This is a genomic window from Achromobacter xylosoxidans, from assembly GCF_002192695.1.
Classification (GTDB): Bacteria; Pseudomonadota; Gammaproteobacteria; order Burkholderiales; family Burkholderiaceae_B; genus Achromobacter; species Achromobacter xylosoxidans_C.
In genome coordinates this window covers 1-54,854 of record NZ_MTLG01000076.1, presented here as the reverse complement: position 1 = coordinate 54,854, position 54,854 = coordinate 1, and the positions used below count along the sequence as shown (strand labels likewise).

The following is a 54,854-nucleotide window of genomic DNA, read 5'->3' as shown; positions in this document are numbered from 1 at the left end:
GTGCAGCCCCTGCTGGACGGCGGCGCGCTGTCAGAGGCCGACGCCTTCGCCGGCCTGCCGCCGGCGCGGCCGCGCACGCCCTGGCGCGTGCTGGCGCGCACCTACCGGCCGGGGCCGACCACGCTGCGCTACCTGGTACGGCTGGGCCTGTGCCTGGTCGCCGCCGAGGCCGTGGCACTGGCGGCTTCGCTGCCGCGTTCCTACTGGGTGCCGCTGATCGTGGTGGTGGTGTTCAAGCCGAACTTCGGCTCGGTGTTCGCGCGGGCGCTGCAAAGCTGCGCGGGCAGCGTGGTGGGCGTGGCGATCAGCGCGACCGTGCTGGCGCTGGACCGCAACGGCATCGTCAGCCTGCTCACGGTGGCGGGGCTGGCGTCCCTGCTGCCCTGGTCGGTGCGGCGCAACTACGGCCTGTTCTCGGCCATCCTGCTGCCCATCCTGATGCTGCTGATCGGCGCGCTGCAACCGGGCAGCTGGCCCATCGCGCTGGCGCGCCTGATCGATGTGGCCGTGGCCGCGGGCATCGTGCTGCTGGTGGGCTACCTGCCGTGGATACGGATAGAGCGCGGCAACCTGGACAACGCGGTCGCCGCCGCCATGGACACGCTGGCCGCCTACCTGAACACGGTGTTCCAGGCCGATCCCACCAGCCGCCACGACCTGCGCGCCCGCGCCTACGCGCGCCTGTCCGACCTGCGCATCGCCTTGCAGCGCGGGCTGTCCGAACCGCGCCTGGTCAGCCGCCGCGCGCTGGCCTGGTGGCCGGTGGAAGTCGCGCTGGAGCGCGTGGCCAACGCCATTTCCGACACGGCCTGGTCGCTGCCCGCGGACCAGGCCGCGCCCAGCGCCGCGGAACTGGCGCAGCTGGCTGCCAGCCTGCACCAGATGAGCGCCGCTGTCGCGCAAGGCGCGGCCATGCCGGCCGCCGCCATCGCCTCGCCCGCCCCAGCGCTGCGCGACGTGGCCGCCCAGATCGAAGCCTTGCGCGCCGCGCTGGCTGGCCCGGATTTCGCGGCCGCGCCAGGCAAAGCCATCCCCGACAAACCCGCCAACCAGGTCTGAACCATGTGTCTTGCCGTACTGGCCCTGCATGCCCTGCCGGGCATCCCCGTCCTGATCGCCGCCAACCGCGACGAATTCCATCAGCGCCCCACCTTGCCCGCCGCGCAATGGCCTGACGCGCCCGAGGTCTACGCCGGCCGCGACGGCCTGGCCGGCGGCAGCTGGATGGGGGCGACGACCGGCGGACGCCATGCGCTGGTCACCAACTTCCGCGAACCAGGCCGGATGATCGAGAACGCGCCTTCGCGCGGCGCGCTGGTCGAAGACTATCTGCGCGGCACGGCATCCCCGGCCGACTACCTGGCGCGGGTGCATGCCGCGGGCCAGGCCTACAACGGCTTCAACCTGATCGCGGGCGATGCGCGCGAAGCCTGGTATCTCAGCAACCGCGACGGCGGCCCGCGGCGCCTGGCTCCAGGCGTCTACGCCCTGTCCAACCATCTGCTGGACACGCCCTGGCCCAAGCTGGCGCGCACCAAGGCGGCTTTCGAAGCCGTGCTGCGCAGCGGGCCGCAGCCGGACCTGCCCGCGTTGATGGCGGCACTGGCCGACCGCCAGCCCGCCGATGACGCCGACCTGCCCGCCACCGGCCTGCCGCTGGATCGCGAAAGGCTATTGAGCAGCCCCTTCATCGTCAGTCCGAACTATGGCACCCGCAGTTCCAGCGTACTGACGCTGCGCGACGATGGCGCCGGACAGCTGGATGAAAGGCGCTTTGCCCCGGACGGCTCGGTCAGCGGCGAAAGCCGGCTGACATTTTCCTGGCGCGCGGCACGCGGTACGCTTAGCTAGGCTGCGGAAACAATCGGTTGATAACGGAGACCCGCGGGCGCGAACTCCGTGCCGACACGCGGGTCGAAATGTTCATGCGCGCACGAAAACGCGCAGATCGTCCTATCCAGGAGAGTCTCATGAACAAGCGTATAGAACGCTGCACCATGGCCGCCGCGATGGCGCTGGGCAGCATGGCCTTTGCCGGCGTCCTGTCCACCGCCCAGGCGGGCATGCCGGCGGTGCAGCAGCAGGGTTCGGTGCAATACGTCAGCGGCGGCATCGGGCTGGACGAATCCGAAGCCATGAAGGCAGCAGCCAAGGACTATCCGCTGGCGCTGACGTTCGCGGCGCAACGCGGCGGCCAGGCGGACTACGTCGCCAATGTCGCCGTCACCATCAGCGATGCGCACGGCAAGTCCGTGCTGCAAACCACCGCCGAAGGCCCGTACATGCTGGTCAAGCTGCCTGCCGGCAACTACAAGATTTCGGCCACCTACAACGGCCAGGCGCAACAGCGCGAGGTCTCGGTGCAGAACTCCGGCACCGCGCGCGCCGTGTTCGAATGGAAGTAGCGGGCCTCAAGGCCCGCGCTTGAACGCGCGCGCCACGGCTTCGATTTCATTGGTCCAGATTCCGCCTGCGTATCCCTGCGGCACGCGGCTCATGTCCTCGGGCGTATCGATGCCCGTGGAGTGCCCATCGCCGTCGTAAGGGCCCAGCAGGAACACGCTGCTGCCCGCCGCCTCCATGCGGTCCAGGAAGCGGCCGGGCCAGCCCCACAGCCAGGGCGCGACGTTCACCGGCACCGTCAGCGCCATGCCGCGGCAGGCCTGCGGCACATGGCCGGTCCAGCCCGCCGCCGCATAGCGCAGCAGGCAGGACTTCAGGTCCGAGCGCGTCAGCGTGCGCACGCCCGGCGCCAACTGGCGCAGCCGGGCTATCGGCTCCTCGCCCCCATACGCCATGAAATCGGCCCGCCTGGCGGGCGGCAGGCCATTGAGCACGGCCGCCAGCGCCGCGCCTTCCTGCGCGTCGCGGCTCTTGACGTTGATGAGAAAGCGCTGGCGCGGAAATGCCTCCAGCACTTCGGACAGCGTGGGCATCAGGCCCACGCCGCGCCCGCGGAACGGAAAGGTCTTGCCGCCGTCGGCGGTATAGCCGTAGCCGATGTCCAGCGCCTTCAGTTCGGCCATCGAGTGTTCGCGCGTCGCGCCGCGGCCCTCGGTGCGGCAATCGACCGTCCAGTCATGGAACACGGCGAACTGGCCGTCGGTGGTGGGATGGACGTCGATCTCGACAATGTCCGCGCCGGCCTCGAAGCTCGCGCGCATGGACGCGATGGTGTTTTCCAGATAGCCGTGGGTGGGTTCGACGATGCGGGTCGCGGTGCAGGTGTCCCGCTCCATGCCCGCCGTGTCGTAGCGTTGCGCGATGCCGCGATGCGCCAGCAGCGTCGCCCGGGCGCCGGGATCGGGCACCGACCGGTCGGTGTTGTTAATGTAGATGTAGCCCAGCAGCGCAATGGCCGCCAGCGCCGCGACACGCCGCTTGCGCATGGCCGTCGCTGCTTAGACGCCCGCGAACAGGATCGCGATGATGAAGCCCACGCTGATCGCCCACACCAGCGAACGCAGCGCGCCCCAGCCCGCCAGGTACATGGCCAGATAGCCCAGCCGCACGCCCAGCCAGCAGGCCATCAGCGTGGCCACGTGCGCGGGCGCCGCCTGGGTATACAGGGCGAACAGCACCGCGGCGAAGAAGAACGGCAGCGATTCAAAGGTATTGGTCTGCGCCGCGTTGGCGCGCGCGCGCCAACCTTCCTGGCGTGCCAGCCAGGCGCGCGGATCGTTGTTGTCGAACTTCTTTCCGCCCGCCTTGGCGACGATCGTCGACACGAAAGGCAGCACCGCCGCCGCCAACATCAACCACGCGATCATTTTCATAGTCTGGCTCCCAGGTATCCGGCAGGCGCCAGGATACCTGGGTTCGCGGCGCGACGTCAGCATGCCGGCCCCGGGGGCCGCCCGCGAGCCGCGCGGCTGACGCCAAGCCGCGCGTTTACACTCAGCGCTTTCGACGCCCATCCTCGCCCGTGCCCCTGCTCAGCCCCTGGTCCGCCTTGTTTCTTGCCGCCGCCATGCTGTGGCCGCCCGCCACGCGCCGCTGGGCGCTGGCGCCGCTGGCCGCCGCCTACGCCTGGGCCTGGACCAATGGCACGATAGACCCCGTGGCGCTGGCCTGGCCGGCGTTGCTGATGCTGGCGGCCGTGCTGGTCCAGCCGGCATCGGGCGCGATGGCGCGCGCCGTCGGCCATGCGCTCTTCATCGCGCTGGCCGCGTTGCTGTTCCTGCACTTGCTGCCGGGCTTTCACAACCCGCAGGTCATCGCGCCCGCGCCGCTGAGTCCGGACGCCGTGCCCTTCGGCATGTACCTGAACCTGGACAAGCCGCTGGTGGCGTTCTGGGTGGTGCTGGCGCTGGCGCCGCCGATGGCGGGGCCGGACCCGCGCGCCACGTTGTCGGCGGCGTTGCTGGCCTGCGCTGGCGCGGTGATGGTGTGCCTGGGCTGCGCGCTGGCGCTGGGCGTGGTCGGCTGGGCGCCCAAGTGGCCGCAATCGGGCTGGATCTGGCTGATCAACAACGCCTTGCTGGTGACCTTGGCCGAGGAAGCGCTGTTCCGCGGCTATCTGCAGCAGCGGCTGACCGACTCATGGCGCGGCCGCGCCTGGGGTTCGTGGGCGGCGTTGGCCATCGCGGCCGTGCTGTTCGGCCTGGCGCATTACGCGGGCGGCTGGCAATGGATGCTGCTGGCCGGCGTGGCGGGCGCGGCCTATGGCCTGGCCTACAAATATGGCGGCCTGGCCGCGGCGGTGCTGGCGCACCTGGGCCTGAACGCGGCGCACTTCGGCTTGTTCACCTATCCGATGCGCGCCGTGTTCTGAATGCCGGACCAGCCGATCAGGCCAGGGCCGGATAGTCGGTGTAGCCGCCCGGACCCGGCGCATAGAACGTGGCCGGGTTGGGCCGGTTCAGCGGCGCCTTGAGTTCGAAGCGGCGCGCCAGGTCCGGATTGGCGATGTACTGCACGCCGAAGGCCACGGCATCGGCCCGGCCCGCGGCAATGGCGGCCTCGGCGGACTCGCGGCCGAACCCCTCATTGGCGATGTACGTGCCGCCGAACTCAGCCTTGAGCATCGGGCCCAGGCTATCGGCGGCTTCGTATTCGCGCACGCACAGGAAGGCGATGCCGCGCTTGCCCAGTTCACGCGCCACATAGCCGAAGGTGGCGGCCGGGTTGGAATCGCCCATGGTGTGGATTTCCCCGCGCGGCGACAGATGCACGCCCACGCGGCCCGCGCCCCACACCGACACACTGGCGTCCACGGCTTCCAGCAGCAACCGCGCGCGGTTCTCCAGCGAGCCGCCATAGGCGTCGTCGCGGTGGTTGGTGCTGTCCTGCAGGAACTGGTCCAGCAGATAGCCATTGGCGGCATGCACTTCCACGCCGTCGAAACCGGCCTCCATGGCCATCTTCGCGCCGTGGCGGTAAGCCTCGATCACGCCCGGAATCTCGGCGGTTTCCAGCGCGCGCGGCGTGACGTAGGCGCGCTGCGGACGCACGTGGCTGACGTGCCCCTTGGCCGCAATGGCGCTGGGCGCCACCGGCAATTCGCCGTCCAGGAACATGGGATCGGAGATCCGGCCCACGTGCCAGAGCTGCGCCACGATCAGGCCGCCGGCCCGGTGCACCGCGGACGTGACCTTGCGCCAGCCCTGGACCTGCTCGGAAGTCCACAGGCCCGGCGTATCGGCATAGCCCACGCCTTGCGGCGTGACTGCAGTGGCTTCGGTCAGGATCATGCCGGCGCCGGCGCGCTGGGTGTAGTACTCGACCATCAGGTCGTTGGGCACCCGGCCCGGGCTGGCGTGCATGCGCGTCAAAGGCGCCATGACGATGCGGTTGCGCAGCGTCAGATCGCCTGCGCGCAGGGGTTCGAAAAGTTGGCTCATGCGTAAATCCTTGGCCCCGGTTCAGGGGCCGCTGGCGGCGTAGCGGGGCTACATATCCTGGTTCAATTGCCGCAGGAACGCGGCAATGGCGGCTTCGTTGCGACGGTAGAAAATCCACTGCCCCACCTTGGTCGCCGAGATCAGGCCCGCGCGCTGCAGAACGGCCAGGTGCGAGGACACGGTGGACTGGGACAGTCCGCAGCGTTCATCGATGTGGCCCGCGCACACGCCATGCTCGAAGGTATGGCCCGGGCGTTCCTCGAAGTACGCGTGCGGCGTCTTCAGCCAGGCAAGGATGTCGCGCCGCACCGGGTTGGCCAGCGCCTTGAGGATGGCGTCGGCGTCAATGGCGGGTAGCGAGGCGGCAGGATCGGGGCTGGAAGTGGAGACCGTCATATTGAAGTATCGCAATTTATCGAATCTTATATCGGAACTATTCGATATATAGTCATGCCCCTGCGGGGGACAGGGCTTTATGGCCGCGGCATCGGCGCGCGGCTATCCGCCTCGGACGCCCCCCATACCCTCCCTTCCCCTTCCTTCCGCGCCGCTCAGGCCGGGAGCCTATCCAGCACCGACCACCCCGCGCGCGCCTCGATGGCCTCGCCCGCGGCCAGGCACAGGTCTTCCCGGAAGCGCCCCGCCACCAGTTGGACGCCCATCGGCACGCCGTCCGCCAGGCCGACAGGAACCGACAGGCCCGGCAAGCCCAGTATCGCGGTCGAGACCAGCGGGCTCTGGGCGCGCAGCATGTCGCCCATGGCCGCGTCGCCTTGCTGATCCTGGTCTGTCAGGAACGGGCGCTCGAACGACACCGGCATGAGCAGGACGGGATAGCGGTCGAAGAAAACGCCCCACTCCCGCAGTATCGTCGTGCGCAGCGCCAGCGCCTGGACGAAACCGTCCTTGTCCAGCGGCGAGGTGTGCGCAAGCATGCTGCGGTAGGCGCGCTGGATCGCCGCATCGCCAGCGCGTTCGATTTCGCGGCCCATGGAGCCGGACGCCTCGTTCATCAGCACGTTGCGCCATAGCTCGGCCGCTTCCTCGAACCTGGGCGGCGCCGCCGTTTCGACGATGTATCCCGCGTCTTCCAGGTACTTTGCGGCGCGCAGCAAGGCGTCCAGCACGGCGGGATCGGGCTTGAAGGCCGAGGTGCCGCAGAACAGCGCCACCCGCCGGCCGTCTTCAGGGCGGCGCAGGTCCAGCGGCGCGGGCACCCACCACGGATCGCGGGAATCGCCCGCCGACATGGCCGCCAGCCCGAGTCTCAGGTCGGCAACGTTCCGCGCCAAGGGGCCCTGGGTCGCGGCCAGTTGGGAAGCCACCGGACGCTCCGATTTCTGGCTGGCGTTGTAGGCCGGCACCCGGCCTTGCGACGGCCGCAGCCCCGCCACGCCGCAGGCATAGGCCGGGTAGCGGATCGATCCGCCCTGGTCGCTGCCGTGCGCCAACGGCCCCATGCCCAAGGCGGCGGCAACGGACGCGCCGCCGCTGGAGCCGCCCGGCGTACGCGCGGCATCGAACGGGTTGACGGTACGGCCATGCAGGTCGTTGTCCGAAAACCAGCGCCAGGAGAATGCCGGAACGTTGCTGCGGCCGATCACGACCGCGCCGGCCTTGAGCCAGTTGTCGACCGCGGGATTGTTCTCGCTCGCGATGAGGTCCCGATACGCGACGACGCCATTGGTCGTGGCCGACCCGGCCAGATCGGCATTGGCCTTGATCGTCACCGGCACGCCGTGCAGGAGGCCCAGCGGCGCGCCGCCGCGCACCGCGGCGTCGGCGGCATCGGCCGCCTTCAGGGCCTGGTCGGCGCGGATCTCGGTAAGCGGGTTGAAGACCGGGTTGAGCTGTTCCGCCCGCTGCAGGCAGCTCTGCACCGCTTCCCGGCTGGAAACTTCCCGCTTGCGGATGGCCTGGGCCAGGTCGACGGCGCTCCAGCGCCAGAGTTCGTTCGTCATGATGGCTCCCTATGGGGTTGAACCCGGGTGTTGAACCCGCTCAGTCGGCCGACGCGCCGGAGCGCTTGACCATTTCGCCCCAGCGCGGGATCTCGCTGGCGATGAGGCTGGCGAACTGCTCGGGCGTGGAAGGCGTGGCATCGACGGACAGGGTTTCGTTCAACTTGAGCACCGCCGGATCCTGCAGCGCCCGGGCGATGGCGCGATTGAGCTTGTCGATGATGGGCTTGGGCGTGCCGGCGGGCGCGACGATGCCGCCCCAGGACACCACCTCGAATCCCTTCAAGCCGGATTCGTCGAGGGTGGGCACGTCCGAGAGGACAGGCACGCGCGCCAGGCTGGTCGCCCCCAGCACCTTGACCTGGCCCGAGCGGATGAAGGGAAGCACGCCCGCGACGTTGTCGATCATCACGTCGAGCTGCCCGCCCACGATGTCGCCCACCGCCTGTTGGCCGCTCTTGTAAGGAACGTGCAGCATGGTCGTGCCCGTCTCGCTCTTGAGCATTTCTCCGGCCAGATGGGCGCTCGATCCCACGCCCAGCGAGCCGACGCTGACCTTGCCCGGATGCTGCCTGGCATAGCTGACCAGGCCCTGCACATTGCTTGCCGGGAAGTCGTTGCGGGCGATCAGCACCAGGGCATTGCTGATGGCCAGGCTGACGGGCGCAAGGCTGCGTTGCGGGTCGTAAGGCAGCTTCGAGTACATGCTTTTGTTGATCGCCAGCGTGACCAGGTTGCCGAAACCGATCGTGTAGCCGTCCGGCGCCGCGGCGGCCAGAGCCTGGGTGCCGACGATGCCGCCCGCCCCTCCCCGGTTGTCGACGATGACCGGCTGGCCGAGCTCGCGCCCCAGGGCGTCCGCGATCGGGCGCAACACCACGTCGGGGCCGGACCCCGCCACATACGGCACGATGAGCTTGACCGGCCGTTCGGGCCAATCCGCCTGCGCCGCGCCGGCGCCTGCCGCTCCCAGCAAGGCAAAACACAATGAAACGGCCTGACCTACACGACGGGGAAAGATCTGCATGGCTTGCTCCTGAAGTACGGGACTGCATGGTCTTGTCGTCGTGAAGCTTAGAGATCGTCCGCGCTGCGCATAAGGCTATTTCTTTGTTAAGGTGACAACTGCCAGTTGTCGCTATCGAAGGGGGCATATGAAGGACCACCATCTCCGGGCCTGGCTGAAGGTCGCCGAGTTGCGCAGCATCCGCGCCGCGGCGCGCAGCCTGCACTTGAGCCAGGCGGCGGTGACCAAGGCCATCAAGGAACTGGAAACGGAGCTTGAAGCGCCGCTGCTCACGCGCAGCCCCCAGGGCATCGCGGTCACCGAATGCGGCGAGCACCTGACGGTGCGGGCGCAGCTTGCGCAAGCCCAACTCTCCCTGGCGCGCCAGGACATCCGCCAACTGCTCAGCGGCGCCCAGGCGCGGGTGGCGGTGGGCGTGACGCCCATGGTGATGCTGAGCGTGCTGCCCGACGTGCTGAACGATTTCAGGCAAAGCATGCCCGCGGCCAAGCTCAAGGTTTCGGAAGGCCTGCTGGCCGCCGTGCTGCCGGCATTGCGCAACGGCTCACTGGATTTCGCCTTGGCGTCCGGCATGGCGGACAACCATGGCGGGCAGGAATTCGATTTCGAGGAACTGCGGCCGCTCGAATTCATGGTCGCCTGCCGCCGCGGTCATCCGCTGGCGGGCGCCACGCGATGGCAAGACATCGCGGGCTGCGAATGGCTGCTCAACACCTCGGGCGGCAGCCACACCGACGCCTTTCTGCAAGCCTTGCGCGCAAGCGGCCTGCAGCCGCCCGAACGCGTCATCGACTGCGATACGTTCGGCGTGATGTGGAACCTGATGGTCCGCAGCGACGCGTTGATCGTCTGCCCGGCGGGCATGCTCGAGATCCCGCCCTACGGCGCTGAAGCCAGCCAAATCCGGACGGAAGCGCCCATGCCGGTTGCCAGCATAGGCATCATGACGCTGCGGGGAACGCCCCTGTCGCTGGCGGCGTCCACCATGGCGGACCTGTTCCGGCGCCGCATCCAGCGACTAGCCCTGGCGGGTGCCGTGGCTACCCGCCAGGCTGGCGGCGCGGCTTGAGGCTGTCGGCCCAGTCGCGCGCCAGGTCGCGGCGTGCGCGCCGGTTGACCAGCGCGGTGATGGCCATGGCGAGGACGGCGCCCCCGGCCGCCAGCGCCATGTCCTTCTGCGCGTCCCAGATATCGCCCTGCGTGCCCAGGTAGGCCGCGCCCAGTTCGCTGCCCACGGTGGCGGCGGCGCCCCATTCCAGCAGTTCGTAGAGCGCCGAGGTCGACAGCGTGACGTCCATGGGCAGGAAGTACGCCCAGAAGCCGCGCACCTCGACCACGCGCAGGAAGATCTCGCGGATGGGATAGGCCAGCAGCAGGCCGTAGGAAAAATGCACCACGCGGTCGAAATTGTTGCGCTCCCAGCCGACCATGCTGTTGAAGCCGTGGCCCGTCAGCGCCCGCCACCAGTCGTCGTAAGGCACCAGCGAATAGGTGTAGTGCGCGCCGACGGCATGCAGGCACAGGTAAAGGAAGATCAGCGTGTACGAGGTGCGCGAGAACACGAACCAGCGCCGCGTGAAGAGCAGCGCCGCGCCGAAGGCCAGCACCAGCGCGTTCTCCAGCGCCCAGTCGGCGCGGTCATGCGGTGAAACGGCCAGCGCCGTCCAGATCACGGCGAACAGCGCGCCCAGCGTGTACAGGTAACGCCGGCGCGAGTCGGCCATGATCAGTCTCCCTGGACCCGGCCGCGCAGGCGCTTGACTTCGCCGTGCAGCACCTTGCGCTGCACGCGCCGGCGCTGCGAGGCGCGGGTGGGCTTGGTCGGGCGGCGCGGCTTGTCGGTGCGCGCCGCCGCGCGCACCATGGAGATCAAACGTTCGACGGCTTCGGCGCGGTTCTTTTCCTGGCTGCGGAACGCCTGCGACTTGATCACGATGACCCCGTCCTTGGAGATGCGGTGGTCGCTCAGCCCGCACAGCGCTTCCTTGATTTCTTCGGGCAGGCTGGAGGCGCGCACGTCGAAACGCAGGTGCACGGCGCTGGACACCTTGTTGACGTTCTGGCCGCCCGCGCCCTGGGCGCGGATCATGGTGAACGCCAGGTCGCGCTCATCCAGGTAGAGGGAATCTTGGACGTGAAACATAGCCCGCAAGTATAGATGCGCCGCGCAAAGTAAAATAATGCGCTTTTGCCTGATTTATCCGGGGTCCGGCCTTATCCGGCCGCCGCCACCACCATGACTTATTCCGCCAAAGAAATCTTCAAGACGCTGCAGGGCGAAGGCGCCCACGCAGGCCGCGCGGCGGTCTTCTGCCGCTTTGCCGGCTGCAACCTCTGGACCGGCCGCGAAAGCGACCGCGCCAGCGCCGCCTGCACCTTCTGCGACACCGACTTCATCGGCACCGACGGCGACGGCGGCGGCAAGTTCGCCACGCCCGAACTGCTGGCCGACGCCATCGCCGCGGCCTGGGGGCCGGGCGCCAATGACCGCTACGTGGTCTTCACCGGCGGCGAACCGCTGCTGCAGCTGGACGCGCCGCTCTTGACCGCGGTGCACGCGCGCGGCTTCACGATCGCCATCGAAACCAACGGCACCATCAAGCCGCCGGCCGGCATCGACTGGATCTGCGTCAGCCCCAAGGGCACGGCGCCGGTGGTCCTGGAGCGCGGCGACGAGCTCAAGCTGGTCTATCCGCAGGCCAACGCGCGGCCCGAAGCCTTCGCGCACCTGGACTTCGACCACTTCTTCCTGCAACCCATGGACGGCCCCGCGCGCGCGGCCAACACCGAACAAGCCGTCCAGTACTGTATGCAGCATCCGCAATGGCGGCTCAGCCTGCAGACCCACAAATACATAGGCATTCCATGATTCACCCTAGCCCCCTGCGGAGCGCGCCATGATTTCCGTGACCCGCAGGCTGGAATTCGACGCCGGCCACCGCATTCCCGACCACCGCAGCCAGTGCCGCAACCTGCACGGCCACCGCTATGTGCTGGAAATCACCCTGACCGGCGACGTGGTCCAGGCGCCCGGCGAGTCCGACAACGGCATGCTGATGGATTTCTCCGAAATCAAGCACATCGCCAAGACCCACATCGTGGACGTCTGGGACCACGCCTTCCTGGTGTATGAAGGCGACGCCGCCGTGCGCGGCTTCCTGGACAGCCTGCCCGGCCACAAGACCGTGGTGCTGGACCGCATCCCCACGGCCGAAAACCTGGCCGCCATCGTCTTCCAGACCCTGGCGCCGCACTATCACGGCCACTATGGCGCCGAACTGCGCCTGACCCGCGTGCGCCTGTACGAAACGCCCAACTGCTGGGCGGACTGCAACGGCTGAACGCCGGGGCGCGGCCGCCGCTGCCGCGCCCGTCCTTCCCGCGACACGGGATCGCTAGCTCCCGGTTTTCCATAGACGGAAAACCCGCCCCCTATTTTCCCGATTGAGAAAATCCATGGAGATAATCGCCATTTTCAATTATTAGTAAGCTAATAGATAGGATACAATCTATTCCATGAACACGCCCACCGACTCCCAGCTCATGGCCACCACCTCCGCCCTGATGGTCCTGTCGCGCGCCTATCGCGGCGCCGCCGACAAGGCCCTGGCCGACTATGGCCTGTCCCAGGCCACCGCCTGGCCCGTGATCCTGGCCGGCCGCCTGGGAGACGGCGTGCGCCAGGGCGCGCTGGCCGAGGCGCTGGGCGTGGAAGGCCCGTCGCTGGTGCGGGTGCTGGACCAACTGGTCGCCGCCGGCCTGATGGAACGCCGCGAAGATCCGCACGACCGCCGCGCCAAGACCCTGCACCTCACCGACGCCGGCCAGGCGCTGCGCGCCAAGGTCGAGGACGTGCTGGTCGACCTGCGCCGCCGCCTGTTCCAGGGCGTAAGCGAAGCGGACCTGCAAGCCTGCCTGCGGGTCTTCGACTGCCTGAAAGTCACCCTGGGCCGCGGCGGCGCCGGCACCCAGCCACAGGACCAACAAGCGTGAAACTCCCCAACGTCCGCGAAACCATCTTCTCGCTCAAGAGCTACCTGAGCGCCATCATGGCGCTCTACCTGGCCTACAGCATGGGATTGCCGCGTCCGTTCTGGGCCATGACCACGGCCTATGTCGTGGCCCAACCCTGGTCGGGCGCGGTGCGCTCCAAGGCGCTGTACCGCCTGGCGGGCACCTTCTTCGGCTCGGCCGCCACCGTCTACCTGGTGCCGCGGCTGTCGAATTCCCCGGTCGTCATGACCGCTGCCATGGTGCTGTGGGTGGGCGCCTGCCTGTACCTGTCGGTGCTGGACCGCACCCCGCGCTCCTACCTCTTCATGCTGGCGGGCTATACCGCCGCCATGATCGGCTTTCCCAGCGTGACCGCCCCTGCCCAGGTGTTCGACACCGCGCTCGCCCGCGTCGAGGAAATCAGCCTGGGCATCGTCTGCGCCACGCTGATCCACAGCATTGTGCTGCCGCGCGGCCTGGCCCCTGCCCTGACCCTGATGCTGGACAAGGCCGTGCGCGACGCCCGCAACTGGATGCACGACACGCTCAGCGGCCAGGCCACCGAACAGAAGGACCGCGACCGCCGCGTGCTGGCCAACGACATCACGCAGCTGCGCCTGATGTCCACCCACGTGCCCTTCGACACCAGCAACCTGCGCTGGACCTCGGGCGCGGTGCGCGCCATGCAGGACCAGATCGCAGCGCTGACGCCCACCGTATCCGCCGTGGAAGACCGCATGCGCGCCCTGCAGGCCGGCGGCCAGCCGCTGCCGCAACCCGTCACGGCCTTGCTCGCCGACATCTCCGAATGGATCAACGCCGGCGCCCAGGCCACCCACGAGACCGCGGTGCAGCTGCGCGCCGCCGCCACCCGCCTCACGCCTGAAATCGACAGCCGCTCCAGCTGGCGCGACGTGCTGCTGGCCAGCCTGATGACGCGCCTGCGCGAACTGGTCGACACCTATGACGAATGCCTGGCGCTACGCCGCGAGATCCGCGCGGGCCTGGCTGGCGCGCCGCTGCGCGCCCCGCGTTCCAAGCCCGCGCCCAACGCCGCGCTGCACCGCGACCGCGGCATGGCGCTGCTGTCGGCCCTGGCCGCCGGCGTGGCCATTTCGGTCTGCTGCGCCTTCTGGATCGGCACGGCCTGGAGCAACGGCGCCACCGCCGCGCTCATGGCCGCCATCTTCAGCTGCTTCTTCGCGTCGCAGGACAATCCGGTTCCCGGCATCATGCAGTTCCTGACCTACACGGTGTATTCGATCCCGCTGTCGGCGCTGTACCTGCTGGGCATCATGCCGGCCCTGCACTCGTTCGAGATGCTGGCCCTGGCCATGCTGCCCACGACCTTCGTGCTGGGCATCTTCATCGCCCGGCCCGCCAGCGCCGGCAAGGCCATGGCGATGCTGTTCGGCTTCCTGGGCACGATGGCGCTGCAGGACACCAATACCGCCGACATCGTGTCCTTCATCGACACGCAGGTCGCGCAATGCATGGGCGTGGCCACCGCGGCCATCATCGCCGCCATCTTCCGCACCGTCAGCGCCGACTGGAGCGCGCGCCGCATCCAGGCCGCCAACTGGAAGGAACTGGAAACCCTGGCAAGCTCGCCGCGCGCCCCATCGCGCCACACCTACGCCGCGCGCATGCTGGACCGCATCGGCCTGTTGCAGCCACGCCTGGCGCTGGCCCAGCGTCCGGACGACCTGGTCGCCGCCGACGCGCTGAAGGATCTGCGCGTGGGCCGCGACATCACCGAACTGCAGCGCGCCCGCCGTCACCTGCCCATGGCCGAACCGGCCATCCAGCCGGTGCTGGACGGGCTGGCGAAATTCTTCCACGCGCGCTCGGCCTGGCAGGTCGGCGAGAAGACGCCCGAGTTCCTGGCCCAGATCGACCGCGCACTGGCCAGCGTGACGGCCACGCCGCCGGGCGCCGCCGCCCGCGACCGCGCCGTGGTCGCGCTGGTGGGCCTGCGCCGCGCCTTCTTCCCCGACGCGCCCGACTACCAACCCGCCCATCCCACCCTGGAGGGCCAAGCATCATGATCGGCGAATTCAATCTTTACGGCGTCTATTTCCCCTGGCTGCTGGTGCTGGGCGTGGTGACCCTGGGCGTGGCCTGGGCGGTGCGCCGCGTGCTGGCCCGCGCCGGGCTGTACCGCCTGGTGTGGCACCCCGCGCTGTTCGACCTGGCGCTGTTCGTGGTGCTGCTGTACGGCGTATCCCTCATTTCCCCCTATTTACTACAGAGATAAGCATGAAACTCCCCAATGCCCTGCGCCCCGCAGCCATCGGCAAGTTCGCGGTGACCGCCGTCGTCGTCGCCGCGGCCGCCTACGCCGGCTGGCAGCTCTGGGTGCACTATGAAGTCGAACCTTGGACCCGCGACGGCCGCGTCAAGGCCTACGTGGTACAGGTCGCGCCGGATGTCTCCGGCCTGGTGACCAGCGTGCCGGTGCACGACAACCAGGACGTGAAGGCCGGCGACGTGCTGTTCGAAATCGACCGCGCGCGCTTCCAGCTGGCCTATGACCAGGCCCAGGCCTCGGTGCGTTCCGCGCAAGTGGCGCGCGACCAGGCCGTGCGCGACGCCAAGCGCAACCGCTCGCTGGGCCAGTTGGTGGCCGCCGAGGCGCTGGAACAAAGCCAGACCAAGCTACAGCAGACCGAAGCCGCGCTGGCCCAGGCCGAAGTGCAGCTCAATACCGCGCGCCTGAACCTGGAACGCAGCCGGGTGCTGGCAGTGAACGACGGCCGCATCACCAACCTGGACCTGCGCGCAGGTTCCTACGCCACCGCTGGCCGCGGCGTGATGGCGCTGGTGGATTCCAGTTCGTTCTACGTCGAAGGTTATTTCGAGGAAACCAAGCTGCCTGGCATCCACGAAGGCGATCCCGTCACCGTGACGCTGATGGGCGACTCGCACCATATCCGCGGCCACGTCGAAAGCATCGCCATGGGCATCGCCGACCGCGACCGCAGCACCGGCGCCAACCTGCTGCCCAACGTCAATCCCACGTTCAACTGGGTCCGCCTGGCGCAGCGCATCCCGGTGCGCGTGAAGATCGACGACGTGCCCGAAGGCGTGCGCCTGGTGGCCGGCCAGACCGCCACCGTGTCGGTGGATTCCGGGCCTGCCCACTCGCAGGCCGAGGCGCACCAACCGTCCTGACCGGCCGTCCTGATCGTTCCTTCCTTCCACCCTTTTTCTCTTATCGACGCACAGCCGTAACCGCCATGAACACCAGATACCTCCTGCCTCTTACGCTGGCCCTTGCGCTGGCCGGATGCGCCGCCGTGGGCCCGGACTACCAGGTGCCCGCCGGATCGGTGGCCGAGCGGCAGAGCGCGCAGGCGCCCTTCACGCAGGCGCGCGAGGCGGCGTTCCGGCAGGATGCGGTGCCTGGCCACTGGTGGCGCCTGTACGACGATCCCGTGCTGGATGGCCTGGTGGAAAAGGCCCTGGCCGCCAACACCGACCTGCGCGTGGCCAGCGCCAACCTGGAGCGGGCCCAAGCCGCCGTGCGCGAAGCGCAGGCGCAGCAGCAGCCGTCCATCGGCGTCAATGCCTCGCCCACTTTCGGCCACGTGTCCGGCTTGCAGGAACTGCAGCCCGGCATCGATCCGCCCAATCGCTGGTCCTATTCCATGGGCGCCAGCGTGGCGTACCAGCTGGACCTGTTCGGCCAGATCCGCCGCGCCGTGGAAGCGGCCAGCGGCGACGAGCAGGCCGCGCAGGCCGCCTACGACGCCACCCGCGTCACCGTGGCCGCCGAGACCGCCCGGGCCTACGCCAATATGTGCGCGGCCGGCATGCAGCTGGCCTCTGCCCAGCATTCGGTGCAGGTGCAGAAGCAATCCCTGGACGCGGTCGACCGGCTGCAACGCGCTGGCCGCGGCACCACGCTGGACGTGACCCGCGCCCGCAGCCAGCTTGAACAACTGCAGGCCAACCTGCCGCCGTTCCAGGCCCAGCAGCGCACCGCGCTGTACCGCCTGGCGGCGCTGACCGGCCAGACGCCGGGCCAGATCCCGCCCGCGCTGCTGCAATGCGCCCAGGCCCCGCGCCTGACCGAGACCATCCCCGTGGGCGATGGCGCCGAACTGCTGCGCCGCCGCCCCGACATCCGCCAGGCCGAGCGCACGCTGGCCGCGGCCACCGCGCGCATCGGCGTGGCCACGGCGGACCTGTATCCGAAGATCTCGCTCGGCCTGTCAGCCGCCTCGGGCGGCCCGGCCGCCATGTTCGGCGACCGCGGCACCTTCAGCTGGAGCGTCGGCCCGCTGATCTCCTGGACCATTCCCAACACCGGCGCCGCGCAGGCCCGCATCGCCGAGGCCCAGGCCAGCACCAAGGCCGCGGCGGCGCGCTTTGACGCCACCGTGCTCAACGCCCTGCGGGAAACAGAAAGCGCGCTGGTGGTCTACGCGCGCCAGCTGGACCGCGACGCCGCCTTGCGCGCCGCGCGCGACCAGAGCGCCGAGGCCGCCTCCCAGGCCAGCCGCCTGTTCCAGTACGGCAAGACCGACTACCTGACCGTGCTGGACGCCGAGCGCACGCTGGCCAGCAATGAAAGCGCGCTGGCGGCTTCGCAGGCCGACCTCAGCAGCGACCAGATCGCGCTGTTCCTGGCGCTGGGCGGCGGCTGGGAAAAATGATCAATGCACCGAGGTGCCGTCCGGCGGCGTCTGGTTCAGGCCCAGCGCCGCTTCCCAGCTGCGCAACGGCACGCAGGTCTTCAAGCGCACGATGGCGCGCTCGATCAGCGCCGGGTGCAGCGCGTGCCCCACATTGCTGGCAATGTCGATGGTCGAATCCCCGTGCAGCTCGCTCAGCCGCGCCTGGGCGGCCTGGATGTTCGCCACGCTCATGATGGGATCGGCCTCGCCATGCAGCAGGTGCAGCGTGGTGTACTGCGGCGCGGTCTTGGGCAACTGCGCATACCGGCCTGAAAACGCGATGACGCGGCCGGCCATGCCGTCGTGCGCCTGCACCAGTTCCAGCGCCATGATGGCGCCCTGCGAAAAGCCCGCCAGGGCCGTGTCCGACTGCAGCAGGCCGAAACGCGCCTGCGCCTCGCGCATATAGGCTTCCAGGGGCGGCAGCGCCCGCGCCACGCGCTCGGGGCGGTTTTCCTCGGTCACGCCGCGCACCGAGAACCATTGCCGGCCCTCGCCGCCGCCGTCAAAGGGCTCGAAGCCCTGGGGCACCAGCACCGCCGCGCTCGGAAATGCCGCGCGCACGGCTTTTGCCAGCGGCTCCATGTCGTCGGGGGTGCCGCCCACGCCGTGCAGCAGGATGAACAGCTGGCGCACGTCGACGCCGGCATCGGGAAGGAATTCGATAGAAGTGGAAGACGCCATGAAACCGCTCCGTGCTGGCTGGGGCCGCCAAACGGCCCCGGAATAGCCGCATTGTAAAATGCGCGCCTTGAAGCAACCTTTGCCGCACCGCCACGGACCGGCTGGCTTGCGCGGCATTGCCTGGCGGGCAGGCCCGCACGCCCGTGCCTGATGGTCCGCCGCCGCGGCAACTTCCTACCCCAGTAATGCAAACTCCGACGACAGAATCCGGCGCCACGCCTGCCGGCCAGAACCAGCTGCATCGCGTGCTCAAGGCGCGCCACCTCACGATGATAGCGTTGGGCGGAGCCATCGGCACCGGCCTGTTCGTGGCCTCCGGCGCCGCCATCGCCCAGGCCGGCCCGGGCGGCGCGCTGCTGGTCTACCTGGCCATCGGCCTGATGGTCTACTTCATCATGACCAGCCTGGGCGAACTGGCGACCTTCATGCCGGTATCGGGTTCCTTCTGCACCTATGCCTCGCGCTACGTGGACGGCGGCTTCGGCTTCGCGCTGGGCTGGAACTTCTGGATCAGTTGGGCCACGGTGGTGGCGGTGGACGTGGTGGCCGCGCAGCTGGTCATGGCCTACTGGTTCCCCGACACGCCGGGCTGGATATGGAGCGTGGCCTTCCTGGCCCTGACCTTCGGCCTGAACGCCTTTTCGGCGCGCAGCTTCGGCGAGGCCGAATACTGGTTCGCCATCATCAAGGTCGTGGCCGTGCTGTGCTTCATCGGCGTCGGACTGGCGATGCTGGTCGGCATCATCCACAGCGGCACGCCCGTGGGACTGGCCAACTGGTCGGTCGGCGACGCGCCCTTCGTGGGCAATGCGGCCACCTGGGTGGGCGTGGCGATGGTGGTGGCCTATTCGTTCCAAGGCACGGAACTGGTGGCCGTGGCCGCCGGCGAATCCGAGAATCCCCGCCGCAACGTGCCGCGCGCGATCAATCATGTTTTCTGGCGCATCCTGCTGTTCTACGTGCTGGCCATCCTGATCATCGGCCTGCTGCTGCCCTATACCGACCCGCAGCTGCTGCGCAACGAAGTGGAGGACATCGCGGTCAGCCCCTTCACGCTGGTGTTCCAGCACGCCGGGCTGCTGTCGGCGGCCACCGTGATGAACGCCGTGATCCTGACCTCGGTGCTGTCGGCCGGCAATTCCGGCATGTACGCGGCGACGCGGATGCTGTTCAACATGGCGGTGGAAGGCCAGGCGCCCGCCCTGTTCCGGCGCGTCACCCGCAGCGGCGTGCCGCTGTACGCGCTGATGGCCACCGCGCTGCTGGCCTGCCTGTGCCTGTTCAGCCTGGTGTACAGCCCCAAGGCCGTCTACATCTGGCTGCTGAACTTCGCCGGCATGACCGAATTCATCGTCTGGCTGAGCATCGCGGTCAGCCATTACCGCTTCCGCCAGGGCTATGTGAAGCACGGCTATGACACCGCCGACCTGCCCTACAAGGCCGGCCTGTTCCCCTTTGGCCCGCTGCTGGCCTTCGTCCTGTGCCTGGTGGTCACGCTGGGCCAGAACTACCAGGCCTTCCTGCAAGACCGCATCGACTGGATCGGCGTGATCTCCACCTACCTGGCGATCCCGCTGTTCCTGGCCTTGTGGATCGGCCACCGGCTGGTGCGCAAGTCGCACTGGATCCGGTATGAAGACATGCGGTTTTATGGGTTGGACCTGGATCGCGCGGCGGGTGTGGCGGCCTCGGCAGCTACTAGTGAGAACGCCCGCGCTTAGTTGCGATCCGCCTGCCTGAAGCAACTAAAATCGTATCCAACACGGCCCACCCCTCTGCATCGAAAGGTGTACGGGTGGGTTTTCTTTTAGTTCGCGGCATGCTCCGCCCCCTTTAAATACTGTACATATATACAGTTATAATGGCTCATCGGCCACTTCCACCGGGTCCCTCCCTCCGGCAACCGATTTGCCATGCAGTCCCCAGAACGTATCCACCCCGCGTTGTGGCGCGCCACCCAGTTGGCTCAAGGCGCCGCCCGCACCCTGCCCACCGGGCATGCCGCGCTTTCGGCCGAGCTGCCGGACGGCGGCTGGCCGTTGGGCTCCCTGAACGAATTGCTGGTGCCGCATCCCGGCATCGGCGAAATCCGCCTGCTGCGTCCGGCGCTGGCCCAACTGGAAACGCGCCGCGCCATCGCGCTGGTGCAGCCGCCGCACGCGCCCCACATCGCCAGCTGGATGAGCTGGCGGCTGGATCCGCGCCAATTGCTCTGGGTGGCACCGGAAAAACCCGTGGACGCGCTCTGGGCCGCCGAACAGATCCTGAAGAACGGCAGCTGTGGCGCCCTGATCTGCTGGCTGCCCCATGTGCGCCCCGAATCCCTGCGCCGCCTGCATCTTGCCGCCCAGGCCAGCGACCTGCTGTTCATCGCCGTGCGCCCCAGCAGCGCGGCGCAGAACGCCACGCCCGCGCCCTTGCGGCTAGCGCTCGCGCCGGCCGCGGGCGGCCTGTCCGTCCACATCCTCAAGCGCCGCGGGCCCGCCTGCGACACGCCGCTGTACGTGGGCCTGGACACCGGCGCCACCACTCCTGTTACTCCCCGCCATGCGCCTCTGGATCGCCGCCTTCCTGCGCTGCCTGCCGCTGGACGCACTGCGCCCGCACTGGCCGCTTGAGGGGCAGGCGTTCGCGGTCCTGGAACAGGAACGCGTCGCCGCCCTGACGCCCGCCGCCCGCCGGGCCGGCGTCAAGCCGGGCATGCGCCGCGCCGGCGCGGCCGCCATCGCCCCCGAGGTCGAGCTGCTGCCTCGCGACGTCCAGGCCGAGTCCGAAGCCTTGCAGGGCGCGGCGCTGGCGCTGCTGCAATACACGCCCGAAATCGCCCTGGCCGACGGCGACACCCTGCTCCTGAACGTGAGCGCCAGCCTGATGCTCTTCCGCGGTCCGAAAGCCCTGCACCGGCGGGTGGCCGCCACGCTGCGCGCGCTGGACCTGCGCGTCTCGCTAGGCATGGCGCCGACCGCCGCCGGCGCCTGGCTGCTGGCGCGCAGCCCCGGCCGGCGCGCGCCCCGCCGCACCCTGACACTGCCCACTCTGACCCGGCGGCTGGACGCCCTGCCCCTGGCCCTGCTGCCGCAGGCGCAGGCCCGCCGCGACTGGCTCGACGACATCGGCTGCCATACCCTGGCGGACCTGCGCGCCCTGCCGCGCGCGGGCCTGCAACGGCGCAGCGCGCCCGAACTGCTGCAGGCCCTGGACACCGCCTACGGCCTGGCGCCCGAACTGCATCGCTGGATCGAGCCGCCGCACCAGTTCTCGCGCCGCATCGAACTCACTGACTACGTCGAGCACACCGACGCGGTGCTGGCGGTGGCGCGCCGCCTGGCCGAACAGCTGGGCGGCTGGCTCAGCGCCCGGCAGTTGGCGGTGCGCCGCGTGGTGCTCAGCATGGAACACGAACGCGGCCGCCACGCCCGGCCGCCCACCGAACTGGAACTGGCCCTGGCCCAGCCGGTCTGGCAGGCCCCGCAGATCCTCCACCTGCTGCGGGAAAAGCTGGCCCGCTTCACGCTGGAAGCGCCCGTGATCGCCGTGATGCTGCTGGCGCCCGACACGGTGGAACAGCCCGCCGCCAGCACCACCCTGTTCCCCGAGCCCGGCGGCACGCCCGCCGACCATGCCCGGCTGCTGGACCTGCTGGTGGCGCGCCTGGGCCGCGACCAGGTGCGCCATGCCCATCCCGTGCCCGACCACCGCCCCGAGGCCGCCAACGCCTGGGGCGACGCGCTGTCGCCGCCTCAACGCCCCGCGCCGCTGCCCGCCCTGCTGGACCGCCCCTTCTGGCTGCTGGACCCGCCGTTAGCCCTGAAGCTGTCCGGCCACCGGCCGCAATACGGCGGCCAGGCGCTGCGCCTGATGCGTGGCCCCGAGCGCATCGAAAGCGGCTGGTGGGACCCGGCCCTGACCGTGCGCGACTACTTCGTCGCCGAGGACGCCGCCGCCGCGCGCTACTGGATCTACCGCGAGCGCGACGACGAGCACGCCCGCTGGTTCCTGCATGGGCTCTACGCCTGAAGCGGTATGCGCATGGACGACGACGACACCCCCGGCATCCTGGCGCAGCTACCCGGCTACGCCGAGCTGCAATGCCAGTCCAATTTCTCTTTCCTGCAGGGCGCTTCGCACCCCGAGGAACTGATCGACCGCGCCGCCGAACTAGGCTACGCCGCCCTCGCCATCACCGACGAATGCTCGCTGGCGGGCGTGGTCCGCGCCCACGTCGAAGCCAAGACCCGCAAGCTGCCGCTCATCATCGGCGCCACCTTCCAGTTGCGCGCCGCGCCCGACGCCGCGCCGCTGGGCCTGACCCTGCTGGCGCAGACGCGCGAAGGCTACGGCAACCTGTCCGAACTGATCACCCTGGCCCGCACCCGCGCGCCCAAGGGCGAATACCAGCTGGCGCCCGAAGACCTTACCCATCCTCCCAGCGGCCACGCCCATCTGCGCCACCTGCCCGAGTGCCTGGCCATCCTGAGCCCCGCCTACGGCACCGACGCCGACCGCATGGCTGAACAGGCGCGCTGGCTCGCGCGTGTCTTCCCCCACCGCGCCTGGGTGGGGCTGACCCTGCTGCATCGCTCGCGCGACGACCTGCACCGCGCCGCGGTCGAACACGCCGCGCAGGCCGCGGACCTGCCCATCGTGGCGCTGGGCCAGGTGCAGATGCACCTGCGTTCGCGCAAGCCGCTGCACGACACGCTGACCGGCATCCGCACCCGCCAGCCGGTGTCGCAATGCGGCTACGAACTGTCCGGCAACGCCGAACAGCACCTGCGCACGCGCATGCGCCTGGCCAATCTGTACCCGCCGCAGACGCTGGCCCAGACGCTGGCCGTGGCCCGCCGCTGCGCCTTTTCATTGGATGAACTGCGCTACGAATACCCGGACGAGATCATTCCGCGCGGCCACACGCCGGCCACCTATCTGCGCCAGGAAACCCTGGCCGGGGCTGCCCGCCGCTTTCCATCCGGCACCCCGGACAGCGTCACCGCGCAGATCGAAAAAGAGTTGGCCCTGATCACCGACCTGCACTACGAAGCCTATTTCCTCACGGTCTACGACATCGTCCAGTACGCTCGCGGCGAGGGCATCCTGTGCCAGGGCCGCGGGTCCGCCGCCAACTCCGCGGTCTGCTACTGCCTGGGCATCACCGAAGTGGATCCGGTGCGCGGCAACAACCTGTTCGAACGCTTCATCAGCAAGGAACGCAACGAGCCGCCCGACATCGACGTGGACTTCGAACACCAGCGCCGGGAAGAAGTCATCCAGTACATCTACCGCAAATACGGCCGCGACCGCGCCGCGCTCACCGCCGTGGTCATCTCCTACCGCCCGCGCAGCGTGCTGCGCGATACCGGCTGCGCGCTGGGCGTGGACGCGGGCGTCATCGACGCCGTGGCGCGCGCCCATCAATGGTGGGACGGCAAAAAGGAAATGCTGCGCACGCTGGGTGCCTGCGGACTGGACCCTGAATCGCAAGTGGCGCGGCAATGGGCGGCGCTGGCGCAGACCCTGATGGGCTTTCCGCGCCACCTATCGCAGCACCCTGGCGGCTTCGTGATTTCACGCGGCAAGCTGTCGCGCCTGGTGCCCATCGAGAACGCCGCCATGGCAGACCGCAGCGTCGTGCAATGGGACAAGGACGACCTGGACGCGCTGGGCCTGCTGAAAGTGGACGTGCTGGCGCTGGGCATGCTGTCGGCGCTGCGCCGCACGTTGGAGCTGGCCGGCCAGCGCCGCGGCCAGCCCTTGCGGCTGCAGGACATCCCCCCCAGCGACACGCCCACCTACGACATGATCTGCGACGCCGACACCATAGGCGTGTTCCAGATCGAATCCCGCGCCCAGATGACCATGCTGCCACGCCTGCGTCCGCGCGAATACTACGACCTGGTGGTGCAGGTCGCCATCGTGCGCCCAGGCCCGATCCAGGGCGGCATGGTCCATCCCTACCTGCGCCGCCGCCAAGGCAAGGAGCCCGAAACCTATCCCAGCGAAAAAGTACGCGGCGTGCTCAGCCGCACCATGGGCGTGCCCATCTTCCAGGAACAGGTCATGCAGATCGCCGTGGTGGCCGCCGGCTTCACGCCCGGCGAATCCGACCAATTGCGCCGCTCCATGGCGGCCTGGAAGCGCAAGGGCGGCGTGGACAAGTACCGAACCAAACTGGTCGGCGGCCTGCTGGCCCATGGCTACAAACTGGATTTCGCCGAGGCCCTGTTCCGCCAGATCGAAGGCTTCGGCGAATATGGCTTCCCCGAAAGCCACGCCGCCAGCTTCGCGCTGCTAGCCTATGCCAGTTCATGGCTCAAGCGGCACGAGCCCGAAGCCTTCCTGGCCGCCCTGCTCAACTCCCAGCCCATGGGCTTTTACGCCCCCGCGCAACTGGTGCAGGACGCCCGCCGCCACGGCGTCTGCGTGCTGCCGCCGGACGTCATGATCAGCGGCTGGGACTCCGCGCTGGAAACCCTGCCCGAAGGCCACCCCGGCGCCCGCCGTACCGCGCATCCGCACGCACCCGCCACCGACGGCGCCCGCCCCGCCGTCAGGCTGGGGCTGAGCCTGATCCAGGGCATGCGCGAGGACGCCGCCCGGCGCATCGAGGACGCGCGCGCCGCCACGCCCTTTGCCGACACCGGCGACCTGGCCCGCCGCGCCGCGCTCACCCGCCATGACCTGAACTCGCTGGCCGCCGGCGACGCCCTGCGCACCCTGGCCGGCCACCGCCGCCAGGCCAGCTGGGAGGCCGCCGCCAGCGTGCAGAGCCGCGACCTGCTGCGCGACGCCGCCATCCAGGAAACCCAGGCGCCGCAGCTGTCCGCCCCGTCCGAGGGCCAAGCCGTGGCGGCCGACTATCGCAGCGTGGGCCTGACCCTGCGCAGCCACCCGGTGGCCTTGCTGCGCCCCCAGCTCGCGGCGCGCAATTTCCAGCCCGCCTCCGTGCTGAACGGCTACCCCGACAAGCGCGTGGCGCGCGCCTGCGGCATCGTCACCGTGCGCCAGCGCCCGCAGACCGCCAAGGGCGTGATCTTCGTCACGCTGGAAGACGAGACCGGCCCCGTCAACGTGGTCGTGCGCACGGAACTCATCGAACGGCAGCGCCGGGAACTGCTGGGGGCCTCGCTGCTTGGCGTCTATGGGTCCTGGCAAAGCGTGGACGGCGTGCGCCACCTGATCGCGCAGCGGCTGGTGGACCTGTCCGAACTGCTGGGCGACTTGAACACCCAGAGCCGCAATTTCCACTAACCGTTCCAGACGCATCTCAATCGCCGAACAGCATGGCCATGTCCAAGGCCTGCGCCATGGCCTGGTAGCCGGCATCGTTGGGATGCAGGTGGTCGCCCGAGTCATAGGCGGGCAGCAGCCGCGCCGGATGCGCCGGATCGCGCAGCACCGCATCGAAATCCACCACCGCGTCGAACACGCCGCTTTCGCGGATCCAGCGGTTCACCTCAAGCCGCACCGCGTCCTTCGCCGGGTTGTAGTGGCCCGACAGCGGCGTGTCATGCAGCGAACCTTCATACGGCGCGATGGTGCCGCCCACGATGCGCACGCCGCGCAGGCGGGCCGCCTCTGCCAATTGCCGGTAGCCCTCGGTCAATCTTGCCGCCGTCATGGGCGCGTCTGCCGGCGCGAAGCCGCTGTCCGGCCAGCCGATGTCATTGATGCCCATCATCATCACCACCGTGCGCACACCCGGCTGCGACAGCACGTCGGCATCAAAACGGGCCATCGCGTTCACGCCCATCTTGTCGCCCCAGACCCGCGCGCCCGAAATACCCGCATTCGCCACGCCCACGCCCTGCGGCGCCAGGCGGCGGGCCAGGAAATCCGGCCAGCGGCGGTTGGCGCCCGGCGTCGAGCCATTGCCATCGGTCAGGGAATCCCCAAACGCTACCACTACTGGCACGCGCGACGGGCTCTCGACCCAGATCCCAGCCAGGAAAGCCCGACCTTGCAGCGCCTGCGCATCAGGCAGCTGCGCCGCCGCCGTGGCATCGCCCCGGACCAGGGCGCCAGTCTGCTGCGCGCCCCAATGGAAGGTCGTCACCGGCGTCGCCTGCGGGAAGTAAAGGCTGACGGCGAGCTCGGCCAGCGCGGATACCGGCAGGTCCACCGGATCGCTGACCACCTGCGCACCCGGCGCCACCGTCACGCTTGGCCGACCGCCAAAGGCCAGTCCGCGGCTGGACGCCGGACGGATCTTTGAAGGGCCGGAGGCCAAGGCAACGCTGGCCGCCCCGATCTCCAGGGGCTGAGTGCCATAGCGGTTGGACAGCACCACCCGCAAGCGCGGTCCGCCCACGCTCAGCATCAGGGTCTGGCGCAAGGTCTGGCCGCGCAATTCGGCTGGCATTTCCGTGGGCAGCACGAAGGAATCCTCCCACAGCGGTTGGGGACTGGCGAACCAGGAGCTGACCCAGTTGGAACGCGCGGCATCGGCCTGAACAGGAGGCTGCGCGGCGGCGACGGACGGGGCCGAGACCGCAAGGCCTGCGGCCAGGGTAGCGGCCGAAACCAGGGAAAAGGGATTGAAGCGATTCATGACGACTCCAGAAAAAGGGAAAGTGACGTCACGATAGGTTCTTCCCAATTCCACCGGTAGAACCCTAAACTGCATACCACTTCTTCCAAAAAGGAATGACCATGGACACCCTGCGCGCCATGCGGGCCTTCGTCCGCGCCGTGGAGCTGGGCACCCTGTCGGCCGTCGCCCGCGAACAAGCGCTAAGCCAGCCCGCCCTGAGCAAGATCGTCGCCGCGCTGGAAAAGGACCTGAACGTGCGGCTGCTGGAACGCAGCACCACCCGCGTCGTGCCCACCGAACAAGGCAAGCGCTTCTACGAACGCGCCACCCGCGTGCTGGAGGAATACTCCGAAGCCGTCGCCGACGCCCGCGGCCAGACCGAAAAGCCAGCCGGCTTCCTGCGCATCAACGCGCCCGTGGCGCTGGGCCAGTTCCGCCTGAACGCGCTGGTCCGCGAATTCCTGGACGAATACCCCGACATCCAGGTCGAACTGATCCTCAACGACCGGTTCGTGGACCTGGTGGAAGAAGGCGTGGATGTGGCGCTGCGCCTGGGCGGCAACCTGCCGCCCAACGCCATCGCCCGCAAGGCGGCCCTATCGCCGCGCTACCTGGTCGCCGCCCCCGCTTATCTGGCGCAGCGCGGCAAGCCCCGCGCGCCCCGCGATCTGGCCGCGCACGAATACGTGCGCTTTGCCTGGCTGGCTGCCGGGGACACCCTGGAACTGCATCAGGGAGCCACCCTCGCCACGGTCCAGACCCAGGGGCGCTTCCGCGTCAACAACGCCCTGGCCATCCGCGAAAGCCTGGCCATGGGCGCCGGCATCGGACTATGCCCTGCGTGGCTGGTGCAGGATCTGGTCGCCAGCGGCGAACTGCTGCGCGTGCTGCCCAAATGGAGCGCCACGCCGCAAGAGGCTTTCCTCATTTATCCATCGCGCCGCTACCAGTCGCTACGGGCGCGGCTGCTGATCGACTTCCTGAATGAGCGGCTGGCCCGCCTGCCCGGCATGCAAACGCCCTAACCGCAGACCGCGCGCACCAGATTCCGGTAGATATCGCGCGCGCCTTCCAGCTGCTCCAACGCAATGGATTCGTCGATCGTGTGGGCATCCTCTTCATTGCCCGGTCCCAACCCTATCGTCGGAATGCCGCGGCGTCCGGCCGATTCCGACCCATTGGTGCAGAACGCCCAACTGCCCACCACCGGATCCCGGCCGCTGACGCTGACGGCCGCGCGCGCAGCCTGCAACAAGCCGGCCTGCGCGTCGCAACGCCAACCCGGCAACCAGCGCGGCGGCGTGGCGTGCTGGCCGGTATAGGTCGCCACTTGATCCTCGCTGACCCGCAAGGTGAAGTCGGACAGGCCGTGCGCCGCCAGATGCCCGCGGATCTGCGCCAGTACATCCTCCAGGCGTTCGCCCGACACGGTGCGCCGGTCAAAGCGTATCGTCGTCGAGATCGGAATCATGGAGATCGACGGATAGGGATGCGACACGATGTCCGTCGGCACCAGCAGCGCCTGGCCCAGCACCTCGTCGTGCGGCAGCGGCAGGCTCTCCAGCGCGGCCAGCGCCCGGGCCGCCGCATGCAGGGGATTGACGCCGATGTGCGGCGTCGCCGCGTGCGCCGGCTTGCCGTGGAAGGTCAGCAGCAGTTCCACGCGCCCTTTCTGGCCGGCCTTGATCTGCAATTTTGACGGCTCGCAGATGACCACGGCCTGCGGCGTGCAAATGTCCAGCACCGAGGCCAGCGCATGCCCTTCGATGACTTCCTCCAGCACGCTGGCCGACACGGCCACGCGGCGCTTCAAGCCGTCCCGCGCCGCCTCTGCCACGCCGCAAATCGCCGCGGCAATGCCACCCTTCATGTCGGTGCTGCCGCGCCCATACAACCGTCCATCCCGGATCTCGGCGCCGAACGGATCGAAGCGCCAGTCGCCCGCCACCGGCACCACGTCCATGTGTCCGTCGAACAGCAAGGCCACGTCCGCATCCTCGGGGCCGATCAGCCCCAGCACCGAGCCATTGCCATCGGTCGTGACCGAGTTGAAGCCCGCCTCGCGCAGGGTCGCGGCCATCAGCGCCGCCATCTCGCCTTCCTTGCCCGAAAGGCTGGGGATGCGCACCATCGCCTGGGTCAACGCAATTACGTCCAGAGTCATCATCATTCCTGTCTGAGAGTGGCGGGCACGGCGCGCCCGCCGATGTAGAGAAGCCGCCTACCGGGCCTACCGGTTGACCAGGCTCTTCGGCACGCGGTACACCAGCACCGCCCCGATCAGCGTGAAGCTGGCCAGGAAATACATGCCCCAATCCGTCGAGCCGGTCAGGTCCTTGATCCAGCCGATGGCATAGGGGCTGACAAAGGCCGCCAATCCGGCGAAGGAATTGATCCCGGCTATGCCCGCCGCCGCGCTCTTGCCTTCCAGGAACGCCGTCGGCAGGCTCCAGAACAAGGGCGAGCACACCATGCAGCCGGCGGCCGCCACCGACAGCATGGCCACGGCCAGCATCGGGTTATGGCTGAACAGCGTGCTCAGCGCCAGGCCCGTCCCGCCCACCAGGAACGGCACGATCATGTGCCAGCGGCGCTCCCGCACCGCGTCCGAATGGCGGCACACCAGCACCATCGAGATCACCGCGCAGACGTTCGGCACCGCCGTCAGCAGGCCGATGTCCAGCAGCGACACCACGCCCGTTGAACGGATCACCGACGGAATCCAGAACGCCAGGCCAGACAGGCTGGATACCGTGCAATAGCAAATCAGCGCCATATGCACGACACGCCGGTCCTTGAGCAAGGTCAGCATCGACACGTGCTCGGTCTTGGCGGTCTTCTCGCTTTGCAGGTTCTGGCCCAGCCGCGACTTCTCCGCGGGCGACAGCCAGCGCGCATCGTCGATGCGGTCATCCAGGTACCAGAACACCGCCAGGCCCAGCAGCACCGAAGGAATCGCCTCGATGATGAACATCCACTGCCAGCCGGCCATGCCGTGCGTGTCATGGAAAGCCTCCATCACCCAGCCCGACAGCGGCCCGCCCAGGATGCCGGCGAACGGCACCGCCGTCATGAACACTGCCACGATCTGGCCGCGCCGGTTCGACGGAAACCAATAGGTCAGGTACAGGATGATGCCGGGATAGAACCCGGCCTCGGCTGCCCCGAGCAGGAAGCGCAGGATGTAGAACTGGGTCGGCGTCTGCGTCAGGGCCATGGCGGCCGAGATGATGCCCCACAGGATCATGATGCGCGCCAGCGTCTTCTTCGCGCCGATGCGGTGCATCAGCACATTGCTCGGCACCTCGAACAGGAAATAGCCGATGAAGAAAATGCCCGCGCCCAGGCCGTACACCGTTTCGCTGAACTTCAGATCGTCCAGCATCTGCAGCTTGGCAAAGCCGACGTTCACCCGATCCAGGAACGCCGCGATGTAGCACACCATCAAAAACGGCAGCAACCGCCACGCCACCTTCCGATACAGCGCATCATCCCGCGCCGCCAGGGGATCCTTGTCTGCGGCAACCGGAGGCGCCGCAATGCTCTCGACTGACTGGTCCATATTTTCACCTTGGGGTCTGTATTTTTTTAGGCCGAACGCTCCCCTGCAGACGCTCGGGGCGCCCGCATGCTGTTTTTTATGGGAAGGGAACGTCCGGGCCGGTTATGCGGACGGTCTAACGACAGTCCACGCTGGCCGCGCCGCAGGTCAGGCGGTTGTCGCCGCCTCCAGCGCTGGTTCTATCGCGCCTCTGCGTTCCGTGATCAGGCCGTAAGCCTCGGGACGCCGGTGGCGGTCGAAGTTGAAGGTCGTGCTCTTGTAGGACAGGCACAGGTCCAGGTCGCAGCGCGCGATCGCCAGCTCATCGCCCTTGGTCGAGCAGGCGGCGACGATCTCGCCCGACGGCGCGATGATGCAGCTGCCGCCTATCATCTCGCAGCCCTCTTCCTTGCCGGCCTTGGCCACGCCCACCACCCAGGTGCCGTTCTGATAGGCGCCCGCCTGCATCACCAGATGGTTGTGGAACATGGACAGGTCGTCATGCTCGGGCGCAGGCGGATTGTGCACCGGCGTGTTGTAGCCCAGCAAGATCATCTCCGCCCCCTGCAAGCCCATCACGCGATAGGTCTCGGACCAGCGGCGGTCGTTGCACAAGGCCATGCCCATCACGCCGCCAAAGCCGCGCCAGACATCGAACGATTCGCCCGGTTCGAAGTAATGCTTCTCCAGGTGCTGGAATGCGCGCCACGGCTCGTGCTCGGCATGCCCGGGCAAATGCACCTTGCGGTACTTGCCGATGATGTCGCCGTTCTGGTTCACCAGGATCGACGTGTTGAAGCGGCGCTTGACGCCCTGCTCCACAGCCAGCTCCGCATAGCCCAGGTAAAAGCCTATGCCCAGCTTGCGCGCGGTCTCGAACAGCACCCGGGTCTGCGGACCCGGCATCTCGCTTTCATAGAACGCGTCGATCTCGGCCGGATCTTCCATGTACCAACGCGGGAAGAAAGTCGTCAGCGCCAGCTCCGGAAAAACCACCAGCTGGCAGCCCATGGCATGGGCCTGGCGCAGATGCGCGAGCAGGCGCTCGACGACGTCGCGACGCGAGTCGCTGCGCTGGATCGGCCCCAGCTGCGCGGCCGCGACATTGATGATGCGTGACATGTTCAGTCTCCTACGGTTTCATTGTTCTGCGAGTTCGAGCATCAATTCCAGCAACACGCCGGCGCCCGCCTCGATATCTTGGTCATGCGTGAATTCGGCGACGTTGTGCGACAGCCCGCCCACGCTGGGAACGAACACCATGCCCGTCGGGCACATGCGCGCCAGCATCTGGGCATCATGCCCGGCGCCGCTGGGCAACCGCCGCACGCGGTGTCCGCGGCTGCGCGCGATGTCCTCGACCCGGCCGACGATGGCCTCGTCGAACGCCACCGGCGCAAAATCGGCCAGCACCCGATGGCTCAGCTCCACTCCCTCATCCGCCGCAGCCTGCGCCGCGTACTTCATGCAGCGCGCAATCGCCTCCTGCAAGGCCGCGCCGTCGGTATTGCGCAGGTCCAGCGTGAAGGTCGCGCGGTTGGGAATGACGTTGATCAGGTTGGGAAACAGATTCACCTGCCCGACAGTCGCCAGCTGGCCCGCCCCCAACTCGACGGTCAGATCCCGGGCAAAGCACGCGATGCGCGCCGCCACGATGCCGGCGTCATGGCGCAACCCCATCGGCGTGGTGCCGGCATGGTTGGACACGCCGCGCACGGTGAACTCGATCCAGTGGATACCCTGCACGCCCGTCACCGCGCCGATGGTGTAGCCCTCGTGCTCCAGCACCGGCCCCTGTTCCACGTGCAGTTCGACAAAGGCGTGCACCTGGTTATCGCCTACCGGAGCCGTCCCGGCATAGCCGATGCGGGCCAGGTTCTCGCCCACCGTGGTGCCGTCTATGCCGACCGTGGCCAGCGCATCCTCCAAGGCCAGGTCGCCCTGGTACACCAGGCTGCCCATCATGTCCGGCGCAAAGCGCGCGCCTTCCTCGTTGGTGAAGAACGCCACCGCTATCGGTCTTTCAGTGACCACGCCTGCGTCGTTCAAGGCCGCGACCACTTCCAGCCCGGCCAGCACCCCCAGGTTGCCGTCATAGCGGCCGCCGGTGCGCACCGTGTCGATGTGCGACCCCGTCATCACCGGCGGACTGGCCTTGCGACCAGCACGCAAGCCCACCACGTTGCCGATGCCGTCCACCGTCACGGCCAGGCCCAGTTCGCGCATCCATTGCACCACCAGATCGCGTCCCTGCCGGTCCGCGTCCGTCAGCGCCAGGCGGCAGACGCCCCCGCCCTCGATGGCGCCGACCTGCGCCAGGTCGGCGATGCGGCGCAACAGCCGGGCGCCGTCGATCCGCACAGCCTCGCGGCCGGCCTCAAGCGTGGCGCCAGTCATGCCACGGCCTCGGCTTCGACCTCGGCGGCGCTCTTGCCGACGATGCGTTGATACAGTTCCGGGTCGGTCGCCCCTTCGCTGCCGAACACCAGCACGCGGCTGTCGGCATCCAGGCCCAGCGCATCGCGCACCGCCGGATCCGCCAGCGCCGCCAGGCAACCGGTCAGCCCCGCCACGGCCGATTCGCCTGCGACGATGGGCGCGTCGCCATACTTGCCGCCAGCCAACAGACGCACCGTCTCCAGCGCCGCCTCGTCATCAACCGTCAGGAAAGCCTGCGCGCCGGGATGCAGCACCTCCCACGCCAACAGCGACACTTCCCCGCAGGCCAGCCCGGCCATCACGGTATCCAGATCGCCGTGCACCGCTACCGGCTTGCCAGCGCGGGCGCTCTCGTACAGGCAGGCCGCCTTGTCCGGCTCCACCACGATGAAACGCGGACGGCGCTCGCCCAACTGCTCCCAGAAATGCGCGCAGACCGCGGCAGCCAGCCCGCCCACGCCGCCTTGCAGGAACACGTGCGTCGGCAACTCGCCATCACCCGCCTCGCGCAGCTGGCGCAATGCCTCGTCGGCCATCACGGCGTAGCCCTGCATCACGTCCTTGGGCACCTCCATGTAGCCGGGATACGACGTATCCGAGACCACATAACGCCCAAGCCGCGCCGCGTCTTGCGCCGCCTGGCGCACTGAATCGTCGTAGTTCCCCGGCGTGCGCACCACCTGCGCGCCATATTGCTCGATCGCCCGCTTGCGGCCTTCGCTGACGGTCGCGTGGATGTAGATCACGCATTGGCAACCAAAGCGCTGCGCGCCCCAGGCCACCGAACGGCCGTGGTTGCCGTCCGTCGCGCAGGTCACCGTCATGGCCTGGGTCAGTTCCCGATAGCGGCCGGACAGCAAGTCCTCGACCGACAGATCGACGCGCCCCAGCTTGGCCGCCAATTCCCGCAGCAATTGGCGGCTGACGGCGTACGCGCCGCCCAGGGCCTTGAAGCTGCCCAGTCCGAAGCGGCCGCCCTCGTCCTTGTACCGGATGCCCGCCACGCCCGCGGCGCGCGCCAGGCCAGACAAATCCCGCAGCGGTGTCGGCTGATAACCCGGCCAGCGGCGGATCTGCGTCTCGGCAAGCGCATAGGCCTGACCGCCCAGCACGTCGAGCTGCCGTTGGCCGTAAGGCGCGGCGGGCTCAAAAGCCGGGTTGGGCGTGTATTGCAGCCGGACGTTCGGAATGGGATGGTTCAAGTCAGTCTCCTCTTGGAATTCAGCGATGCAAGTCGCCGTAGTGTTCGTGCAGGCGTTCTATGTTCTGCAGACGTTCGCGCGCGGCCGCCCCGAGCTTCCGGGCCAGGGCCGAGCACAAATGATTGATGACGCTGGTGGCCGCCACGTAGGAATCGAACACGGCCGCGCCGCTGTTCACGCAGCGCAACACCAGGTCCGAGCGCGCGGGCAATTCAGTCGCGGTAGGATCGGTCAGCACCACGACCTTCGCGCCCACCCGGTTCGCATGTTCGACGATGGGCTTGAGCAGCGTGACGCGCCGCCGGAAATCCATCACCAGCAGCACATCGTCAGGCCCCAGATCAGCCAGATCTTCCGCCAGGTTCAAACCCGCGCCCGGCACCAGCGCAACGCCGTCGCGCAGCTGCGTCAGCAAGGCCCAGGCGTACTGCGCCAGCACCCGCCCATTGCGAAAGCCCGCAATGCAGATGCGGCGAGCGCCGGCAAACAGCTCGATGGCCCGCTCCACATCGCGGCTGTCCAGGCGCTCGAAGGTCTGCGCCAGGTTCTGCAAGTCCGTGGCCAGATGTTCGGCCAGCGCGTCGCCCGTCGCGTCCGGCGGACGTACGCCCGCCATCTCGTACAGCGGCGATCCACGATCGGCCTCATCGCGCGCCTGCGCCCGTACTTCGTTGAAATTCTCGTACCCCAGACGCCGGAAGAACCGCCCCGCCGTCGCCTTGGACACGCCCGCCTTCTGCGCCAGCTCGGCGCCCGAATAGGCCGCGATATTGCCCAGGCACTCCAGGGTCACGCTGGCCAACCGCTGTTCGCTGTCCGTGAAGCTGTCCTGCAGCGCGAGGATGCGCTCCTGCAACACCGAAGTCATGATGATCCCGCCTATGAAACTATGGTTTCAGAAATATATTCTCATGAAACTTTAGTGTCAATGCGAAATTTGGATCATCGCGCTTAGGGTCAGGAACGCCGCTTGCAGCCCTGCCCGGCCCAGGTCACAGCGCGCCCGCGCTGGTCTATCATGGCTTTTTTCAGACGTGTTGTTGTAAGGAGCGTTACATGATCCGAAAGCTGATCCCTTTCCTGCTGGTCGCCAGCCTGACCGCGTGCGCCAACACCGGCGCCCCGCGCTCGTCCAGCTCGCCAGCGGCGTCCAGCTCCTCCAGCTCCTCGTCCTCCGCTGACGCCGGAACCAGCTATGGCGGGTCGTCCTACAGCGGGTCGTCCATGAGCGGCGGCAAGACCTGCGACGCCGCGGCGCTGCAATCCCAGATCGGCCAGAAGGCTACTGCGTCCGTCATGGAAGACCTGCGTACCCGCAGTGGCAGTGCCACCGCACGCATGCTGCGTCCGGGGCAATTGGTCACGATGGAGTACAACGCTACGCGCTTGAACCTGATCGTGGATGATAAGGACGTAATGACTGCGATTCGCTGCGGTTGATTGCAGGTCTGGCCGGCGCAAAAGACGAGCGGTGGAATCCGCCCCCCAGCAGATCCCGCCCCTATCTGCTTGCGCGCGGACCGAAACGCGTCGTGGCCATCATCCTGATACGGCTGGACGAATTGACGGATGGGGTGTGCAGTACGCGCATATCCATCAAGAAAACATCGCCAGCCCGTCCCGACATCTCGATGATCTCGGTGTCGGATGTGCTGAGAACAACTTCCAGATCACCTGGCGTTTTCAACGATCCACGAAGCCTCCCGGCCGCTACACCCGCCACGCGATGAGAACGGGCCAGCGCTAAAGTCGCGCCCCCGTGTTCGACAACGTCATCGATCAGATAGAACACCTGGACGCCGGGGATCTCGGCGCCGGATTTCGCAGCCAGGTCAACGTGCCAGTTCAGGCTGCCCAGAGACCATGGCCCTTGATGAGGCAGAGACAGCAAGGGCTGCGTGCCTAGGCCGGATTGCGGGGCTCTGCCGGTCAGGTCAGCGATGGCGTTGCGAATTTCCGCCGTGTTCAGCGCTTCATCCAGATCCGCAATCTTCACCATCGAGGATAGCTTTGCGATCTGCTGAAACGGCGACAAATCGTTCAGTGAACTGCCTAGGCTTTTTCCACCGGCCCAGACCTTGAGCCGCGATAGCTCTCGCAGGATGCGCTCCCGAAGCGGCGTCAGACAGCGCTTGGAATGTGCACCGCTCAATCGCAAGTACCCTTCGCGATGGAAAAAGTCGAGCTGTGATTGGTTGAGAGTTCTGCCTGTCATGTTCGAGACTTTCGTGGAACGGCTTCTATCTGGACAGTCGTAAACGTCATTTCCAAACTCTGTTTCGGGAGCCATCGTGGCGACTGACACGGAGCAACGTAAAATGTCAGGTCTCCAGCCTCCACTTGCTTCCCTTATGAACCTTGAACGACTCCGTCGCGAATTTCCCGACTTCGACATAACAACCCTGCCGACCCTGCCCGAAGGGTACGTCGATGCGTCGAGCTACATCGATGCAGCGCCTTCATTCGAGAACGAGGAGCGCGGCTTGAAAGTGTATGTCGACTACGCCAACTATGCCGACCGCGAATCCGGCAGAAGCCAGCGCTTCTGCGTTTCGCGCTACGACGAGGAAGCTGGCGACTACGAAGACGTCGCCCTGTCGACCAACGATTGGGCCGAAGTCTTGCGCTTCCTGAGCGCCTGAACGCTCTCGCCGGGGGGCGATCGGTTTCGGCTCCGATCGTCGGATGATCGCCCCCGCGACCGCTTGCGCTCCCCAACCCACAACGGTCAAGCGAGCCTGTGCCAGCCGGACATTCAGCTCGGCGCCCATGCTCTTACCACTAGATACTGATATCCGTCGGGAGCGTGGCGATTTCAATCAGGCGTTGCCCGTCGTTGCCATCCTCGACTCTCCAGCCTCGGGTATTTAACAGCTTCCGTATCTCATCGGCTTTTGCCCAGTTCTTTGCCTCTCGGGCTTGCGCGCGTTCACCGAGCAGCACCCGGATACTTTCCGGAATGTCAGACGCAACTGGGTTCCAATCGCGTAACCCGAGGCCCAGTACCAAATCAAAGCTGTCCACAGTCGCTTTCAAGGTCGCAGGCGGGAGCTCGCTCTTGACGAGTTCCCATAGCACGGCCAATGCCCTCGGCAGATTCAGGTCATCATTCAATTCGGCGTTGAAGCGCGCGACGAAATCCGGATCGATGCGGCCCCCGTCCGACCAACCAGCATAGAGATGCCGCAGCCGGTTCAAGGCTGTCTGCGCTGCACCCAGAGACGCCCAACTGAAATGCAGTTTGCTCCGGTAATGCGCTGTCATGCACAGGTAACGATAGGCAAGCGGATCGATATTCCGACTGCGCAAGGTCTGCAAGCGCACAAAATCCCCGCTCGACTTCGACATCTTGCTGTCGGCATTGAGTGTTAGAAAATGTCCGTGTATCCAGAAGTTCGCAAGACGAGTGCCGTGGGCCGCTTGTGTTTGCGCAATTTCGTTGCTGTGATGCACGGCGATATGGTCTTCTCCGCCACAGTGGATGTCGAACCAGATGCCGAGGTGTTTCGCCGACATGGCAGAGCACTCAATATGCCAGCCCGGAAATCCACGCCCCCATGGGCTATCCCATTCCATCTGCCGCGCCACGCCCTCCGGACTGAACTTCCATAGCGCAAAATCGGTGATGTTCCGCTTCGCGCCAAGCGCGACGCGCTTGCCCGCCTGCAGGCCGGCACGGTCGAGCCGGGCCAGAAAGCCGTAGTCATCCTGTTTGCTTGTGTCGAAATAGAGACCGTCGTTGGTCCTATACACGTAGCCGGACCGGTCCAACTCGTCGATAAACGCGATCTGTTCGGCGATGTGATCGGTCGCGCGGCACCATACCGTCGGCTCCAGCAAATTAAGGGCATGCCAGTCCGCGACGAAGGCCTCGGTGTAGCGCTGAGCAATGGCATATGCGGACTCCCCGGTCCGCCTGCTACCTTTTTCCATCTTGTCTTCGCCTTCGTCGGCATCCGAAGTCAGATGACCGACGTCGGTGATATTCACGACGTGACGGACCTCATAGCTGTTGCGCATGAGTACCCGGCGCAGAATATCTTCAAACACATACGTTCTTAGATTGCCAATATGCGCATGGTCGTAGACGGTCGGTCCGCAGCAATACATGCCGACGTGGCCAGCGTGGATAGGCGTGAACGGGCGCACGGTACGCGACCAGGTGTCATACAACGCAAGCGGCATCAACTCTCTCCGTATCGAAGGGCGCAGGCAAAAACAAAAAAGCCGCCGGTTTTGCAACGGGCGGCCAGAGGCGATTGATTCAACGTGTAGCTAGTTGCTAGACGCAGCTTCCCCTCGGCATGTTCTGACAACATGCATGGGCCAGCGAAAAGAGGGATTTGGAGCCGGTAGTCATGCCTGCAATCCTAGCGGCTTTTGGCTGTGCAGGTCAATACTGGCGAATGGACCGGTTTCCGCGATGTCTTCCGAATAACCATTCGTGGCCGTAAGCGACCGCTCGCCGGCCGGGATGCATCAAACTTCAGAAAAAGCGTATCGGATTACAATTTCTCAGCTCTTAGATAGCGAAATTGTAGCCTGACACCTTTTTTCCTGCGCCGGCGCTCTGCCTTCCGTCATTCTTCGGCACAAGAGAAAAACCAATTACCAATATCGCCATTATGTTCCAGCATGAAATACTCTCCGTTCACTCGCAACTGATATGATCGAGTAAAAATTCCATCCGTGAAATCCTCAACAACTGCGCCATATTGTTTCTTGAAGAATTCCAATAGTGAATCAAAGAAATTCCAATCACTGACACCATCAACATGGTATTCGACCAATGTCCCCGCATCAGATTTTATCTTATGTACAATCACATTCTCGCTCATAACCCCCCCAAGCACCGATTGCTTCGCCCTCAAAAAACAAGTACCAGACTAAAATTTTGGCAGTTCAGGCGAAAAAACAGCCAGACACCTTTTCGGACGAAAACAAGAATATCAACTATCGCGTCCTAGCATTTCAGCGAATTTTTCCCAATCCGGCGCTATCGATTCGGCACTAATAGGAATTTCTGCATTTACCAATTTCTGCAATTGACTGATAGTTGAAGCCGAGGCAGCGGCTGGCCCGGTCCAATCTCTTTTGCCAATGGAATCCAATTCCACTCCTTACGGATTTTGCAGTTTTTCCGAGCATCAATCTGCTCAATCCATACGGACATGAAAATTCTGCTCACGAATATCTCTCTGCAGTTTTCCTCTGCCGTACAGCCCTGCCAGAAATTCTTCCTCCGTCCATCCCTGCGGAACGATAAGATCTTCACCGGGAAATTTCAGCTCATCCCTTCTGGCTTTAATCTCTTCGATCTTTCCCGCAAGCTCCCCCGCTCCTACAAAGACTGCTATTGCACCATGCAAGGCCACTAGAAAGTTCCCACCGGCAATACTCTTGACCCTGAAATCCGTCAAATATCCAGCCTCGCTCAATGCCAAGCGTGCATTCCTGCAATTATCGTCGGATTTTTTAATGAACAAGAGAGTTCCGTTCTTCATGATCGAAACCCCTCCCCTATTGGAGACGAGGGGACCAATCGCTTCTTCTATGTCACCCAACGGCACCGTATTTACGGGCTCCCACTTGATCTTAGGATCTTCCATTCTTACCTCGATGATTTACGGCATCAGACTTTTAGAGGGTTCTGCATAATCTCAGAAAACGAAATTTAAAACATTGACTCATTGCCAGGACACAGGAGAAAGCCCTGCATTTGCAGATTATCAGGGCACGGCCACTCTCAATTTTATGTCTTTCAAGCAAGGCGTCAAACTAAGACTTCTCAGCGTCGTAGTGGCAGACGAAACGCCTTTTTGTTCGCGATTTGCCGGCACCAGGCCACGCGGCAGTTATCGATCTTCAAAATCTTGGCAGTAACGGCCAACGAGACCACCCACTCTCCAACGTCCCATTCCATGGGCAGGGTAAAATCCGCCCCCCATGCGCTACTCCGACTTCGACAACCGCCTCGCCGCTCTCGGCGCCCTGCCCGTCCATCGTGGCCGGATCCTGCGCGTCTGGCTGCAAGGCCAAGCGCTCGACACCGGTACGCGACGCCGGAGCGCCGAGCACTTTCTGCCGCTCGCGCTGCGCGACGCCGTCCCCGCCTTGACGGCAGAACTGGACGCCCTCGCCCGCGTCCGCTCCGAACACGCCGGCAACGACGGCTCGCGCTTGCTGGTCGAACTCGCCGACGGGCAGATGGTGGAAAGCGTGCTGTTGCCGCGCGACGGACTCTGCGTCTCCACCCAGGTCGGCTGCGCGGTCGGCTGCCGCTTCTGTATGACCGGCAAGAGCGGCCTGATCCGCCAGGTCACGAGTATGGAAATCCTCGCCCAGGTCGTGCTGGCGCGGCGTCAGCGCGCGGTGAAGAAAGTCGTGTTCATGGGCATGGGTGAACCGGCGCACAACCTCGACAACGTGCTCGAAGCCATCAATCTGCTCGGCACCGAAGGCAATATCGGTCATAAGAATCTCGTGTTCTCCACCGTAGGCGATCCGCGCGTGTTCGAAGCCCTGCCTCAACAACACGTCAAGCCCGCACTGGCGCTGTCGCTGCACACGACCAAGGCCGAACTGCGCTCACACCTGCTGCCGCGCGCGCCGAGAATTGCGCCGGAAGAACTGATCGAACTGGGCGAGAAGTACGCGCGCGACACCGACTATCCGATCCAGTATCAATGGACGCTGCTCAAAGGCATCAACGACGGCGACGACGAACTTGATGCGGTCGTGCGTCTGCTCAAGGGCAAGTACGGGGTGCTCAACGTCATTCCCTTCAATAGCCTTGAAGGGGATGACTATCAGCGGCCCGATACCGAGCGCATCCGCGAGATTGTCCGCTCTCTGCAAAGCCGTGGTGTGCTGACCAAGGTGAGGAATAGCGCTGGGCAGGATGTGGATGGGGGCTGTGGGCAGTTGCGCGCTCGGGCTGTTGGCGCGGCGCAGGTGGTCGAACTGCGCAGAAAGCGCACTACAAAGGCGGAAGCCGCTTAGGCTCGGACTGTCCGCCGCTGGCCGTGGGCAACCTTTTCGAGAATTCTGATCGCGCCCCAGAGCGGATTTTTGATCTTTCCGAAAACGGCCGTTCCGCTAGCCTGCACTGGAAAAAATCGTTTCACTGGTCGCATAGTCGAACCGATAAATGGTCCGACCAAAATCTACCGCTTCGATATGGTCAGGTAGCAAGCGAAAGCCTTCGGAAAATATGTCGGCTCCGGAAACCTGCCAGATCGGATCACCATGTAGTGATAAACGTGCAATCTCCAGTTCTCCGTGCGAAATGAGCGCTGCCCGATCCGGATCCCAGTAGACACCGAAACATGTCGCGGTATCGACCTGAGTTGACCAGACTAGCTGAAAGGGCAATTCCAGCGACAGGCACGCCACGCGATCGCCGACAGCCAGATAAAGCTTATCGTCAATCACCACTGCCGAATGCTCATGTACCGCGGAGCATCCTCCGGCGGCGCCAATGACTAAGACGCTGCGACCATTTAGCCCGAGACCATGGATAGACGTCAGCGAGTCGTTCGAAAGACGCATTTCACGGGGATACGAATGCACATTGTCTTGTGACCCGAACGAATAGGTGGATTCATCCACAATTGTGATCAACCCGTATTGCGTGTCCAGATCCATTCGCACTTTCAGTTCTCGCTTCCGCGCATCAAGGAAATCCCCCCACACCATGAGCGCCAATGGTCAGCGGCGGAATACCAGCCAGATCAGCCATCGACTCGCGCGCGAAGCTCTTCCAGCAATTTTTCGACCGAACCAGCCTTGATAATGGAGCTGAAGTTCGAATGATAGACCTGCTGAACGGACATCCCGCTCACATGCATGTCGACCACCTGCCACCTACCATCAATATAAAGAAGTTGAAACGCCATGGTGAACTCATTGGCCTTCGATTTCGCCGAATAGTAAATGCAGTCTGCCGTTTTCAGCGTGAGGCAGGTGATCTGATACACAGTAGCCGAGCCGGGCTTACTTCGGAACATCTCCCCAGCCTCCAACACGAACTGCGAGGGCAACGGGTTTTCGAAGGCGCCTTGGAGGGTCCTCATCAGGAACCGGCTATAAAGATCAACGGCTTCTGCCTGCCTTGACGCTGACATCGATCCCCACGCTGGTCCCAGTACAACTCGCGTCATGGTCTCGGTTGCTACCAGGCGCTTGAAGGTGGGGCCAACACGCTGAGCGAACGCTTGCCTGGTCTCCTTCTGCGGGCTCGCTGTAGCTAGAAGTGCCGCTGCAACCTTCTTGGCATCGGCATCCGGTTTTTGAGAGGGCTGCGCGGTTCCACTTCCGGGCGATCCCATCAAAAGCAAGCCCAGCAGCAGAAGTTTCGGAAGTACGTTTTGCATCTTTTTCATCCAGCAGCCGTGGAGAATGCACGCGTCCTACGCAAGACGCCTGTGCTCGGTGAGCAAACCGCGGGTCGCGGGGCGCTACTGTTTAGCGTTCGCGGCATCCCCGCCAGGCTTTGCAGCGTTGCTGCCAGCCTTTAACTTCGCGCGTTCCGCGTTGCAGTCAAGTTCCAGCACCACTTTCCCCGTGTCCTTTTCCGTGACCTTCGACGCAAGCTTCAAGTCTTTCGGGTTGCCCCGGTCCTTGCATGCTTCGTATGCATAGCCTTTTGCGGAAGCGAGTAGCAACCCAGGATGGCGCGGAGCGGTAACCGCCGCTTTCCACTGGCCGGATTGTTCCTGCCAGTACGCCTGATACTTCGTGGTGTCCTGAGGCGGGCTTATTGCTGCCTGACGTTCCTTGGTTTTAGCTCGCTCCGCGTTGCAGTCCAGTTCCAGCATGACCTTGCCGGTAGCCTTCTCCGTCACTTTCGCGGCACGGTTCCAAAGCTTGGGATTACCGCGATCCAAGCAAGCCCGATGCGCCGCCCCTTCTGCAAAATTCAGATCTGTCCCGGGTTGGGTTGCCGCAGGCCCCTTCCACGCTCCCGCAGGATCCTGCCAGGTGGCAATGTATTGCGCGGCAGCCGGACCCGTCAGCAGCATGCCTATCACGCCCGCACCGCATAGCCAATTCTTCATGATCGCCCCCCCCATTCATTTTTTGAACGAGTAGGTTATTCGTGATTGCGGTGTAAGTAACTAGCTCGGAAGGAGCAATCCAATCCTTCCGGACGATATGGCTGCGCAGCCGTAAGCTCCCGCTTCCTGCCCCAAACCATCAAGTCGGTCGAATCTGATGCAGGCCATCTCGTCCGCCCTGATCCGGATCGCAAACACTGACCAGTCGCAGCCCAGGCGGCTCGACTTCGAACGAGTTAGATAGCGCAGCCAGCCGGTCAACGTGCCATCATCGGCTTTTGGAAATCACATCGCTCATGTACTTGTTCAAATCGCGAAAATCCTGAACGGTCCAGGAGTGCGGCGCCAGCTTTACGCCGTTCTCCTTCAAGGTTCTCGGAATCAGATCTCCGTTCGGACGAAGTATTACCGACGAGACGATGACGCCCGGATACTCATTGAGTCGCTTTTTGAACGCAGCCGTTGTGAGGTCGGGCGTGGGCGGGTTGCTTTTCTTGGCCAGTGGCCCCGTGGCCTTGATATCTGCACCGTGGCACATCGCGCATCTCTGGATGTAGAGATTCTTCCCGTTGACGCTTTGTGCGAAGGATGGTGATGGTTGAGTCAACACCAACGCTCCTAGCGTGGCGAGGACTAATTCTCTTGCTTTCATTTGGCCTTGTCGTATCAGGCAAATTGGCGGGCCGCCGAGTATAGACTCGTAGCAAGAAAATTGGTGCCGGACCACAGTTCCGCGGCCCAGTCAGTGCATTTTTTAGTCCGACCACCTTCATCTCAGGCTGACGGTCGGCGCGATCAAGCCGCTCAGTACCCACTCTCCTTCCCGAAAAGGGAATTCCGCAGGCTTGTCATGCCCTCGCGCTTCTCGACCAGAAAATCGATCAACGCGCGTACCTTGGCCGGCATCTGCGCCCGAGTTGGCGCATATATATAGAACCCCGCGAAGGGCTTGCACCAGTCGTGCAGCACACGCACCAGCGCGCCAGAGTCCAGATGTTGCCGGACGGCGATGTCGATATGCTGCATGAGTCCGGCGCCTTGCAACGCGGCACGGATCATGCCGTCGTCGTCGTTGGTGATGATGCGGCCCTGAGGCTCCACGGTGAACGCATGCCCGCCGGCCTCGGGAGAGGTGAATTCCCACGGATGGATCGCACCCCGCGTCTGCCTGAAACGCAGGCAGTTGTGCCGGGACAGGTCTGCCGGCGTGACGGGCAAGCCATGTTGCTCGAAGTACGCGGGCGTGGCCACTACCGCCATTTCCAGCGCTGGCGTGATCGGCACCGCCACCATGTGTTCGGCCAGGCTCTCGCCTATGCGTATGCCGGCATCGCAGCCTTCTGCCACGATGTTGGCCAACGCATCGTCCATGACCAGTTCCAGTTGCAGCCTGGGGTAGCGCGTACAAAACTCCTGCAAATGGGGTTCCAGCAGCGTTTTTGCCGCTACGCGCGAGGTGTTCACCCGCAGCAGCCCGGAGGGCTCGTCATGCATGTCGTGCATGGTGCGTACCGTGCGCTCCACCGCGATCAATGCCGGGTACCACACGTCATAGAGACGCTGGCCTTCTTCGGTGAGCGACATATCCCGCGTCGTGCGGTACAGCAGCTTGACGTTCAGGCGGCGCTCCAGTGCCTTCACGTTCTGCGAAAGATTGGCGCGGGAAACCCCCATCTCGGCTGCGGCTTTGGTGAAGCTGCGGTGATGCGCCACATGGGCGAACCAGGCCAGGGACGGAAGCAGTGACGGGTCCATTCATCGCTCATTGTCAATTTAGAAATACTACTGTAGTTCGGATTGAGGGCTATGGCTAACCAAATGCACGGCGTACAGTGCATCCATCGGGCTTGGGCTTGCGCCTTCAGAGAAAAGTGGCCCGGCAATTCCTACTCAGCGGCCACCAGGAGCGCACCATGCAAAGCGTCAAGATCAAGCACACCTATTGGGACATCGCGGCGGACCTGCACTTCCCGCCGGACTTCGACAAAAGCAGGAAGTACCCAGCAATCATCAGTGCGCACCCCATAGGAAGCTGCAAGGAGCAGACCTCGGGCAATGTCTACGGCGAGGCCCTGGCCAAGGCAGGTTTCGTCGTCATCGCCTTCGATGCCAGCTTCCAGGGCGCCAGCGGCGGCGAACCGCGTTTCATCGAAGACCCCACGCTGCGCGTCGAGGACTTTCGGGTGGTGTGCGACTACCTGGTAACGCTGCCCTATGTGGACGAAGAACGCATCGGCGTGCTGGGCATTTGCGGCGGCGGCGGCTACTCCATCAACGCCGCCATGACCGAGCGGCGGATCAAGGCCGTGGGCACCGTCACGGGCGCCAACTATGGCCGCCTGATGCGCGAAGGCTTCAGCGGATTTGACCCGATCGGCGCGCTGGAGGCCATGGCCAAGCAGCGCACGGCAGAGGCCCGGGGGGCCGCACTGCGCGTGGACGACCTGCTGCCGCCTTCGCCCGAGGCTGCCAAGGAAGCGGGCATCAAGGAAATCGACGTGCTGGGCGCCACCGAGTACTACCGCAGTGACCGTGGCCGCGCGCCCAATGGCCTGAACCGCGCGCTGTTCTCGCACCAGTCCGCAGCCATAGGCTGGGATGCTTTTCACCTCTGCGAGACCTTGTTGACGCAGCCCCTGATGGTGGTGGTCGGCGATCAGGTCGGGGCTTTTGGCGCTTACCGCGACGGCTGCGAGATCATCGGCCGCGCCGCCTCGAAGAAGAAGGAACTGGTAGTGGTCGAAGGCTGGTCGCATTACGACCTGTACGACAAGCCCGAGCCGGTCGGCCAGGCGTTGACCAAGCTGATCCCCTTCTATCAGGAAAACCTGTAAACGCAGGCAGAGCGCGAGCGGCCAGATTGCCCGCTGGGTCGTGCAGATGCTTGGCGAAGGCAAGGATCTCGAACAGCCCCTGCTGGTGCGCGATCCCAAGAAGCTCACCAGCGCGGATCCCGCCAACGCCAGGATCGCCATCGGCGATGCGATGGACTAGAAACTGCTACCCCAGCTCATGGAGGGGCAGGATATGGTCTATGCCAATCTCGCAGGGAATCAATGCTGTCTATTATTTTATATCGCTGGAATAAATTATTATGGGTTAAAATATTTAATGCTAGAAAACAAGTTGCGAGCAAAATGACAGCCAGATGGCTTAGCCACACATTGAGGTCTGGAGAGAGTTTATGAATATTGAAGGCGTAGCTGCAGAGTTGCGGAGCAGTGGAGCAGAATTTGTTATGGCGCTGCAAACTACCAAGGAGATCAAACGGGAAGCATTCGAGCGTCTGGATAAAGCATCCAGAGAGCTAGCGAGGCTACTAAAAGGAGCAGAACAGTTGCCACGAGAGATTGTCAATGACCTCTACATCACTGCAAAGATCCTTGAGAACGAAGCCCCGTACTCGAAAGATAGCGCCCTTGTCAGCCAGATGGCGGGCACGCTTTTTATGACCTTCGATATAATCCTCCTCGGCGAGTCTCACGAGGACTATCCCCCAGGCATACCAAGGGTGTGTTAGATGTAAAACTGCTACTAACGTGCTCTTTGTGGCATTCTTCGGTCTACAGCCAGTGCCGCAACACAAGCCCCGGCCGCATGTCCGAGCAGGGGCTTTTATTTATTTTCTTCAAAACATCTCGGGCAGAAAATTTTGAGAATTGAAATCTGGTTATTTTTCACAATAACGAGGAGCTCAACTCTCTCGCCCTAGCAACTCACAGAACTTATCCCAATTCGGCGCTACCGGTTCAGCACTATCCATGCCAGCGATCATATCAACGTAGATAACCGCGAACGGTGCAGGATTTTTCAAATCGAAGCCAATGAGTTCGCCCCCACCGTTTCCACCTGTTGGGAAGAAGCCCTCCGTGACCCACTCCTGATGTCACCTTTCGGGCACCTCGCGCAGAATCATCCCAACGTCATCCAAGCACGCGTTATAGGGTGCAACCGGTAGAGGCCATTCGCCTCCATTGCTCACGGCGAGGAACTCATAGTAACCACTGGAGATTTCTGCATTTGCCAATTTCTGCAATTGGCCTAGGGCTGAAGCCGACGCGCCGCCGCACCCCTTCCAATCTTGCTTGTCAGGGTAATCCATTTACCCTCATCTTGAACGCCTTAGCCTTTTCGCAACCATATTTTATTGAAATCATCTCTCGATATCTCCTTCAACTCAAATTGCTTATCACTGGAGATCTCCTCATTGCTAGGAAGCGGCTCTGTACTAAGCTCGCACCCTCCTTCGCTATAACCTTCATCAGCGAAGTGCATGCGCCCATCTCGCAGCACCTCCACCTTCCTCACCTCGAAGCCATCAGCATCGATCTCGCTATATATCAAAAGAGGCTCATCCAAATAGTCATGGATCCATCTCACCTTTAAATATCTCATCTCCTCCGCGCCCCCGCTCTTCATTGTTATTCCCTCCAAGTTCGACACAGTCTCGCTAAGAACCACACAGACACTTTTGTCCGCGGTGACGGCACGCGAGCCATCCCGACCGACGATTTTCTCTACCTGGCCCAAGTCATTGAGTCCTTGCGCCACGATGAACTGGTCGTTCTTGCCGCGTTCATTCGCGCTAAGCAGCAGCGTGAGACATCTCGACCGGAAGCGCAAACATCAGCCTCCGGAACGAAGTACACGCAGATCTCTGGCGCATATATACCCATAGGGACTCAGCCAGATTTATTCGCCGCCATGACAATTATCACGACGAGTGAGCATCCCAAACCGTACAGGGCAAGTGCGCTAAGGACTAGGACGGAATAGGCAAGCCTTTCGGGAATGCTGGCTTTCCTCCATTTTTCCAGAAGCTCACGCCTGTGCTGGCTTCTTAACAGCACGAATGGATTAACCGTGCGTAGCAGTTCAACGACAAATTCTAGGAAGGCCTGATGCATGAATATTGCGAACCGACTAAGGGGCAGGCGTTACTAGTCGCATCGGCGACCGACGGAAGCACGCCTTTAAGCTGAACAAAACAAAGCCCGCACTTGCCAATCAGTTCCCCCTTTTCCACCTAGGCCCTCAATCATCCCCTCCCCCCGACGCATTCCTCGCCTCCGCCAAGGCCACCGTCAAATGCATCACCTTCTTCTTCAACTGATCCCTTTCATCCGTCAGCCGAGTCAGCAATTCCCGTAACCGCGCCACCTCAGCCGGCAAATCCGCAATATTCTCAATAGGAATATCCGGCACAGCCTCGCGCGGCGGCGGCGCCTTGGCCTGGCGTACTTCGCGGGCAGCCTGCTGCAATTCCTTCCTGCCGCCAGCCACGGCCGCAGCCTGACGCTCAGGCGGCAACGTCGCCACCGCCGCCGCAGCGTTGATGGAGATAGCCCCATCCTTGACCGCCCGCACCAATTCCGGCGCCGCGGCCTTCTGTATCTTCTCGATCTGCCCCAAGGTATTGCTGCTGATCCGCGCAGCCCGAGCCAACGCCTGCCGGCTCAGCGCCTGGGACACGGCTGCCGCCGGCAACGGCGGCGGTTCGCCGGAGTCTTCGTCCCAAGGCGGATCGTCGGGCGCGGGCGCCGAGGCGGTACGCGCCTGCAGGATTTCCTTCTTGCGCAGCGCCAGCACCCCGCGCTGGAAGTCGGACACGCTGCGCCGGCCCAGGTGGTTTTCGATCATCCAGAGGTGCACGTCCTCGATGGATTTGAACGAGGTGTTCTGACGGGTCTCGAACGGAATGCCATGCTTCATGCAGAGCGCATGGCGGTTGTGGCCGTCGACCAGCAGGTCGCCCCATAGCACCAGCGCATCGCGGCAGCCTTCGGCGAGCAGGCTGCGTTCCAGCGCTTCGCGCTCGTCGTCGGTCAAGGGGTCTATGTAGGCGCGCAGGCCCTCGTCTATCCTGATTTCCATGGTGTCCAAATACGGTTACGCCCAGCCCGGTACCTATACGAGGCCCCGGCATCTGTCCTAAGCCAGCCCCTGCCCCCGCAGCACGTCCTGGATTGCCGCCAGGCGCGCCACCGGGTCGGTCATGGCGAGCAAGGCGGCTTTATCGTCGGGCGGCAGTGGCAGCAGTTCGCACCAGCGGTCGGCAACCCAGCCGCTGTCATCGAGCCGGAACGGCGGGCCCAGGGGCATTCTTTCGGGGGACACGCCGTCTTGCTGCCATTGGGCCACCAGGCGCCCCAGCGCGTCGGCGCTGGGCTGCATGGCGGCCGGCACAGGTGCGGGCGGGTCGTCGGGAATGGGCTCGGCCTGACCCATCCAAAGGCCGTATTTTGCCACCTCGCTGGAAAGCAGCCGGAAGCGGCTGGTGCCGACGCAGCGCAACTCCAGCAGGGCCGGCATGGGCGCGTCCCAGTCTGCGATGCGCGCCATGGTGCCGACGGGGGCCAGGGTCTCCGTGCCTTCGGGTGTGCGGACCTCTTGGCCCGACAACAGGCCGACCACGCCGAATTCGCTGCCGTCCGCGATGCAGCGGCGGATCATGTCCAGGTAGCGCACCTCGAAGATGCGCAGGTGCAGCACGCCTGCGGGGAACAGCGCGTTGGATAGCGGAAACAGCGGGATCAGAGACATGGCGGCCTCCTATGTCACGATGAATGCCTCGTCGACGGGCACCTGCATGGCGGTGACCATGGCATTGGTCTGCGCGGCCATGCCGATGACGCCCAGCAGTTCGGCATGCTGGCCGTCGGTCATGCCCTTGGCGCGGGCGGCGGCGGTGTGGGAGTGGATGCAGTAGGTGCATCCGTTGGCGGTGGACACGGCGATGTAGATCATTTCACGAACCAGCGGCGAGAGTTCGCCGTCCGCCATCATGACCTGCTTAAGCTGGCCCCAGACGCGCTCCAGCTGCGGCGGATCGTTGGCCAGGGCGCGCCAGAAGTTGTTGATGAAGTCCGACTTGCGCGTGGCGCGGATGTCCTCGAACACGGCCCAGGCTTGCGGGCTTTGGCGGACGTCGTCGTCGGACAGCAGTTTTACGGTGCTCATGCGGCGCTTTCCTGAAAACTAGTTCAAATCGATGAAAAGACATGTCACGCGCTCGCCATATCGCGCGGCGCGCGCTTGCCCTATGATGTAGCGCGGTTCGCGGCGCTCAGACGCTGCGGCCGTCGTACGGGATGCGGGGCCAGGCGTTCAGATCCACGTTTTCCAGGCAGCGCACGTTCACTGCTGCTGTCTCTTCGCCCTTGGCGCCCACGCCGAAGCCGAATGGCGCGCAGCCGCAATTGGCGCAGAAATGGTGTGAAATCACGTGCTTGTTGAACCGGTAGGTCGACATGCCGCTGACGGGCGTAGTCAAGCGCACGCCGGCGCGGGGCACGAACCACAGCAGATAGCCTTTGCGGCTGCAGTGCGAGCAATTGCATTCCAGTACCTGGGACGGTTCGCCATCGACTTCGAACGCGATCTGTCCGCAATGGCAGCTTCCTTTCAGCATGGCCGGGCTCCTTCGTTAACGTCGGGTCGGGCTTCCATCATAGAGCGGCGCCGGCCGTCATGGCGCGGTCCGTTCGTCACCCTGGAGACATCATGCCCCAACTATCCGCCTACCTCAGCTTTGACGGCAATTGCGCCGAGGCCATGCACTTCTACGAGCGCGTGCTGGGCGGGCGGATGGAGGCCATGATCCGCTATGCGGACGCCCCGCCCGACGCCGCCATGCCGGTCTTGTCGGACGAAGACGCCGGCCGTATCATGCACGCCCGCCTGGGCCTGGACGAGCAGACGCTGATGGGCAGCGACGCCACCGCCGGCCATCCCTATCCCGGCAAGCAGGGCGTGGCGCTGGCGCTGGCCTATCCCACGGTTTCAGACGCGCAACGCGTCTTTGACCTGCTGGCCGACGGCGGCAGCATCACCATGCCGCTGCAGAAGACCTTCTGGGCCGAAGCCCATGGCTCGCTGATAGACCGTTACGGCACGCGCTGGATGGTCAGCGGCGGGCGCGTTTCCCACTAAAAGAGCAAGACGGCGGATCGAGCCGCCATCCACGGAGCAACAACTGATGACGCATGGAATACATGGCAAGCAACGCTGGTGGGCGCTGATGGTGCTTTGCCTGGGCGTGTTGATGATCGTGCTGGACACCACCATCGTGAACGTCGCCCTGCCCTCCATCCGCGAAGACCTGCATTTCACCGAGACCTCGCTGGTCTGGGTGGTGAACGCCTACATGCTTACCTTTGGCGGCTTCCTGCTGCTGGGCGGGCGGCTGGGCGATCTGCTGGGACATCGCCGCATGTTCCTGGTGGGCCTGGTGGTCTTCACCGTGGCCTCGCTGGCCTGTGGTCTGGCGCAGAACCAGGCCCTGCTGATCGGCGCGCGCGCGGCGCAGGGGCTGGGCGGCGCGGTGGTGTCAGCGGTGTCGCTGTCGCTCATCATGAATCTGTTCACCGAAACCGGGGAACGGGCGCGCGCCATGGGCGTGTATGGCTTCGTCTGCGCGGGCGGCGGCAGCATCGGCGTGCTGCTGGGCGGGCTGCTGACCAGCGCGCTGTCCTGGCACTGGATCTTCCTGGTGAACCTGCCGATCGGCGTGATGGTCTATGCGCTGTGCCTGCGGCTGATTCCGGCCGCGCCGCCGGCCGCCGCGGGCGCCCGGTTGGACGTGGCCGGCGCGCTGAGCGTCACCGCCTCGCTGATGCTGGCGGTGTATGCGGTGGTCAACGGCAACGAGGCCGGCTGGACGTCGACGCAATCCTTGACCCTGCTGGGCGCGGCGGCCGCGCTGATGGTGCTGTTCCTGACCATCGAGGCGCGCGTCGAATCCCCGCTGATGCCCTTGGGGCTGTTCCGCCTGCGCAACGTGGCCACGGCCAACGTTGTCGGCGTGCTGTGGGCCGCGGCCATGTTCGCGTGGTTCTTCGTATCGGCGCTGTACATGCAGCTGGTGCTGGGCTACAGCCCCATGGAGGTCGGTCTGGCCTTCCTGCCGGCCAACCTCATCATGGCGGCGTTCTCGCTGGGCCTCTCGGCCAAGCTGGTGATGCGCTTTGGCATCCGTGGGCCGCTAGCCACGGGGCTGTTCATTGCCGCGCTGGGGCTGGCCTTGTTCGCGCGCGCGCCGGCGGACGGCAGCTTCGCAGTCGATGTTCTGCCAGCCATGTTGCTGCTGGGTCTGGGCGCGGGCGTGGCCTTCAACCCGATGCTGCTGGCCGCGATGAGCGATGTAGAGCCTAGCCAGTCCGGCCTGGCGTCTGGCGTGGTGAACACGGCTTTCATGATGGGCGGCGCACTGGGGCTGGCGGTGCTGGCCAGCCTGGCCGCGGCTCGCAGCGCGGGATTGGCAGCGGCTGGCGCGGCGCCGACCTTGGCGCTGAATGGCGGCTATCAGCTGACCTTCCTGGCGGGCGCCCTGATCGCGGGGCTGGCCGCTGCGCTCAGCGCGCTATTGGTACGAACACGCAACCACGAACTGTCGGTCCAGGCCGGTTCGACGCACTGACGCGGGATAGTCGCGGCGGGCGGGCGGACGGGCGCTGTCCTGCCCGCCCGCAACGCCATTGCCGCTACTTGCGCGGCATCCAGTTCTCAGCCAGCTTCACGAAGGCGCTGGCGCCGATGGGCAGCAACGCGTCGTTGAAGTCGTAGCTGGTGTTGTGGACCAGGCACGGGCCTTCGCCATGGCCAGGCTCGCGATGATCACCTTCGCCATTGCCGATGAAGCAATAGCTGCCGGGCACCTCTTCCAGCATGAAGGAAAAGTCCTCGGCCGCCATGATGGGCGCCTGCACCAGCACGCGCTCCTGCCCCACCACCTGGGTCAGCGCGTTGCGCATGAAGGCGGTCTCGGCTTCGTGGTTGATGGTCGAGGGATAGTGCCGCGTAAAGACGAATTCACATTGCGCGCCGAACATGCCGGCCACGTGCTGCGCGACCTCGCCCATGCGGCGCTCGATCAGGTCCAGGGTTTCGCGGGTATAGGCGCGCACCGTGCCGCGCAGTTCGCAGGTGTCGGGGATGACGTTGACCACGCCGCCCGCCTGCACCGTGGTCACCGAAATGACCGCCGTCTCCAGCGGCTTCTTGTTGCGGCTGATGATGGTCTGGAAGGCCTCGATCATCTGGGCCGCCGCAGGAATGGGATCGATGGCCAGATGCGGCATGGCCGCGTGGCCGCCCTTGCCGCGGATGGTCACGTGGAATTCGCTGTTGGACGCCAGCACCGGCCCTGCGGACGAGGCAAAGCAGCCGACCGGAATGCCGGGCATGTTGTGCATGCCGAACACCGCTTCCATGGGGAATTTCTCGAACAGGCCGTCGCGCATCATTTCGCGCGCGCCGCCGCCGCGCTCTTCGGCGGGCTGGAAGATCAGGTACACGGTACCGTCGAAGTTACGATGGCGCGCCAGATGCTGGGCCGCGCCCAGCAGCATGGCCGTGTGGCCGTCGTGGCCGCAGGCGTGCATGACGCCGGGATGCTTGCTGGCGTGGCTGAACTGGTTGACCTCGTGCATGGGCAGCGCGTCCATGTCGGCGCGCAATCCCAGCGTGCGCCCGGAGTCGCCGTTGCGGATCACGCCCACCAGGCCGGTCTTGCCAAAGCCCCGATGCACCGGGATGCCCCAGCTTTCCAGCAGCTGCGCCACCAGGTCGGAGGTGCGGTTCTCTTCGAACGCCAGTTCCGGATGCGCATGGATGTCCCTGCGGATGTCGCGGATGGACGGGGAGTTTTCAACAATCTCTTCGATCAGGTTCATAAGATGCTGCGGGCTCCGCAAGCGGAGCCCCGGATACCAGGGTTGGAAGTAGGAAGTTCAATCGGGCTTGATGCCCAGCTTGCGCAGCACGGGACCGGAAGTGTCCCGCTCGGCCGCGACGCGCTGGGCGAAGGCCGCCGCCGCCAGATGGTACGGCAAGGAGCCGTGGCTGGCGTACATCTGTTTGAGCGCGCCGTCCTGCTGCGCGCGGCCGATTTCTTCATTGAGCCGCTGCACGATGGCGTCCGGCGTGCCGGCGCGCGCCGCCACGCCCAGCCACACCGCGCCCTCGAAGCCCGTGAATTGGCTGGCCGCCAGCGTCGGCGCCTTGCCGAAGGCCGCGTCGGGCACGGTTTCGCTCATGGCCAGCACGCGCAGGCGGCCCTCCTTGACCATGGGCTCCACCAGGGCGGTGCCGGCGAAGTAGATTTCCGTGTCGCCCGCCAGCACCGAATTCAGCGCACCGGTGCCGGTCTTGAACGGCACGTGCATGATGTCGACGCCGGCCTGTTCGCGCAGCATCTCGAACAGCACGTGGGGCGGGCTGCCGTTGCCCGAGGACGCGTAGTTCAGCCGGCCAGGCTTCTGCCGTGCCAGCGCCAGCAACTGGTCCAAGGACTTGGCCTGCAGCTTGTCATTGACCGTCAGCGCCATGGGGATGACCGCCAGCGGGCTGACCGGCTGCAGGTCGCGCGCCGGATCGTAGGTCAGGGCCGGAAAAATGTAGGGGTTCCACACCAGGTGGGCGTTGGTGACCAGGGCCAGCGTGTGACCGTCGGCCGGCGCGGATTTCAGCTGCTGCATCGCCAGCATGCCGCCCGCGCCCGGCTTGTTTTCGACCACCACGGGCTGGCCCAGGGCATGGTGCAGGCGTTCGGCCAGGGGCCGGGCGAACAGGTCCGGCAGGCTGCCGGGGCCGCCGTTGACCAGGATGGTCACGGGCCGCGACGGCCAGTTGTCGGCGCTGGCCACGGGGCTGGCGGCCAAGGCGGCCAAGGCGGCGGCGCAGGCCGCAATATGACGCAGCACCGATCGCAGCAAAGGCCGGCGGGCGGGCGTATCGGACAGATTGCGGGTGCGCAGCCGGGCATGCCGGACGTCGTGTAGCCGTGTCACTGCTAGTCTCCTGGCGCGTCTACCGCCGGCTGAGTGCCGATCGTGATCGCGACGCCTTTTTTCTACGATAAGCAGCATAAATCTCGGCGTCAATAATTTTTATC

The 54,854-nt window shown here is 65.5% G+C and carries 56 protein-coding genes (1 of these 56 running past the window's edge); 24 read left to right on the top strand and 32 right to left on the bottom strand.

Annotation, left to right across the window (positions count from 1 at the left end):
• The 3 genes from BRO63_RS16650 to BRO63_RS16640 all read left to right on the top strand — a co-directional run.
• Nucleotides 1-1,059, top strand: partial view of an FUSC family protein gene (locus BRO63_RS16650; protein ID WP_088140837.1) — the 3' portion only. Its footprint begins 921 nt before the window's first position; only the last 1,059 of its 1,980 coding nucleotides appear in the window; the start codon falls outside the window, past its left edge; its stop codon occupies nt 1,057-1,059.
• A 3-nt stretch (nt 1,060-1,062) separates the two neighbouring features.
• On the top strand, nt 1,063-1,851 hold the full coding sequence (locus BRO63_RS16645; RefSeq protein ID WP_088140836.1) for an NRDE family protein: 789 nt from the start codon (nt 1,063-1,065) through the stop codon (nt 1,849-1,851).
• A 119-nt stretch (nt 1,852-1,970) separates the two neighbouring features.
• Nucleotides 1,971-2,405, top strand: a complete 435-nt coding sequence (locus tag BRO63_RS16640) for a carboxypeptidase-like regulatory domain-containing protein (RefSeq protein WP_088140835.1) — start codon at nt 1,971-1,973, stop codon at nt 2,403-2,405.
• A gap of 6 nt (nt 2,406-2,411) precedes the next feature.
• Here BRO63_RS16640 and BRO63_RS16635 read toward each other — a convergent pair whose 3' ends face one another.
• Nucleotides 2,412-3,389: a glycerophosphodiester phosphodiesterase family protein gene (locus BRO63_RS16635; protein WP_088140834.1), complete on the bottom strand. Its 978-nt coding sequence runs from the start codon at nt 3,387-3,389 to the stop codon at nt 2,412-2,414.
• 12 nt (nt 3,390-3,401) lie between these two features.
• Nucleotides 3,402-3,776, bottom strand: a complete 375-nt coding sequence (locus tag BRO63_RS16630) for an MAPEG family protein (RefSeq protein WP_088140833.1) — start codon at nt 3,774-3,776, stop codon at nt 3,402-3,404.
• 194 nt (nt 3,777-3,970) lie between these two features.
• Here BRO63_RS16630 and BRO63_RS16625 point away from each other — a divergent pair, with 194 nt between their 5' ends.
• Entirely contained in the window at nt 3,971-4,774 is an 804-nt protein-coding gene (locus tag BRO63_RS16625) for a CPBP family intramembrane glutamic endopeptidase (protein ID WP_179215128.1), read from the top strand.
• 16 nt (nt 4,775-4,790) lie between these two features.
• Here BRO63_RS16625 and BRO63_RS16620 read toward each other — a convergent pair whose 3' ends face one another.
• The 4 genes from BRO63_RS16620 to BRO63_RS16605 form a co-directional block, all read right to left on the bottom strand.
• The gene (locus BRO63_RS16620) at nt 4,791-5,843 is read right to left on the bottom strand and encodes an alkene reductase (protein WP_088140831.1); all 1,053 of its coding nucleotides are present in this window, start codon (nt 5,841-5,843) and stop codon (nt 4,791-4,793) included.
• 48 nt (nt 5,844-5,891) lie between these two features.
• Nucleotides 5,892-6,239 (bottom strand): ArsR/SmtB family transcription factor, encoded by a 348-nt coding sequence (locus tag BRO63_RS16615; RefSeq protein WP_088140830.1) that lies wholly within the window; start codon nt 6,237-6,239, stop codon nt 5,892-5,894.
• Between the two features lie 155 nt (nt 6,240-6,394).
• Complete coding sequence (locus BRO63_RS16610; protein ID WP_088140829.1) at nt 6,395-7,804, bottom strand: amidase family protein; 1,410 nt, start codon at nt 7,802-7,804, stop codon at nt 6,395-6,397.
• Between the two features lie 40 nt (nt 7,805-7,844).
• Nucleotides 7,845-8,831, bottom strand: a complete 987-nt coding sequence (locus tag BRO63_RS16605; RefSeq protein ID WP_088140828.1) for a Bug family tripartite tricarboxylate transporter substrate binding protein — start codon at nt 8,829-8,831, stop codon at nt 7,845-7,847.
• Nucleotides 8,832-8,958: 127 nt separating this feature from the next.
• Between BRO63_RS16605 and BRO63_RS16600 the strand changes: the two genes are divergently transcribed.
• Nucleotides 8,959-9,900 (top strand): LysR substrate-binding domain-containing protein, encoded by a 942-nt coding sequence (locus BRO63_RS16600; RefSeq protein ID WP_088140827.1) that lies wholly within the window; start codon nt 8,959-8,961, stop codon nt 9,898-9,900.
• Here BRO63_RS16600 and BRO63_RS16595 read toward each other — a convergent pair.
• Nucleotides 9,872-10,555, bottom strand: a complete 684-nt coding sequence (locus tag BRO63_RS16595; protein ID WP_088140826.1) for a DUF2238 domain-containing protein — start codon at nt 10,553-10,555, stop codon at nt 9,872-9,874. The genes BRO63_RS16600 and BRO63_RS16595 overlap by 29 nt on opposite strands.
• Before the next feature lie 2 nt (nt 10,556-10,557).
• Entirely contained in the window at nt 10,558-10,974 is a 417-nt protein-coding gene (gene arfB / locus BRO63_RS16590) for an alternative ribosome rescue aminoacyl-tRNA hydrolase ArfB (RefSeq protein ID WP_088140825.1), read from the bottom strand.
• A 93-nt stretch (nt 10,975-11,067) separates the two neighbouring features.
• On the opposite strand from arfB, the gene queE reads away from it, so the two are divergent.
• The 7 genes from queE to BRO63_RS16555 all read left to right on the top strand — a co-directional run bounded on the left by queE (nt 11,068) and on the right by BRO63_RS16555 (nt 17,485).
• A complete protein-coding gene (gene queE, locus BRO63_RS16585; RefSeq protein WP_088140824.1) occupies nt 11,068-11,700 on the top strand; it encodes a 7-carboxy-7-deazaguanine synthase in 633 nt (210 codons plus the stop codon).
• A 28-nt stretch (nt 11,701-11,728) separates the two neighbouring features.
• Nucleotides 11,729-12,172, top strand: coding sequence for a 6-carboxytetrahydropterin synthase QueD (queD, locus tag BRO63_RS16580; RefSeq protein WP_013394146.1), 444 nt, complete (start codon nt 11,729-11,731; stop codon nt 12,170-12,172).
• A gap of 175 nt (nt 12,173-12,347) precedes the next feature.
• On the top strand, nt 12,348-12,824 hold the full coding sequence (locus tag BRO63_RS16575) for a MarR family winged helix-turn-helix transcriptional regulator (protein WP_088140823.1): 477 nt from the start codon (nt 12,348-12,350) through the stop codon (nt 12,822-12,824).
• Nucleotides 12,821-14,872 carry an FUSC family protein gene (locus BRO63_RS16570; RefSeq protein WP_088140822.1) on the top strand — a complete coding sequence of 684 codons (2,052 nt, stop codon included), beginning with the start codon at nt 12,821-12,823 and terminating at the stop codon, nt 14,870-14,872. Before BRO63_RS16575 ends, BRO63_RS16570 begins: the two co-directional genes overlap by 4 nt.
• Nucleotides 14,869-15,081, top strand: coding sequence for a DUF1656 domain-containing protein (locus BRO63_RS16565; RefSeq protein ID WP_013394149.1), 213 nt, complete (start codon nt 14,869-14,871; stop codon nt 15,079-15,081). The genes BRO63_RS16570 and BRO63_RS16565 overlap by 4 nt, the downstream gene beginning before the upstream one ends.
• A gap of 2 nt (nt 15,082-15,083) precedes the next feature.
• Nucleotides 15,084-15,998: an efflux RND transporter periplasmic adaptor subunit gene (locus BRO63_RS16560; RefSeq protein WP_088140821.1), complete on the top strand. Its 915-nt coding sequence runs from the start codon at nt 15,084-15,086 to the stop codon at nt 15,996-15,998.
• A 65-nt stretch (nt 15,999-16,063) separates the two neighbouring features.
• Nucleotides 16,064-17,485 carry an efflux transporter outer membrane subunit gene (locus BRO63_RS16555; RefSeq protein ID WP_088140820.1) on the top strand — a complete coding sequence of 474 codons (1,422 nt, stop codon included), beginning with the start codon at nt 16,064-16,066 and terminating at the stop codon, nt 17,483-17,485.
• Here the strand turns inward: BRO63_RS16555 and ypfH are convergent, their stop codons facing one another.
• Nucleotides 17,486-18,190 carry an esterase gene (ypfH, locus tag BRO63_RS16550; RefSeq protein WP_088140819.1) on the bottom strand — a complete coding sequence of 235 codons (705 nt, stop codon included), beginning with the start codon at nt 18,188-18,190 and terminating at the stop codon, nt 17,486-17,488.
• A 185-nt stretch (nt 18,191-18,375) separates the two neighbouring features.
• Between ypfH and BRO63_RS16545 the strand changes: the two genes are divergently transcribed.
• The 4 genes from BRO63_RS16545 to BRO63_RS16530 all read left to right on the top strand — a co-directional run bounded on the left by BRO63_RS16545 (nt 18,376) and on the right by BRO63_RS16530 (nt 25,438).
• Nucleotides 18,376-19,911 (top strand): amino acid permease, encoded by a 1,536-nt coding sequence (locus tag BRO63_RS16545; protein WP_088140818.1) that lies wholly within the window; start codon nt 18,376-18,378, stop codon nt 19,909-19,911.
• Between the two features lie 192 nt (nt 19,912-20,103).
• Nucleotides 20,104-20,808, top strand: a complete 705-nt coding sequence (gene imuA / locus BRO63_RS16540; protein ID WP_088140817.1) for a translesion DNA synthesis-associated protein ImuA — start codon at nt 20,104-20,106, stop codon at nt 20,806-20,808.
• On the top strand, nt 20,738-22,207 hold the full coding sequence (locus BRO63_RS16535; RefSeq protein WP_088140816.1) for a Y-family DNA polymerase: 1,470 nt from the start codon (nt 20,738-20,740) through the stop codon (nt 22,205-22,207). The genes imuA and BRO63_RS16535 overlap by 71 nt, the downstream gene beginning before the upstream one ends.
• A 6-nt stretch (nt 22,208-22,213) precedes the next feature.
• Nucleotides 22,214-25,438, top strand: a complete 3,225-nt coding sequence (locus BRO63_RS16530) for an error-prone DNA polymerase (RefSeq protein ID WP_179215127.1) — start codon at nt 22,214-22,216, stop codon at nt 25,436-25,438.
• Nucleotides 25,439-25,454: 16 nt separating this feature from the next.
• Here BRO63_RS16530 and BRO63_RS16525 read toward each other — a convergent pair whose 3' ends face one another.
• Nucleotides 25,455-26,738 (bottom strand): SGNH/GDSL hydrolase family protein, encoded by a 1,284-nt coding sequence (locus tag BRO63_RS16525; protein ID WP_088140815.1) that lies wholly within the window; start codon nt 26,736-26,738, stop codon nt 25,455-25,457.
• A gap of 101 nt (nt 26,739-26,839) precedes the next feature.
• On the opposite strand from BRO63_RS16525, the gene BRO63_RS16520 reads away from it, so the two are divergent.
• On the top strand, nt 26,840-27,745 hold the full coding sequence (locus tag BRO63_RS16520) for a LysR family transcriptional regulator (protein ID WP_088140814.1): 906 nt from the start codon (nt 26,840-26,842) through the stop codon (nt 27,743-27,745).
• Here BRO63_RS16520 and BRO63_RS16515 read toward each other — a convergent pair.
• The 6 genes from BRO63_RS16515 to BRO63_RS16490 form a co-directional block, all read right to left on the bottom strand.
• Entirely contained in the window at nt 27,742-28,884 is a 1,143-nt protein-coding gene (locus BRO63_RS16515; protein ID WP_088140880.1) for a YgeY family selenium metabolism-linked hydrolase, read from the bottom strand. The genes BRO63_RS16520 and BRO63_RS16515 overlap by 4 nt on opposite strands.
• A gap of 66 nt (nt 28,885-28,950) precedes the next feature.
• Complete coding sequence (locus BRO63_RS16510) at nt 28,951-30,282, bottom strand: MFS transporter (protein ID WP_088140813.1); 1,332 nt, start codon at nt 30,280-30,282, stop codon at nt 28,951-28,953.
• 147 nt (nt 30,283-30,429) lie between these two features.
• Nucleotides 30,430-31,383 (bottom strand): N-carbamoyl-D-amino-acid hydrolase, encoded by a 954-nt coding sequence (locus BRO63_RS16505; RefSeq protein WP_088140812.1) that lies wholly within the window; start codon nt 31,381-31,383, stop codon nt 30,430-30,432.
• A gap of 18 nt (nt 31,384-31,401) precedes the next feature.
• Nucleotides 31,402-32,658 carry a M20 family metallo-hydrolase gene (locus tag BRO63_RS16500; RefSeq protein WP_088140811.1) on the bottom strand — a complete coding sequence of 419 codons (1,257 nt, stop codon included), beginning with the start codon at nt 32,656-32,658 and terminating at the stop codon, nt 31,402-31,404.
• Nucleotides 32,655-33,902 (bottom strand): diaminopropionate ammonia-lyase, encoded by a 1,248-nt coding sequence (locus BRO63_RS16495; RefSeq protein ID WP_088140810.1) that lies wholly within the window; start codon nt 33,900-33,902, stop codon nt 32,655-32,657. The genes BRO63_RS16500 and BRO63_RS16495 overlap by 4 nt, the downstream gene beginning before the upstream one ends.
• A gap of 19 nt (nt 33,903-33,921) precedes the next feature.
• Nucleotides 33,922-34,770 (bottom strand): MurR/RpiR family transcriptional regulator, encoded by an 849-nt coding sequence (locus BRO63_RS16490; RefSeq protein ID WP_082400960.1) that lies wholly within the window; start codon nt 34,768-34,770, stop codon nt 33,922-33,924.
• A gap of 188 nt (nt 34,771-34,958) precedes the next feature.
• On the opposite strand from BRO63_RS16490, the gene BRO63_RS16485 reads away from it, so the two are divergent.
• Nucleotides 34,959-35,342, top strand: a complete 384-nt coding sequence (locus BRO63_RS16485; protein WP_088140809.1) for an I78 family peptidase inhibitor — start codon at nt 34,959-34,961, stop codon at nt 35,340-35,342.
• Between the two features lie 61 nt (nt 35,343-35,403).
• Here BRO63_RS16485 and BRO63_RS16480 read toward each other — a convergent pair whose 3' ends face one another.
• The gene (locus tag BRO63_RS16480; protein ID WP_088140808.1) at nt 35,404-36,117 is read right to left on the bottom strand and encodes a phytanoyl-CoA dioxygenase family protein; all 714 of its coding nucleotides are present in this window, start codon (nt 36,115-36,117) and stop codon (nt 35,404-35,406) included.
• Between the two features lie 268 nt (nt 36,118-36,385).
• On the opposite strand from BRO63_RS16480, the gene BRO63_RS34505 reads away from it, so the two are divergent.
• Nucleotides 36,386-36,544, top strand: coding sequence for a hypothetical protein (locus BRO63_RS34505; protein ID WP_256943330.1), 159 nt, complete (start codon nt 36,386-36,388; stop codon nt 36,542-36,544).
• A gap of 139 nt (nt 36,545-36,683) precedes the next feature.
• Here BRO63_RS34505 and cysS read toward each other — a convergent pair whose 3' ends face one another.
• The 3 genes from cysS to BRO63_RS33975 all read right to left on the bottom strand — a co-directional run bounded on the left by cysS (nt 36,684) and on the right by BRO63_RS33975 (nt 39,511).
• Nucleotides 36,684-38,087 (bottom strand): cysteine--tRNA ligase, encoded by a 1,404-nt coding sequence (gene cysS, locus BRO63_RS16470; protein ID WP_088140806.1) that lies wholly within the window; start codon nt 38,085-38,087, stop codon nt 36,684-36,686.
• Nucleotides 38,088-38,482: 395 nt separating this feature from the next.
• On the bottom strand, nt 38,483-38,740 hold the full coding sequence (locus BRO63_RS33980; protein WP_143219482.1) for a hypothetical protein: 258 nt from the start codon (nt 38,738-38,740) through the stop codon (nt 38,483-38,485).
• A 318-nt stretch (nt 38,741-39,058) separates the two neighbouring features.
• The gene (locus BRO63_RS33975) at nt 39,059-39,511 is read right to left on the bottom strand and encodes a hypothetical protein (protein WP_143219481.1); all 453 of its coding nucleotides are present in this window, start codon (nt 39,509-39,511) and stop codon (nt 39,059-39,061) included.
• Between the two features lie 337 nt (nt 39,512-39,848).
• Here BRO63_RS33975 and BRO63_RS16460 point away from each other — a divergent pair, with 337 nt between their 5' ends.
• Complete coding sequence (locus BRO63_RS16460; RefSeq protein WP_088140804.1) at nt 39,849-40,904, top strand: RNA methyltransferase; 1,056 nt, start codon at nt 39,849-39,851, stop codon at nt 40,902-40,904.
• Nucleotides 40,905-41,000: 96 nt separating this feature from the next.
• Here the strand turns inward: BRO63_RS16460 and BRO63_RS16455 are convergent, their stop codons facing one another.
• The 5 genes from BRO63_RS16455 to BRO63_RS16435 all read right to left on the bottom strand — a co-directional run bounded on the left by BRO63_RS16455 (nt 41,001) and on the right by BRO63_RS16435 (nt 44,716).
• Nucleotides 41,001-41,549, bottom strand: a complete 549-nt coding sequence (locus tag BRO63_RS16455; RefSeq protein ID WP_256943329.1) for a hypothetical protein — start codon at nt 41,547-41,549, stop codon at nt 41,001-41,003.
• A gap of 86 nt (nt 41,550-41,635) precedes the next feature.
• Nucleotides 41,636-42,277 carry an MlaC/ttg2D family ABC transporter substrate-binding protein gene (locus BRO63_RS16450; RefSeq protein ID WP_179215126.1) on the bottom strand — a complete coding sequence of 214 codons (642 nt, stop codon included), beginning with the start codon at nt 42,275-42,277 and terminating at the stop codon, nt 41,636-41,638.
• Between the two features lie 84 nt (nt 42,278-42,361).
• Nucleotides 42,362-42,961, bottom strand: a complete 600-nt coding sequence (locus BRO63_RS16445) for a hypothetical protein (RefSeq protein ID WP_143218717.1) — start codon at nt 42,959-42,961, stop codon at nt 42,362-42,364.
• A 268-nt stretch (nt 42,962-43,229) separates the two neighbouring features.
• Entirely contained in the window at nt 43,230-43,613 is a 384-nt protein-coding gene (locus BRO63_RS16440; RefSeq protein WP_088140800.1) for a c-type cytochrome, read from the bottom strand.
• 152 nt (nt 43,614-43,765) lie between these two features.
• Nucleotides 43,766-44,716, bottom strand: a complete 951-nt coding sequence (locus BRO63_RS16435; RefSeq protein WP_088140799.1) for a LysR family transcriptional regulator — start codon at nt 44,714-44,716, stop codon at nt 43,766-43,768.
• Between the two features lie 158 nt (nt 44,717-44,874).
• Here BRO63_RS16435 and BRO63_RS16430 point away from each other — a divergent pair, with 158 nt between their 5' ends.
• Together BRO63_RS16430 and BRO63_RS16425 are read left to right on the top strand one after the other, a co-directional pair.
• Nucleotides 44,875-45,795 carry an alpha/beta hydrolase gene (locus BRO63_RS16430; protein WP_088140798.1) on the top strand — a complete coding sequence of 307 codons (921 nt, stop codon included), beginning with the start codon at nt 44,875-44,877 and terminating at the stop codon, nt 45,793-45,795.
• Nucleotides 45,796-46,145: 350 nt separating this feature from the next.
• Complete coding sequence (locus tag BRO63_RS16425; RefSeq protein ID WP_143219480.1) at nt 46,146-46,481, top strand: hypothetical protein; 336 nt, start codon at nt 46,146-46,148, stop codon at nt 46,479-46,481.
• Between the two features lie 602 nt (nt 46,482-47,083).
• Here the strand turns inward: BRO63_RS16425 and BRO63_RS34500 are convergent.
• The 5 genes from BRO63_RS34500 to BRO63_RS16400 form a co-directional block, all read right to left on the bottom strand.
• Nucleotides 47,084-47,512 carry a DUF6881 domain-containing protein gene (locus tag BRO63_RS34500; RefSeq protein ID WP_256943328.1) on the bottom strand — a complete coding sequence of 143 codons (429 nt, stop codon included), beginning with the start codon at nt 47,510-47,512 and terminating at the stop codon, nt 47,084-47,086.
• Between the two features lie 483 nt (nt 47,513-47,995).
• Nucleotides 47,996-48,835, bottom strand: a complete 840-nt coding sequence (locus BRO63_RS16415) for a hypothetical protein (RefSeq protein WP_088140796.1) — start codon at nt 48,833-48,835, stop codon at nt 47,996-47,998.
• 57 nt (nt 48,836-48,892) lie between these two features.
• Complete coding sequence (locus tag BRO63_RS16410; protein WP_088140795.1) at nt 48,893-49,504, bottom strand: LON peptidase substrate-binding domain-containing protein; 612 nt, start codon at nt 49,502-49,504, stop codon at nt 48,893-48,895.
• Nucleotides 49,505-49,513: 9 nt separating this feature from the next.
• Complete coding sequence (locus BRO63_RS16405) at nt 49,514-49,921, bottom strand: carboxymuconolactone decarboxylase family protein (protein WP_088140794.1); 408 nt, start codon at nt 49,919-49,921, stop codon at nt 49,514-49,516.
• Nucleotides 49,922-50,027: 106 nt separating this feature from the next.
• Nucleotides 50,028-50,372 carry a GFA family protein gene (locus BRO63_RS16400; protein WP_088140793.1) on the bottom strand — a complete coding sequence of 115 codons (345 nt, stop codon included), beginning with the start codon at nt 50,370-50,372 and terminating at the stop codon, nt 50,028-50,030.
• Between the two features lie 92 nt (nt 50,373-50,464).
• On the opposite strand from BRO63_RS16400, the gene BRO63_RS16395 reads away from it, so the two are divergent.
• Nucleotides 50,465-50,893 carry a VOC family protein gene (locus BRO63_RS16395; RefSeq protein ID WP_054453774.1) on the top strand — a complete coding sequence of 143 codons (429 nt, stop codon included), beginning with the start codon at nt 50,465-50,467 and terminating at the stop codon, nt 50,891-50,893.
• A 46-nt stretch (nt 50,894-50,939) separates the two neighbouring features.
• Nucleotides 50,940-52,379 carry an MFS transporter gene (locus BRO63_RS16390; RefSeq protein WP_088140792.1) on the top strand — a complete coding sequence of 480 codons (1,440 nt, stop codon included), beginning with the start codon at nt 50,940-50,942 and terminating at the stop codon, nt 52,377-52,379.
• Nucleotides 52,380-52,443: 64 nt separating this feature from the next.
• Here BRO63_RS16390 and BRO63_RS16385 read toward each other — a convergent pair whose 3' ends face one another.
• Together BRO63_RS16385 and BRO63_RS16380 are read right to left on the bottom strand one after the other, a co-directional pair.
• The gene (locus BRO63_RS16385) at nt 52,444-53,634 is read right to left on the bottom strand and encodes a M20 aminoacylase family protein (RefSeq protein WP_088140791.1); all 1,191 of its coding nucleotides are present in this window, start codon (nt 53,632-53,634) and stop codon (nt 52,444-52,446) included.
• Nucleotides 53,635-53,691: 57 nt separating this feature from the next.
• The gene (locus BRO63_RS16380) at nt 53,692-54,750 is read right to left on the bottom strand and encodes a Bug family tripartite tricarboxylate transporter substrate binding protein (protein WP_256943327.1); all 1,059 of its coding nucleotides are present in this window, start codon (nt 54,748-54,750) and stop codon (nt 53,692-53,694) included.
• Between the last annotated feature and the right edge of the window lie 104 nt (nt 54,751-54,854).

Bases quoted from the DNA above. Each gene is read 5' to 3' on its own strand.
- BRO63_RS16630 (WP_088140833.1), bottom strand. From the start codon at position 3,776: ATGAAAATGATCGCGTGGTTGATGTTGGCGGCGGCGGTGCTGCCTTTC.
- BRO63_RS16455 (WP_256943329.1), bottom strand. From the start codon at position 41,549: ATGGATCTGGACACGCAATACGGGTTGATCACAATTGTGGATGAATCC.
- BRO63_RS16430 (WP_088140798.1), top strand. From the start codon at position 44,875: ATGCAAAGCGTCAAGATCAAGCACACCTATTGGGACATCGCGGCGGAC.
- BRO63_RS16440 (WP_088140800.1), bottom strand. From the start codon at position 43,613: ATGAAAGCAAGAGAATTAGTCCTCGCCACGCTAGGAGCGTTGGTGTTG.
- BRO63_RS16415 (WP_088140796.1), bottom strand. From the start codon at position 48,835: ATGGAAATCAGGATAGACGAGGGCCTGCGCGCCTACATAGACCCCTTG.
- BRO63_RS16400 (WP_088140793.1), bottom strand. From the start codon at position 50,372: ATGCTGAAAGGAAGCTGCCATTGCGGACAGATCGCGTTCGAAGTCGAT.
- BRO63_RS16480 (WP_088140808.1), bottom strand. From the start codon at position 36,117: ATGACAGGCAGAACTCTCAACCAATCACAGCTCGACTTTTTCCATCGC.
- BRO63_RS16450 (WP_179215126.1), bottom strand. From the start codon at position 42,277: ATGCAAAACGTACTTCCGAAACTTCTGCTGCTGGGCTTGCTTTTGATG.
- BRO63_RS16645 (WP_088140836.1), top strand. From the start codon at position 1,063: ATGTGTCTTGCCGTACTGGCCCTGCATGCCCTGCCGGGCATCCCCGTC.
- BRO63_RS16545 (WP_088140818.1), top strand. From the start codon at position 18,376: ATGCAAACTCCGACGACAGAATCCGGCGCCACGCCTGCCGGCCAGAAC.
- BRO63_RS16505 (WP_088140812.1), bottom strand. From the start codon at position 31,383: ATGTCACGCATCATCAATGTCGCGGCCGCGCAGCTGGGGCCGATCCAG.
- BRO63_RS16600 (WP_088140827.1), top strand. From the start codon at position 8,959: ATGAAGGACCACCATCTCCGGGCCTGGCTGAAGGTCGCCGAGTTGCGC.
- queE (WP_088140824.1), top strand. From the start codon at position 11,068: ATGACTTATTCCGCCAAAGAAATCTTCAAGACGCTGCAGGGCGAAGGC.
- BRO63_RS16595 (WP_088140826.1), bottom strand. From the start codon at position 10,555: ATGGCCGACTCGCGCCGGCGTTACCTGTACACGCTGGGCGCGCTGTTC.
- queD (WP_013394146.1), top strand. From the start codon at position 11,729: ATGATTTCCGTGACCCGCAGGCTGGAATTCGACGCCGGCCACCGCATT.
- BRO63_RS16410 (WP_088140795.1), bottom strand. From the start codon at position 49,504: ATGTCTCTGATCCCGCTGTTTCCGCTATCCAACGCGCTGTTCCCCGCA.
- BRO63_RS16425 (WP_143219480.1), top strand. From the start codon at position 46,146: ATGAATATTGAAGGCGTAGCTGCAGAGTTGCGGAGCAGTGGAGCAGAA.
- BRO63_RS16390 (WP_088140792.1), top strand. From the start codon at position 50,940: ATGACGCATGGAATACATGGCAAGCAACGCTGGTGGGCGCTGATGGTG.
- BRO63_RS16640 (WP_088140835.1), top strand. From the start codon at position 1,971: ATGAACAAGCGTATAGAACGCTGCACCATGGCCGCCGCGATGGCGCTG.
- BRO63_RS33980 (WP_143219482.1), bottom strand. From the start codon at position 38,740: ATGAGCGAGAATGTGATTGTACATAAGATAAAATCTGATGCGGGGACA.
- ypfH (WP_088140819.1), bottom strand. From the start codon at position 18,190: ATGGCGTCTTCCACTTCTATCGAATTCCTTCCCGATGCCGGCGTCGAC.
- BRO63_RS16535 (WP_088140816.1), top strand. From the start codon at position 20,738: ATGCGCCTCTGGATCGCCGCCTTCCTGCGCTGCCTGCCGCTGGACGCA.
- BRO63_RS16485 (WP_088140809.1), top strand. From the start codon at position 34,959: ATGATCCGAAAGCTGATCCCTTTCCTGCTGGTCGCCAGCCTGACCGCG.
- BRO63_RS16620 (WP_088140831.1), bottom strand. From the start codon at position 5,843: ATGAGCCAACTTTTCGAACCCCTGCGCGCAGGCGATCTGACGCTGCGC.
- BRO63_RS16385 (WP_088140791.1), bottom strand. From the start codon at position 53,634: ATGAACCTGATCGAAGAGATTGTTGAAAACTCCCCGTCCATCCGCGAC.
- BRO63_RS16555 (WP_088140820.1), top strand. From the start codon at position 16,064: ATGAACACCAGATACCTCCTGCCTCTTACGCTGGCCCTTGCGCTGGCC.
- BRO63_RS16610 (WP_088140829.1), bottom strand. From the start codon at position 7,804: ATGACGAACGAACTCTGGCGCTGGAGCGCCGTCGACCTGGCCCAGGCC.
- BRO63_RS16515 (WP_088140880.1), bottom strand. From the start codon at position 28,884: ATGACTCTGGACGTAATTGCGTTGACCCAGGCGATGGTGCGCATCCCC.
- BRO63_RS16460 (WP_088140804.1), top strand. From the start codon at position 39,849: ATGCGCTACTCCGACTTCGACAACCGCCTCGCCGCTCTCGGCGCCCTG.
- BRO63_RS16565 (WP_013394149.1), top strand. From the start codon at position 14,869: ATGATCGGCGAATTCAATCTTTACGGCGTCTATTTCCCCTGGCTGCTG.
- BRO63_RS16525 (WP_088140815.1), bottom strand. From the start codon at position 26,738: ATGAATCGCTTCAATCCCTTTTCCCTGGTTTCGGCCGCTACCCTGGCC.
- BRO63_RS16625 (WP_179215128.1), top strand. From the start codon at position 3,971: ATGCTGTGGCCGCCCGCCACGCGCCGCTGGGCGCTGGCGCCGCTGGCC.
- BRO63_RS16405 (WP_088140794.1), bottom strand. From the start codon at position 49,921: ATGAGCACCGTAAAACTGCTGTCCGACGACGACGTCCGCCAAAGCCCG.
- BRO63_RS33975 (WP_143219481.1), bottom strand. From the start codon at position 39,511: ATGGAAGATCCTAAGATCAAGTGGGAGCCCGTAAATACGGTGCCGTTG.
- BRO63_RS16560 (WP_088140821.1), top strand. From the start codon at position 15,084: ATGAAACTCCCCAATGCCCTGCGCCCCGCAGCCATCGGCAAGTTCGCG.
- imuA (WP_088140817.1), top strand. From the start codon at position 20,104: ATGCAGTCCCCAGAACGTATCCACCCCGCGTTGTGGCGCGCCACCCAG.
- BRO63_RS16635 (WP_088140834.1), bottom strand. From the start codon at position 3,389: ATGCGCAAGCGGCGTGTCGCGGCGCTGGCGGCCATTGCGCTGCTGGGC.
- BRO63_RS16530 (WP_179215127.1), top strand. From the start codon at position 22,214: ATGCGCATGGACGACGACGACACCCCCGGCATCCTGGCGCAGCTACCC.
- BRO63_RS16490 (WP_082400960.1), bottom strand. From the start codon at position 34,770: ATGACTTCGGTGTTGCAGGAGCGCATCCTCGCGCTGCAGGACAGCTTC.
- BRO63_RS16615 (WP_088140830.1), bottom strand. From the start codon at position 6,239: ATGACGGTCTCCACTTCCAGCCCCGATCCTGCCGCCTCGCTACCCGCC.
- BRO63_RS16445 (WP_143218717.1), bottom strand. From the start codon at position 42,961: ATGAAGAATTGGCTATGCGGTGCGGGCGTGATAGGCATGCTGCTGACG.
- BRO63_RS16575 (WP_088140823.1), top strand. From the start codon at position 12,348: ATGAACACGCCCACCGACTCCCAGCTCATGGCCACCACCTCCGCCCTG.
- BRO63_RS16500 (WP_088140811.1), bottom strand. From the start codon at position 32,658: ATGACTGGCGCCACGCTTGAGGCCGGCCGCGAGGCTGTGCGGATCGAC.
- BRO63_RS16520 (WP_088140814.1), top strand. From the start codon at position 26,840: ATGGACACCCTGCGCGCCATGCGGGCCTTCGTCCGCGCCGTGGAGCTG.
- arfB (WP_088140825.1), bottom strand. From the start codon at position 10,974: ATGTTTCACGTCCAAGATTCCCTCTACCTGGATGAGCGCGACCTGGCG.
- BRO63_RS16510 (WP_088140813.1), bottom strand. From the start codon at position 30,282: ATGGACCAGTCAGTCGAGAGCATTGCGGCGCCTCCGGTTGCCGCAGAC.
- BRO63_RS16395 (WP_054453774.1), top strand. From the start codon at position 50,465: ATGCCCCAACTATCCGCCTACCTCAGCTTTGACGGCAATTGCGCCGAG.
- BRO63_RS16435 (WP_088140799.1), bottom strand. From the start codon at position 44,716: ATGGACCCGTCACTGCTTCCGTCCCTGGCCTGGTTCGCCCATGTGGCG.
- BRO63_RS16605 (WP_088140828.1), bottom strand. From the start codon at position 8,831: ATGCAGATCTTTCCCCGTCGTGTAGGTCAGGCCGTTTCATTGTGTTTT.
- cysS (WP_088140806.1), bottom strand. From the start codon at position 38,087: ATGCCGCTTGCGTTGTATGACACCTGGTCGCGTACCGTGCGCCCGTTC.